Source organism: Streptococcus parasanguinis (assembly GCF_023109675.1).
Lineage (GTDB): Bacteria > Bacillota > Bacilli > Lactobacillales > Streptococcaceae > Streptococcus > Streptococcus parasanguinis_I.
This window is the reverse complement of sequence record NZ_JALDUR010000012.1, coordinates 1-57,671: the sequence shown is the minus strand read 5'-3', so window position 1 is coordinate 57,671 and position 57,671 is coordinate 1. Positions and strand designations below refer to the sequence as shown.

The 57,671-nt window shown below is 37.4% G+C and carries 54 protein-coding genes and 4 tRNA genes (1 of these 58 running past the window's edge); 27 read left to right on the top strand and 31 right to left on the bottom strand.

Features of this window, described 5'->3' with window-relative positions; genetic code table 11:
• Both M1G14_RS08635 and M1G14_RS08630 read left to right on the top strand, forming a co-directional pair.
• A protein-coding gene (locus tag M1G14_RS08635; protein ID WP_049522628.1) for a carbohydrate-binding domain-containing protein crosses the window boundary here: on the top strand, positions 1-1,055 show its 3' portion. 193 nt of this gene lie to the left of the window's left edge; only the last 1,055 of its 1,248 coding nucleotides appear in the window; its start codon lies beyond the left edge, outside the window; its stop codon occupies positions 1,053-1,055.
• A gap of 89 nt (positions 1,056-1,144) precedes the next feature.
• Complete coding sequence (locus M1G14_RS08630; protein ID WP_083324087.1) at positions 1,145-1,828, top strand: DUF4947 domain-containing protein; 684 nt, start codon at positions 1,145-1,147, stop codon at positions 1,826-1,828.
• 86 nt (positions 1,829-1,914) lie between these two features.
• Here the strand turns inward: M1G14_RS08630 and M1G14_RS08625 are convergent, their stop codons facing one another.
• A complete protein-coding gene (locus M1G14_RS08625; protein WP_024055447.1) occupies positions 1,915-4,710 on the bottom strand; it encodes a YhgE/Pip domain-containing protein in 2,796 nt (931 codons plus the stop codon).
• 134 nt (positions 4,711-4,844) lie between these two features.
• On the opposite strand from M1G14_RS08625, the gene M1G14_RS08620 reads away from it, so the two are divergent.
• Complete coding sequence (locus M1G14_RS08620) at positions 4,845-5,378, top strand: TetR/AcrR family transcriptional regulator (RefSeq protein WP_247926520.1); 534 nt, start codon at positions 4,845-4,847, stop codon at positions 5,376-5,378.
• Between the two features lie 151 nt (positions 5,379-5,529).
• Here the strand turns inward: M1G14_RS08620 and rpsD are convergent, their stop codons facing one another.
• From rpsD to apf, 13 genes are all read right to left on the bottom strand, one after another.
• Positions 5,530-6,141 (bottom strand): 30S ribosomal protein S4, encoded by a 612-nt coding sequence (rpsD, locus tag M1G14_RS08615; RefSeq protein ID WP_003002210.1) that lies wholly within the window; start codon positions 6,139-6,141, stop codon positions 5,530-5,532.
• 205 nt (positions 6,142-6,346) lie between these two features.
• Positions 6,347-7,078 carry an ABC transporter ATP-binding protein gene (locus tag M1G14_RS08610; RefSeq protein ID WP_024056481.1) on the bottom strand — a complete coding sequence of 244 codons (732 nt, stop codon included), beginning with the start codon at positions 7,076-7,078 and terminating at the stop codon, positions 6,347-6,349.
• Positions 7,071-8,066 carry an ABC transporter substrate-binding protein gene (locus tag M1G14_RS08605; protein WP_049475071.1) on the bottom strand — a complete coding sequence of 332 codons (996 nt, stop codon included), beginning with the start codon at positions 8,064-8,066 and terminating at the stop codon, positions 7,071-7,073. Before M1G14_RS08605 ends, M1G14_RS08610 begins: the two co-directional genes overlap by 8 nt.
• A 57-nt stretch (positions 8,067-8,123) precedes the next feature.
• A complete protein-coding gene (locus M1G14_RS08600) occupies positions 8,124-8,882 on the bottom strand; it encodes an ABC transporter permease (protein WP_021154138.1) in 759 nt (252 codons plus the stop codon).
• Positions 8,883-9,092: 210 nt separating this feature from the next.
• The gene (locus M1G14_RS08595; RefSeq protein ID WP_003009183.1) at positions 9,093-9,365 is read right to left on the bottom strand and encodes a Veg family protein; all 273 of its coding nucleotides are present in this window, start codon (positions 9,363-9,365) and stop codon (positions 9,093-9,095) included.
• A gap of 1 nt (position 9,366) precedes the next feature.
• Entirely contained in the window at positions 9,367-10,725 is a 1,359-nt protein-coding gene (gene dnaB, locus M1G14_RS08590; protein WP_014714093.1) for a replicative DNA helicase, read from the bottom strand.
• A gap of 25 nt (positions 10,726-10,750) precedes the next feature.
• On the bottom strand, positions 10,751-11,203 hold the full coding sequence (gene rplI, locus M1G14_RS08585) for a 50S ribosomal protein L9 (RefSeq protein ID WP_024056479.1): 453 nt from the start codon (positions 11,201-11,203) through the stop codon (positions 10,751-10,753).
• Positions 11,200-13,176 carry a DHH family phosphoesterase gene (locus M1G14_RS08580; RefSeq protein ID WP_024056478.1) on the bottom strand — a complete coding sequence of 659 codons (1,977 nt, stop codon included), beginning with the start codon at positions 13,174-13,176 and terminating at the stop codon, positions 11,200-11,202. The genes rplI and M1G14_RS08580 overlap by 4 nt, the downstream gene beginning before the upstream one ends.
• Positions 13,177-13,373: 197 nt before the next feature.
• A complete protein-coding gene (gene mnmG / locus M1G14_RS08575; protein ID WP_024056477.1) occupies positions 13,374-15,284 on the bottom strand; it encodes a tRNA uridine-5-carboxymethylaminomethyl(34) synthesis enzyme MnmG in 1,911 nt (636 codons plus the stop codon).
• 10 nt (positions 15,285-15,294) lie between these two features.
• The gene (locus M1G14_RS08570; RefSeq protein ID WP_024056476.1) at positions 15,295-15,750 is read right to left on the bottom strand and encodes an NUDIX hydrolase; all 456 of its coding nucleotides are present in this window, start codon (positions 15,748-15,750) and stop codon (positions 15,295-15,297) included.
• A gap of 146 nt (positions 15,751-15,896) precedes the next feature.
• Positions 15,897-16,319: an SseB family protein gene (locus M1G14_RS08565; protein ID WP_024056474.1), complete on the bottom strand. Its 423-nt coding sequence runs from the start codon at positions 16,317-16,319 to the stop codon at positions 15,897-15,899.
• A 21-nt stretch (positions 16,320-16,340) separates the two neighbouring features.
• Positions 16,341-17,462, bottom strand: a complete 1,122-nt coding sequence (gene mnmA, locus M1G14_RS08560) for a tRNA 2-thiouridine(34) synthase MnmA (protein WP_024056473.1) — start codon at positions 17,460-17,462, stop codon at positions 16,341-16,343.
• 204 nt (positions 17,463-17,666) lie between these two features.
• Positions 17,667-18,209 carry an aggregation-promoting factor gene (gene apf / locus M1G14_RS08555; RefSeq protein ID WP_003009194.1) on the bottom strand — a complete coding sequence of 181 codons (543 nt, stop codon included), beginning with the start codon at positions 18,207-18,209 and terminating at the stop codon, positions 17,667-17,669.
• Positions 18,210-18,437: 228 nt separating this feature from the next.
• Between apf and sdaAB the strand changes: the two genes are divergently transcribed.
• From sdaAB to M1G14_RS08540, 3 genes are read left to right on the top strand one after another with little or no spacing between them, the layout of a single operon-like run.
• Positions 18,438-19,109, top strand: a complete 672-nt coding sequence (sdaAB, locus tag M1G14_RS08550; protein WP_003002135.1) for an L-serine ammonia-lyase, iron-sulfur-dependent subunit beta — start codon at positions 18,438-18,440, stop codon at positions 19,107-19,109.
• 9 nt (positions 19,110-19,118) lie between these two features.
• Positions 19,119-19,991 (top strand): L-serine ammonia-lyase, iron-sulfur-dependent, subunit alpha, encoded by an 873-nt coding sequence (gene sdaAA, locus M1G14_RS08545; protein ID WP_003002222.1) that lies wholly within the window; start codon positions 19,119-19,121, stop codon positions 19,989-19,991.
• A 1-nt stretch (position 19,992) separates the two neighbouring features.
• The gene (locus tag M1G14_RS08540; RefSeq protein WP_049522615.1) at positions 19,993-20,622 is read left to right on the top strand and encodes an HAD hydrolase-like protein; all 630 of its coding nucleotides are present in this window, start codon (positions 19,993-19,995) and stop codon (positions 20,620-20,622) included.
• Between the two features lie 25 nt (positions 20,623-20,647).
• Here M1G14_RS08540 and M1G14_RS08535 read toward each other — a convergent pair whose 3' ends face one another.
• The 8 genes from M1G14_RS08535 to yfmF form a co-directional block, all read right to left on the bottom strand.
• Positions 20,648-21,292 carry a LysM peptidoglycan-binding domain-containing protein gene (locus M1G14_RS08535; RefSeq protein ID WP_021154150.1) on the bottom strand — a complete coding sequence of 215 codons (645 nt, stop codon included), beginning with the start codon at positions 21,290-21,292 and terminating at the stop codon, positions 20,648-20,650.
• Between the two features lie 157 nt (positions 21,293-21,449).
• A complete protein-coding gene (locus tag M1G14_RS08530; protein WP_024054768.1) occupies positions 21,450-22,247 on the bottom strand; it encodes an energy-coupling factor transporter transmembrane component T family protein in 798 nt (265 codons plus the stop codon).
• Entirely contained in the window at positions 22,240-23,082 is an 843-nt protein-coding gene (locus M1G14_RS08525) for an energy-coupling factor transporter ATPase (protein ID WP_021154152.1), read from the bottom strand. Before M1G14_RS08525 ends, M1G14_RS08530 begins: the two co-directional genes overlap by 8 nt.
• Positions 23,067-23,891 (bottom strand): energy-coupling factor ABC transporter ATP-binding protein, encoded by an 825-nt coding sequence (locus tag M1G14_RS08520; protein WP_021154153.1) that lies wholly within the window; start codon positions 23,889-23,891, stop codon positions 23,067-23,069. Before M1G14_RS08520 ends, M1G14_RS08525 begins: the two co-directional genes overlap by 16 nt.
• The gene (gene pgsA / locus M1G14_RS08515) at positions 23,892-24,431 is read right to left on the bottom strand and encodes a CDP-diacylglycerol--glycerol-3-phosphate 3-phosphatidyltransferase (protein WP_003009208.1); all 540 of its coding nucleotides are present in this window, start codon (positions 24,429-24,431) and stop codon (positions 23,892-23,894) included.
• A 31-nt stretch (positions 24,432-24,462) separates the two neighbouring features.
• Complete coding sequence (locus tag M1G14_RS08510) at positions 24,463-24,870, bottom strand: helix-turn-helix domain-containing protein (protein ID WP_023919990.1); 408 nt, start codon at positions 24,868-24,870, stop codon at positions 24,463-24,465.
• A gap of 26 nt (positions 24,871-24,896) precedes the next feature.
• Positions 24,897-26,171 carry an EF-P 5-aminopentanol modification-associated protein YfmH gene (gene yfmH, locus M1G14_RS08505; RefSeq protein WP_024054767.1) on the bottom strand — a complete coding sequence of 425 codons (1,275 nt, stop codon included), beginning with the start codon at positions 26,169-26,171 and terminating at the stop codon, positions 24,897-24,899.
• An 8-nt stretch (positions 26,172-26,179) separates the two neighbouring features.
• On the bottom strand, positions 26,180-27,427 hold the full coding sequence (gene yfmF, locus M1G14_RS08500) for an EF-P 5-aminopentanol modification-associated protein YfmF (protein ID WP_049522633.1): 1,248 nt from the start codon (positions 27,425-27,427) through the stop codon (positions 26,180-26,182).
• A 155-nt stretch (positions 27,428-27,582) separates the two neighbouring features.
• Between yfmF and yaaA the strand changes: the two genes are divergently transcribed.
• Both yaaA and recF read left to right on the top strand, forming a co-directional pair.
• Positions 27,583-27,945 carry a S4 domain-containing protein YaaA gene (gene yaaA / locus M1G14_RS08495; protein ID WP_024054765.1) on the top strand — a complete coding sequence of 121 codons (363 nt, stop codon included), beginning with the start codon at positions 27,583-27,585 and terminating at the stop codon, positions 27,943-27,945.
• Positions 27,945-29,039, top strand: coding sequence for a DNA replication/repair protein RecF (gene recF, locus M1G14_RS08490; protein WP_024054764.1), 1,095 nt, complete (start codon positions 27,945-27,947; stop codon positions 29,037-29,039). The genes yaaA and recF overlap by 1 nt, the downstream gene beginning before the upstream one ends.
• A gap of 45 nt (positions 29,040-29,084) precedes the next feature.
• Here the strand turns inward: recF and guaB are convergent, their stop codons facing one another.
• Both guaB and trpS read right to left on the bottom strand, forming a co-directional pair.
• Entirely contained in the window at positions 29,085-30,566 is a 1,482-nt protein-coding gene (gene guaB, locus M1G14_RS08485) for an IMP dehydrogenase (protein ID WP_003009220.1), read from the bottom strand.
• Between the two features lie 142 nt (positions 30,567-30,708).
• Complete coding sequence (trpS, locus tag M1G14_RS08480; protein ID WP_021154159.1) at positions 30,709-31,737, bottom strand: tryptophan--tRNA ligase; 1,029 nt, start codon at positions 31,735-31,737, stop codon at positions 30,709-30,711.
• Between the two features lie 205 nt (positions 31,738-31,942).
• On the opposite strand from trpS, the gene M1G14_RS08475 reads away from it, so the two are divergent.
• Both M1G14_RS08475 and M1G14_RS08470 read left to right on the top strand, forming a co-directional pair.
• A complete protein-coding gene (locus tag M1G14_RS08475; protein ID WP_021154160.1) occupies positions 31,943-33,568 on the top strand; it encodes an ABC-F family ATP-binding cassette domain-containing protein in 1,626 nt (541 codons plus the stop codon).
• Positions 33,569-33,617: 49 nt separating this feature from the next.
• Positions 33,618-36,185, top strand: coding sequence for a YfhO family protein (locus tag M1G14_RS08470; protein WP_247926519.1), 2,568 nt, complete (start codon positions 33,618-33,620; stop codon positions 36,183-36,185).
• Between the two features lie 99 nt (positions 36,186-36,284).
• On the opposite strand, the gene M1G14_RS08465 is transcribed toward M1G14_RS08470, so the two are convergent.
• From M1G14_RS08465 to rlmH, 6 genes are all read right to left on the bottom strand, one after another.
• Positions 36,285-36,358: transfer RNA gene (locus tag M1G14_RS08465), tRNA-Asn, on the bottom strand.
• Between the two features lie 8 nt (positions 36,359-36,366).
• Positions 36,367-36,438, bottom strand: a tRNA-Glu gene (locus M1G14_RS08460).
• Positions 36,439-36,488: 50 nt separating this feature from the next.
• On the bottom strand, positions 36,489-37,247 hold the full coding sequence (locus tag M1G14_RS08455; RefSeq protein WP_003009229.1) for a response regulator transcription factor: 759 nt from the start codon (positions 37,245-37,247) through the stop codon (positions 36,489-36,491).
• Positions 37,244-38,584, bottom strand: a complete 1,341-nt coding sequence (locus M1G14_RS08450) for a sensor histidine kinase (RefSeq protein ID WP_021154164.1) — start codon at positions 38,582-38,584, stop codon at positions 37,244-37,246. The genes M1G14_RS08455 and M1G14_RS08450 overlap by 4 nt, the downstream gene beginning before the upstream one ends.
• 339 nt (positions 38,585-38,923) lie before the next feature.
• Positions 38,924-38,997 (bottom strand) — tRNA-Arg (locus M1G14_RS08445).
• A gap of 42 nt (positions 38,998-39,039) precedes the next feature.
• The gene (rlmH, locus tag M1G14_RS08440; RefSeq protein ID WP_049523089.1) at positions 39,040-39,519 is read right to left on the bottom strand and encodes a 23S rRNA (pseudouridine(1915)-N(3))-methyltransferase RlmH; all 480 of its coding nucleotides are present in this window, start codon (positions 39,517-39,519) and stop codon (positions 39,040-39,042) included.
• 204 nt (positions 39,520-39,723) lie between these two features.
• On the opposite strand from rlmH, the gene htrA reads away from it, so the two are divergent.
• The 5 genes from htrA to M1G14_RS08415 all read left to right on the top strand — a co-directional run bounded on the left by htrA (position 39,724) and on the right by M1G14_RS08415 (position 44,864).
• Complete coding sequence (htrA, locus tag M1G14_RS08435; protein ID WP_021154166.1) at positions 39,724-40,905, top strand: serine protease HtrA; 1,182 nt, start codon at positions 39,724-39,726, stop codon at positions 40,903-40,905.
• Positions 40,906-40,976: 71 nt separating this feature from the next.
• Complete coding sequence (locus tag M1G14_RS08430) at positions 40,977-41,738, top strand: ParB/RepB/Spo0J family partition protein (RefSeq protein WP_049495811.1); 762 nt, start codon at positions 40,977-40,979, stop codon at positions 41,736-41,738.
• Positions 41,739-42,005: 267 nt separating this feature from the next.
• Positions 42,006-43,364 carry a chromosomal replication initiator protein DnaA gene (gene dnaA / locus M1G14_RS08425; protein ID WP_070449645.1) on the top strand — a complete coding sequence of 453 codons (1,359 nt, stop codon included), beginning with the start codon at positions 42,006-42,008 and terminating at the stop codon, positions 43,362-43,364.
• A 159-nt stretch (positions 43,365-43,523) separates the two neighbouring features.
• The gene (gene dnaN / locus M1G14_RS08420; protein WP_247926518.1) at positions 43,524-44,660 is read left to right on the top strand and encodes a DNA polymerase III subunit beta; all 1,137 of its coding nucleotides are present in this window, start codon (positions 43,524-43,526) and stop codon (positions 44,658-44,660) included.
• A gap of 12 nt (positions 44,661-44,672) precedes the next feature.
• Positions 44,673-44,864, top strand: coding sequence for a DUF951 domain-containing protein (locus tag M1G14_RS08415; RefSeq protein ID WP_003002008.1), 192 nt, complete (start codon positions 44,673-44,675; stop codon positions 44,862-44,864).
• A 35-nt stretch (positions 44,865-44,899) separates the two neighbouring features.
• Here M1G14_RS08415 and M1G14_RS08410 read toward each other — a convergent pair whose 3' ends face one another.
• Positions 44,900-45,397, bottom strand: coding sequence for a DUF1307 domain-containing protein (locus tag M1G14_RS08410; RefSeq protein WP_049507418.1), 498 nt, complete (start codon positions 45,395-45,397; stop codon positions 44,900-44,902).
• A 178-nt stretch (positions 45,398-45,575) separates the two neighbouring features.
• Between M1G14_RS08410 and ychF the strand changes: the two genes are divergently transcribed.
• The 12 genes from ychF to M1G14_RS08355 all read left to right on the top strand — a co-directional run bounded on the left by ychF (position 45,576) and on the right by M1G14_RS08355 (position 57,517).
• Positions 45,576-46,691, top strand: coding sequence for a redox-regulated ATPase YchF (gene ychF, locus M1G14_RS08405; protein WP_049523091.1), 1,116 nt, complete (start codon positions 45,576-45,578; stop codon positions 46,689-46,691).
• 68 nt (positions 46,692-46,759) lie between these two features.
• Positions 46,760-47,329 (top strand): aminoacyl-tRNA hydrolase, encoded by a 570-nt coding sequence (gene pth / locus M1G14_RS08400; protein WP_021154173.1) that lies wholly within the window; start codon positions 46,760-46,762, stop codon positions 47,327-47,329.
• A 4-nt stretch (positions 47,330-47,333) separates the two neighbouring features.
• Positions 47,334-50,828 (top strand): transcription-repair coupling factor, encoded by a 3,495-nt coding sequence (gene mfd, locus M1G14_RS08395; RefSeq protein ID WP_061590651.1) that lies wholly within the window; start codon positions 47,334-47,336, stop codon positions 50,826-50,828.
• A gap of 68 nt (positions 50,829-50,896) precedes the next feature.
• Positions 50,897-51,163: an RNA-binding S4 domain-containing protein gene (locus tag M1G14_RS08390; protein WP_003002258.1), complete on the top strand. Its 267-nt coding sequence runs from the start codon at positions 50,897-50,899 to the stop codon at positions 51,161-51,163.
• On the top strand, positions 51,156-51,524 hold the full coding sequence (locus tag M1G14_RS08385) for an FtsB family cell division protein (protein ID WP_003009251.1): 369 nt from the start codon (positions 51,156-51,158) through the stop codon (positions 51,522-51,524). The genes M1G14_RS08390 and M1G14_RS08385 overlap by 8 nt, the downstream gene beginning before the upstream one ends.
• Positions 51,525-51,527: 3 nt before the next feature.
• Entirely contained in the window at positions 51,528-51,656 is a 129-nt protein-coding gene (locus tag M1G14_RS10935) for an SP_0009 family protein (RefSeq protein ID WP_003009253.1), read from the top strand.
• The gene (locus tag M1G14_RS08380; protein WP_231065220.1) at positions 51,649-52,914 is read left to right on the top strand and encodes a serine hydrolase; all 1,266 of its coding nucleotides are present in this window, start codon (positions 51,649-51,651) and stop codon (positions 52,912-52,914) included. Before M1G14_RS10935 ends, M1G14_RS08380 begins: the two co-directional genes overlap by 8 nt.
• Complete coding sequence (gene tilS, locus M1G14_RS08375; protein ID WP_023920007.1) at positions 52,914-54,188, top strand: tRNA lysidine(34) synthetase TilS; 1,275 nt, start codon at positions 52,914-52,916, stop codon at positions 54,186-54,188. The genes M1G14_RS08380 and tilS overlap by 1 nt, the downstream gene beginning before the upstream one ends.
• Positions 54,189-54,192: 4 nt before the next feature.
• Positions 54,193-54,735, top strand: a complete 543-nt coding sequence (hpt, locus tag M1G14_RS08370; RefSeq protein ID WP_021154179.1) for a hypoxanthine phosphoribosyltransferase — start codon at positions 54,193-54,195, stop codon at positions 54,733-54,735.
• 10 nt (positions 54,736-54,745) lie between these two features.
• Entirely contained in the window at positions 54,746-56,719 is a 1,974-nt protein-coding gene (gene ftsH / locus M1G14_RS08365; protein WP_049485696.1) for an ATP-dependent zinc metalloprotease FtsH, read from the top strand.
• A 92-nt stretch (positions 56,720-56,811) separates the two neighbouring features.
• Positions 56,812-56,883: transfer RNA gene (locus tag M1G14_RS08360), tRNA-Glu, on the top strand.
• A gap of 154 nt (positions 56,884-57,037) precedes the next feature.
• Positions 57,038-57,517, top strand: coding sequence for a sigma-70 family RNA polymerase sigma factor (locus tag M1G14_RS08355; RefSeq protein ID WP_003009261.1), 480 nt, complete (start codon positions 57,038-57,040; stop codon positions 57,515-57,517).
• Positions 57,518-57,671 lie beyond the last annotated feature (154 nt).

The following is a 57,671-nucleotide window of genomic DNA, read 5'->3' as shown; positions in this document are numbered from 1 at the left end:
AAAGCAAAGCCTCTACTGTAAAACTGTCTGGTTCGTCTGCAACTGTATCAGGTGACGGCGTAGCCGTTTCTGGATCAACTGTGACCATCTCAAAGGCCGGAACCTATGTCATCTCTGGTGAATCCGACGGGGTTCAAATCAAGGTCGAAGCAGGTGACTCAGATGATGTTCACATCGTCCTGAAAGGCGTTACCATGACCAACACCAACGCGCCAATTTCTGCTACGAAAGCAGGACATGTCTACCTCACTTTAGCAGATGGCACGACCAATACCTTGTCTGATTCAAGTTCAAACAATGATGAAGATGCCGACGCAGTGATCTTCTCTAAAGGCGACCTCACCATTAATGGTTCAGGTACGCTCAACATTGACGCCAAGAAGAACAACGGTATCAAGGCCAATGACACTCTCCACATCACAGGTGGAACCTATAAGATCACGGCTGTAGGAGATGCCTTCAACGTCAATGACGAACTCAATATCACTGGTACGACCATGACCATCGATGCAGATGAAGATGCAGTCAAGGTGGATAATGATGAAGATACTTCGGTCGGAACTATGTACCTTTCAGATAACAAAATGACCATCACCGCAGGAGACGACGGAATCCATGCTTCTGGTGATCTGATCATCGATAGCGGAACCTACAAGGTAACAGAGTCTGTCGAAGGTCTCGAAGGAAAATCGATCACCATCAACGGTGGAGATATCACCATCTATGCAACCGATGACGGTGTCAATGCTGCCAATGCCAATGCTAACCAAGATGAAATTTTCTTCACTATGAATGGTGGAACCCTCAACGTTGAAGTTGGTCAAGGCGATACCGATCCAATTGATTCGAATGGAAATATCACTGTTACCGGAGGAACCATTAAATTAACGGGTCAATCTGGATTCGACTTTGATGGTACTGCTACCTACACTGGTGGAGACATCTATATCAACGGTGAAAAACAAACGGAAATTGTCAACTCCATGCCTGGAGGCGGTGGTGCTCCCGGAGGTGGCGGACCTCAAGGCGGTGGACCTGGAGGCGGGCATCAATAATAACAAACAAAGGCAGGATTTCTTCCTGACCTTTTTTTGTTGCCTTTTTTATGATAGAATAGAAATTCAATCAGCTTATCGAAAGGAACATGATGAAAAAACAGACACTCCCTCTTTTCTTCACACTCTTGCTGTCTCTTCTTTTTCTATCAGCCTGTGTGCCGGACCTTAAGATCAACTTTAAAAAAGTACCCACTGCTACCAGCTCAAAAAAGAAAACCTTTAAAAAAAGTAGCTCGAGTCGTTCTAGCCTCCCGAGTCGCTCAACCAGTTCAAATAGCTCAAGCAACTCCTCTAGCTCTCCCTCAACTACTACGGAAACCTCTTCTGACATCGTCACGACCGAAGGACTCCCTAAAAATGCTCAAGAAGCTCCAAAAGATAAGATTTATGCGACAGGAAACCTAAAAGTAGCCTACTCTAGAAATGACGATAAAATTTTTGCACAGACGCCGGATTATGAAGGATATACCACCGCTCTTGTCCAAACAATTCTTGGAAATCCAGAGAAACAAATAACAGACCCTGCTTATATTGCCGAATCTTTTGAAAATACCGAATTAGAAAATATTAAAGGGCTCTACCACGAGGGAAAAATCACAGGGGAACAAGCTCACGCCTTTTTGATGGGAGCTGTTGATCTCAAACAAGCTTCTAAATTCGGAGTAAACTACACCATTTACACCTATAAAAACAACACTATCCAACTGGTCTTTGAAAACGACCAACTTCTCTATATTACTCCAAATCCTGATGTCGTCTTCTTTAAATAATTTACATTCTCGCTTAGACAAGCGAGAATTTTTGTTTCACATGAAACAAAAAACTCCCAACACATTCTGTTGGGAGTTCCCGAAGATTAGTCCTCTTCATATTGTTTTGGATTATAGAACCACATTCCTAGCCCTGCAAAAAGAGCAATAGTCATCAGAAGGAAGGCCACTTGATTTCCAATTTCTCCTGTCATCGAAATCGTTTGACGAAGACCAGAAACGGTATAGCTCATTGGCAAGAATGGATGAATGGCTTGGAAAAAGCCATTTGTCAAAGCAAGAGGATAGGTTCCTGCACTAGAAGCCAATTGCAAGAGCAAGAGGATCAAGGAAAGGAAAGCACCGATCTTTCTTTGCCATGTTGTCAAAGCAGTCACGATAGACATGAAGGCCACACTACCAATCACACAAAGGAAGAGAGTAGCCATCTCATGATTAGCTGATAAACCAATCAAGTGAACGGCACCATAGACCAAGACTCCTGCAATCACCGCAATCGTTCCGTTGACCTCAAAGCGAGATTTAAACCATGCCCAGCGACTTTCAGGATGACGACCGGATGGCAATTTTGCAAAGATCATATTGGTTGACAAGGCACAAACAAAGAGTGCTACAGAGATCATATAAGGAGCCATTCCGACACCATTCACCGGGACATTGTCACGGTCTGTTTTAGACAAAGTGACAGGATCTGCTAAGGTTTTAGCGTTTTCTTTTTCAGTTGTAGCCACATTCAATTGTCCCTTAGCATCGTTTAATCCTTGACTCAAGGTTTGGCTTCCTGTTGCTAATTCACCTAAACCATTTGTCAATGTTTGGCCACCTGCTGCTAATTTGCTGGACCCATCTGAGATTTGATTTGCACCGTCGGCTAGTTTATCAGCACCAGTCACCAATTGACCTGATTTTTCTGTCAACTGATTGACACCAGTGACAAGTTTGTTGACACCACCTGCCAACTCTGGAGTTTTGCTGTTCAATTGTCCTACACCGTCAGCTAATTTTCCAGCACCGGCAACCAATTCACCCGACTTACCTGTTAATTGAGTCGCTCCTGAAGCCAGTTGATTCATGCCTGATGTCAAGGCAGGCATCTTCCCATTTAACTCACCTAGACCAGAAGCTAATTGATTGCTTCCTGCAAGTAATTCTGATGATTTACTATCTAGTTGGCCAACACCTGCTGCTAACTGACTAGCACCATCCGTTAAAGTGCTACTATTGGTCTGAAGTTGGGTTGCTCCATTAGCGATTTTATCGACACCTGCTGTATAAGCGTCGATCCCCTGACTGATGGTTTGACTAGCTGGTAACAATTGTCCACTAACTGCGGATTGGATCTTAGACAAACCACTTGACAAGTCTGTCAAGGTAGAAGAAGCTGTCGGTAAAACTTGATTGGCTGCCGTTTGCAGTTGTGTCAAGCTATTTCCTGTATTCAAACTACCTTGGATCGTTTGAATCGTAGTCAAGATCCCTTGAGCCGCCGTTTCACTCGAGCTTGGGCTCGATGAGATCGCCGCATTGATTTCCGCTTGTTGGTCAGCTGTCATTGCTTGATAGGCTGCTGTCCCTTGTACACTTGCAAGGGCATTTGCACGATCCGCTTGGGCTGAAGCAAGGATTGATTGAGCTGAATTCGCAATACTCGTCAATCCAGACGAAAGTTGACTGGTATCTACTGAAGCATTTTGAATCGCTGCATTTAATTGGTTCAAACCAGCTGCCAATTGATCAATCTGAGCAGATTGACTTGTAGAAGCTTGTAGCTGGCTTGATAATGTTTGAATACCTGATTCTAATTGTGAAACCCCATTTCGAAGGGTAGCAGATTGACTACTTAATTGACCCGCTCCTTCTGATAAAGTAGCGACTCCATTTGTATAGGTTGCTAAACCATTTGAAAAGTTAGATAGGCCTGAATTCAATTGACGCACGCCATTGGTATAATTCCCAAGACCATCATTGAGGGTCCCCATACCACTGGTTAATTGACCAACTCCTGAAGCTAACTGAGGGGTTTGACTCGCCATTTGATTGAGACCATTTCCTAATCGATCCACTCCGGTAGCGTAAGCCATCAAGCCTGTATTAAAAGTACCAAACCCATTATTTAATTGATTGACGCCAGATACCAAGTTTGGAAGTTGACCAGCCATTTGATTGAGACCATTTCCTAATTGACCAACACCATCTGTATAGGCTGCTAGACCCGTACGAAGAGTAGTCGCACCATCTGAAAATGCTAAGCTTGAACGAGCCAATGTATTCAAATTAGTAGACAGTGTTTGACCACCATCTTCCAATTTACTTGCACCATCTGCTAATTTAGCACTTCCATCTGCCGCTGTCCCCATACCAGATTTAAGCGATCCCATTTTGGAAAATAAAGCTGTTGTATACGTATTGGTCACTTTTTCGGCCACTGACTGCTTCATCTTTGTCATCGCAGTGTCGCTCATTTTTCCTGCGATAAAACTATGACCACTGGACGTTTGGTAATCAATGGTCATCTGTTCTGGATGATTGGTTAAGATAGAGCTAGCTTTCTTTGAAAGATCCTCAGGCAGGGTTACAATCATATAATAATCGCCATTTTTAAGACCATCTTTCGCAGCTTTCTCATCTACAAAATGAAAATCAAGTGAGTCATTGTCCTTCAAATTGGACACCATGTCTTTTCCGATTTCCATCTTTTGTCCATTATATGTAGCAGATTGATCCTTATTGACAACCGCTACAGGAAGATCCGAAACTTGGCCATATGGATCCCACATGGAAGATAGAAAAATAATATTATAAAGAGCTGGAATCAAAGCAACCCCAATCATGACAATGATAAATGTTGGCTTTTTAAGAATAGCCTTCCATTCTTTCATCATATTTTTTGTCTCCTTTTTATACACATTGTCTAAATTTCTGATATAATAGATTATACAGTTTCTAGAAATTTTCACAAGTAGGAAATCTTTATTTTTAGACACTGTGTATAATTTTGTGCAAAAAGGATTAACAGATGACTGAGAGCAATAAACGATTAAAAACAAAACGAAATATCGAGGAGGCGATGGTTCGACTACTAGAAAAGGAATCATTCGACCAAATCACAACGGTTGAGTTAGCACAAGAATCCGGCATTAGTCGCTCTAGCTTTTATACCCACTATCGAGACAAGTACGATATGATCGAGCGCTACCAACAAGCACTCTTTCACAAGCTTGAATATATCTTTGACAAACACCAAGACGACAAGCGCCAAGCGATTACAGAAGTGTTCGAATTCCTAACCAAGGAGCCAATCTTTGCAGTTCTTCTGACAGAGAATGGAACCAAAGAGATCCAAACCTTCTTACGACATAAATTACAGATTCTTCTGGTTGATAGTTTGCAAGAGCGCTATAGTCATAAATCATTAACAGATATTGAAAGAGTCTACAGTTCTGTCTATCTGACCAATGCCTTCTTCGGAGTCTGTCAGATGTGGGTTTCGCGCGGAAAAAAAGAAAGTCCTCAACAAATGGCTGAATTTTTAATGAAAATGTTACGGTAACAGTCTCTCCTGATCGATCTAGATCAGGAGTTTTTTTATTAGCAGGTTTAGGTTTTAAGAAAACAAAAAGGGGAGCAAAGCCAGAAATCAACCCTTTAAGACAAAACAAAAAGCCCACTGTAGTAGGCTTTCTGCAAAGTATATCTTAAAATTAAAGCATTTTGTTGTAGAATTCAACGACAAGTGCTTCGTTGATTTCTGGGTTGATTTCATCGCGTTCTGGAAGGCGAGTCAATGAACCTTCAAGTTTGTCAGCATCGAATGATACGAATGCTGGACGTCCAACTGTAGCTTCAACAGCTTCAAGGATAGCTGGAACCTTAGCTGATTTTTCGCGAACTGAGATCACTTGACCTGGAGTTACGCGGTATGAAGGGATATCAACGCGTTTTCCGTCAACAAGGATGTGACCGTGGTTAACGAATTGACGAGCTTGACGACGAGTAGTCGCAAGTCCAAGACGGTAAACAACGTTATCCAAACGACGTTCCAAAAGAAGCATGAAGTTGAAACCGACAGTTCCTTCTTTAACTTTAGTAGCTTGTACGAACAAGTTACGGAATTGTTTTTCACCAAGTCCGTAAGAGAAACGAAGTTTTTGTTTTTCAGCTAATTGCAAACCGTATTCTGACAATTTTGAACGGTTGTTTGGTCCGTGTTGACCTGGTACGTAGTTACGACGTGCCAATTCTTTACCTGTACCTGTAAGTGACAAGCCAAGACGGCGAGATTGTTTCCAAGATGGTCCTGTATAACGTGACATTTGAAATGTCCTCCTATAAAAATAATTTTTGTAGGAAATAACGTTTTAGACAAACCTGATTCGTTCAGAAAGCCTTCGCCCAAACAGCAAAGGTTACTTTTCTAGCTGACTTCCTGTTGACGAGCTTCATTTTGTCCTGCTGTCATTTCGCACAAACTCTATTCTATCACGGAATAGAAACTTTGTAAAGTCCTTCAAAACAATTTCAATGAAATTCAGACAATAATTCTATGATTCGTTTTTTATATTGCAATTGTTGCCAGTCTCTATCCGTTGCTGGATCCCATTTTAAAGGAAGATCTGCAATAATTTCACCGGGATTATGATTCAAGATATAGATCCGGTCACTCAATGTCAAAGCTTCTTCGATACTATGAGTGATCACTAGAGTGGTGAGACCAAGACGTTCCTTGCTTTCTAGATACCAGTGATAAAGATCCTGCCTTGTCAATTCATCTAAGGCACTAAAAGCTTCATCTAATAGGAAGACAGAATGACCCAATAGATAAGTCCTTAATAGCGCCACCCGTTGCCGCATCCCCCCACTCAGCGCATTAGGATAAAGGTTGGCGATACTTCCCAATTTAAATTCATCTAACAATTTTAGAGCTGTAGATGTTGCCTCTTCCTTAGGAATCTTTTTTAATTGAAGGGGAAGAATAATATTTCCCAATACTGTCTTATGTTCTAACAAAAGATCCTTTTGTAGCATATAGCTGACTTTTCCAAAGGAGATCGGGGCATCATCTACTTCTATAGCGCCCTTTTGTAAGGGAAGGATCCCAGCAATTAAATTAAACAAGGTTGATTTCCCTACCCCACTTGGACCTAGAATAGAGACGATTTCTCCTTTTTGCACTTCTAGTGATACATTGTTTAAAACTGCTTTATCTCCAAAAGAGAAACTTACATCTTTTACGGTTAAAATATCAGTCACCTACCAATTCATTTGTGAAACCTTTGTCTTCTAAGTCATTTGAAACCAATCCTTGCTCTTTTGCCCAAGCATAAAAAGCATTCCAACGTTTGGAGTCAAACTGTCCCCATTTATCCTTGTCTGAAGCATATTGACTGGAAAGATATTTTTGAGAAGCTAGTACAAAATCACGCTGGTTAGCCAAAGCAGGGGCCTGTTTAATCAAGATATCTGCTGCTTCTTCTGGATGCTCTATAGCATATTGGTAGCCTTTTTTCACCGCTTGAATGAATTTTTTTGCTTCCTCTTTATGAGATTTCAAATAGTCATTGTTAGCAATAATAACAGGCGAATAGTAGTCAAATGCAGGAACAAAATCTTTCATATAGAAGAAATTGGTTTTCATTCCCTTTTGCTCAGCCAAAATTCCATCCCAACCGTGATAAATCCAAGCAGCATCAAAGACCTTATTTTCAATCGGAGTAATGGAATTTGAATCACTATTTGGAACCAATTTTACTTGATTAAAATCAGCCCCTTCTTTTTTCATCATCGATTTGATCATTTCCAACTCAATCGGATCATTCCAGGTACCATACTTCTTACCAACCAAATCTTTTGGACTTGTGATCGCTGCATCTTTTCTTGAAATAATCCCTGACGTATTGTGTTCGACAATAGCTGCAATAGCGGTAATACCCGCACCTTTATCCAATTTCTTGGCCATAGAATCTTGGAAATAAATACCAAATGGAGCTTTCCCATTGATAATCAAATCAGAACTACTGTCTTCCGGAGGAAGTTTTATATCTACATCCAGTCCTGCATCTTTAAAGTACCCTTTTTCCTTTGCTACATAGAGACCCGTGTGATTGGTATTCGGGGTCCAATCTAGAATAAAATCAATCTTTTTCAAACCACTTGACGATTGCTTGACAGAATTTTGACAAGCACTCAAGAAAACAAATCCCAATATTATTGAGAAAAATAAACCTATTGACTTTTTCATTAGCTATACCTCTTTTACATTTTTGTCAATTTAATTTTTACACCATTTACAAGTTTGTCAATCCTTTTTCCATTTTAGAATGGTTCGTTCTAATTGATCAACGAGAAACATACCGAGTAAACTAATAGCAGAAATCAATACAATGATCGCAAACATCGTATCATACTGAAATAACTTCTTCGATTGGATCATATAGACCCCCAATCCATCAAAACCTCCTAACCATTCTGAAACTACCGTACTGATAAAAGCATAGGAAACGCTCACACGTAAACCTGCAAAAAAATAAGGAAGCGCTGCAGGAATTTTATAATGAGCTAAGGTCTGAAAGCGATTGGCTTGCATAATCTGAAACAATCTCAGAATATCTTGATCGCAATGCCGAAAACCATCTAACAGACTGACTACGATGGGAAATACCACCGTAATAATGATCAAAACCAGTTTTGGAAGCATACCATAACCAAACCAAAGAACCAGGATAGGGGCCAAGGCAATCGTCGGAATGGTTTGAATAACAACCATAAAAGGATAGACCAGATCATTCACCCATTGAAAACTATCCATGAGAATCGCAAAGCCGGCAGCAAGAAGAACCCCTATAACAAGTCCGATCAAGGCCACTTGAAGGGTAGACAAACTGTGATGAATCAGGAGAGCTCGATCTCGTACAAAGGCATTTCCAATTTCAAGTGGCGTTGGTAATACAAATTTGGGGAGAATATTTAAAAAACCTGCTAACTGCCATAAGACAAGAAGGCTGCTAAAACCTGCAAATCCTATCAACTGTTTTGAATATCTTTTTACAAGAGACATCGTAACCCCCTTTCTCACAAATAAAAAACGCCTCCAAAATAGGAGACGGATTGCACAAGGTCACTCATAACGAAAAATACATTTCATTTGTTTCCTACGCTGGCATTACCCAGATCAGGTGCGGTCGAAGCTTACACTTCCTCTCAGACTGTACACAGACTCCCATATGTATTTATTATAATAACTGATTTAGACGATAAAAGCAAGAAATTAATCCAAATAACGAATTAAATTCTTCTCTGTTAAAATATCTGAATAGGTGTAAGACTCCACGTATGTATTAGCTGGTTCACCTGGTAAGCTATTGTCGTTCGTATACTCGATAATAAATAAAGAAGGATAGACCTCAATCAAGCGTCCAAATTTATTTTTTTGACGTTTCCGTCCATTTTCAAGCGTCATTTCAACCACTTGTCCTTCATGGGCCTTGATCTCTTCTTTAATTTTTTTCATTTTTGCAACATCTGTAAATGCATCACTCATCTTATTGATCCTCTCTCTTTGAAATACTTGAGAATTTATTGTATTCCTTTTGGAATATTAATTCGACTGTCCCACGCGCACCTGAACGGTTTTTCTCGATAATCACTTCAACCGTATTATTGGGCATTCCATCTTCTTCCTCTTCACCAGCTCGATCATAATAATCATCACGGTACAAGAAAGCAACAATATCCGCATCCTGCTCAATCGATCCAGATTCACGAATATCAGAAAGAACAGGACGTTTGTCTTGGCGCTGTTCCACACCACGTGATAGCTGACTCAAAGCAATGACGGGAACTTTTAGTTCCTTCGCCAAAATTTTTAACTGACGAGAAATTTCTGAAACTTCCTGTTGACGGTTTTCTCTTCCAGTCCCTGTAATCAGTTGCAGATAGTCAATCAGGATAAGACCGAGATTCCCTGTTTCCTGCGCCAATTTTCTTGCTCTCGAACGAATCTCAGTGATCCGAATTCCTGGGGTATCATCGATGTAAATACTCGCATTGGCCAAATTTCCTTGAGCAATGGCATATTTCCGCCACTCTTCATCCGTCAATTGACCTGTACGAATCGAATGGGATTCAATCAAGCCTTCAGCAGCTAGCATCCGGTCTACCAAACTTTCAGCACCCATTTCTAATGAGAAAATAGCCACTGTCTTATCCAACTTTGTCCCGATATTTTGAGCAATATTTAGAGCAAAGGCTGTTTTCCCTACCGCAGGACGAGCCGCTAAAATAATCAATTCTTCCTCATGTAGCCCCGTCGTCATATGGTCCAAATCGCGATAGCCTGTCGCAATACCCGTGATATCAGAGGTTTGAAGCGAACGGGCTTCTAAGCTACCAAAATTTATATTCAAGATGTCTCGAATATTTTTAAATCCACTACGATTTGCGTTTTCACTAACATCAATCAGAGCTTTTTCAGCACCCGCAATGATTTCATCTGAAGGACTTGCACCATCATAAGCTTGATTAATACTTTCCGTTAATCGAGAGATCAATCGACGTAAGACAGCTTTTTCGGCAACAATCTTCGCGTAATACTCCGCGTTAGCTGAAGTTGGTACCGAATTAATGACTTCTACCAAATAGGAGAGACCGCCAATATTTTGGAGATCCCCCTGACTATCTAAAATATTTCGAACAGTCGTCGCATCAATCGCATCCCCGCGGTCAGCTAGATCGATCATGGCTTTAAAAATCAAACGGTGCGAGTACTTAAAGAAATCGCCAGGCTCGATATATTCACGAACAAAGACCAATTTCCCCTCATCAATAAAGATGGCTCCCAACACTGATTGCTCCGCTTGGATATCCTGAGGTTGTGTTCGTAATTCCTCTATCTCAGCCATAAAAAAACCTTTCTATCGATCGTGTTTACCCTTCATTTACACGAATATTAATCACACCTGTAACATCTTGATAAATTTTTACAGGGATGTCAATCAAACCTGTTGAACGAATTGGAGAGGAAACTTGGATATGACGTTTATCAATTTTAATGCCAAATTGTTTCTCAAGCTCTTCTGCAATCTTTTTATTAGTAATAGAGCCGAAAGTACGGCCATCTGGCCCAATTTTTTCAGTGAATTGAACAACAGTTGCTTCTTCTTCTAATTTTGCTTTAATCTTTTGCGCTTCCGCTAACAATTCAGCATGCGCTTTTTCTTCTGACTTTTGTTTTCCACGAAGCTCACCGATTGCTTGGGCATTGGCTTCTTTCGCAAGATTTTTTTTGATCAAAAAGTTTTGTGCATAACCAGTAGGCACTTCTTTAATTTCGCCCTTTTTACCTTTACCTTTTACATCCGCTAAGAAAATAACTTTCATTCTACATTCTCCTTTTCAATAGTTACTTCGTTTTCAATAGTCTCAATCAGTTGTTGACGAATACTCATTAAATCTTGACCCTCAATTTGAGAAGCCGCCGAGTTGAAATGACCTCCTCCGCCAAGCTGTTCCATGATACGCTGTACATTGACTTTGCTTCGACTTCGTGCAGAAATCGAGACAGTTCCACTTTGATTACAAGCAATGACAAAGGTTGCTTCCACCTCAGACATGGCTAGCATACTATCAGCTGCTTTACTAATAGTTACTGAATCATAGGCTTTAGTCGTATTGGCACAAGCTACGATGATATGCGGCAAAATCTTTTCACCAGTCAAGATCAGTTCGTTCACTTCGCGGTACTCATCAAACTGAATCGCAGAGATCTCCTGGATGGTTACACTATCACTACCTCTTGAACGAAGGTAACTCGCCACATCAAAGGTCCGACTCGTAACACGTGCGGAGAAGTTCTTAGTATCCAGCATAATTCCAGCCATCAAGACACTAGCTTGAATCTTCGTTAACCGATTTTTCTTCGACTTCTGGAACTGAATAAGTTCACTAACCAATTCGCTCGCACTACTTGCTCCACTTTCAATATAGGTGATCAGAACATTTTCAGGGAAATCATCATCCCGACGATGATGGTCAATGACAATAATCTGTTGGAATTCCTGATAAAATTCTTTAGAAAGGGTCAAGGCTGTCTTAGAATGGTCAACCATAATTAACAAAGAGCGATCCGTCACCATTTGCATGGCTTCCTCTAGGGGAAGGATTTTCGTTACCTGCTCTTCTTCTAGTTTCGCAATTGCTCTTGAAATATCACTAGCCATTGCATGCGGGTCATAGACCACATAAGAGGAAGCCAAAATATTGCTAGAGAAAAACTGCATTCCCACAGACGCTCCTAAAGCGTCCATATCCAAGTTTCTATGCCCAACAATGAAAACTTGATCAACGGATTTAATCTTATCCGAAATAGCTGTCATCATAGCGCGTGTGCGAGTCCGCGTCCGCTTCACAGCAGAAGCTGTTCCACCACCAAAGAAAATAGGGTTTTTCTGTTCATCGTTTTCTTTGACTACTGCTTGATCCCCACCACGAACTTCCGCAAGGTTTAGGTTCAAGAGAGCCACTTTACCAATCTCATCATGCTCCCCGTCACCATACGAGAATCCCATACTTAAGGTAATAGGTAGCTCACGATTTTTAGCTTCTTCACGGAATTGATCGATGACAGAAAATTTTGATTCCATCAACTGTTCTAAGACCGTGTAGTCTGTAAACAAATAGAAACGATCCATCCCCACACGTCTGTAAAACATATGGTAATGAGCTGTAAACTCTTCTACAAAGTTGGCAATAAAACTATTGATATTGCTAATATCAGAGTCTGAAATGACATCTTCTAGATCATCATAGTTATCAACAGAAATAATACCGATAACGGGACGAGTTGTCACCAATCCCACAGTTGCTTCATACTCACTTGAAACATCAAAAAAGTAAACAACACTAGACGTCTGATCAAAGTAAACAGAATATTTCTTATCGGCTACAGTGACATAATGACCTTTATCCTCAAACAGAGTATTGAGTAACTTTTTCAAGGATTCAACATCAAAGTCTCCATCATCTGTTGAAAAAATCAATTCAGCATAAGGGTTGAACCACTCTACTTCATTTGATTCTTCATTAATCTTGATAACTCCAACAGGCATTTTATCAAGGAGGGATGCTAATCCGCTTTCTGCCTGATGGTTAACATATTGTATTTGTTCTAATTCATCTAACTCTGAAATTTGTAACTGGTATTCAAATAAAGCAATCAATCCAGCTAAGACTAAAAAAATTGCAATGAGAGTTACATAGCCTTTGCCAAAGATTCTTAAAAAAATTGCTAAAATTGCAAATGAAATAAAACCAATTAACACATAATGGATGAACGATAAACGAAATTTTTTCATCATAAACCTCTTCTCGGAATTATACCATAAATAGAGGTAAAAAGCGAGGTTTCTCTCTATATTACAGAGAAGATCGACCTGTAAAAGCTCTTCCTCGGCTTCACTACTTTGTAAACAAGGTTTACAACTGTGTAAATAGTAACAACAGATTTCAATCCATAAAATTGAGGCTGAAACATCATCTCAGCCCCATTTGATTAGTGGTTTGCTTTGTTTTTGGAGATACTCCGAGATTTACCTTCCAAGTAAACCATTAAAATAGAGATATCCGCTGGATTGACACCTGAGATACGACTTGCTTGACCAATCGTTTCTGGATTAATTAATTTAAATTTTTGACGCGCTTCGGTTGCAATAGAGTCAATATCATCCCAGTCAATATTCGCAGGAATTCGTTTTTCTTCCATACGCTTCATTTTTTCGACTTGGTCCATTGCTTTTGAGATATAGCCTTCGTATTTAATTTCAGTTTCAATCAATTCAATGATTTTATCATCCAGTTCTTCAGCTGCAGGACCGATAAATTCTACCACATCTTGGTAAGAGACTTCTGGTCGTCGCAAGAATTCTTTAGCAGTGACAGCATCTGTCAATGGTTTAAAGCCCATTGCAGCAATCTTTTCATTGGTTTCCTTTACAGGCTTTAACTTAATACTATCTAAACGCTTCATCTCGTTTTCAAACTGATACTTCTTGGTTTCGAAACGTTGCCAACGTTCATCATCTACCAATCCAATTGCTCGTCCCATTTCTGTCAAGCGCATATCGGCATTATCATGACGCAAAATCAGACGGTATTCTGCACGGCTTGTTAACAAACGATACGGTTCGATCGTTCCCTTTGTTACCAAATCATCGATCATGACCCCAATATAACCATCACTGCGTTTCAAAATGAGTTCTGGTTTTCCTTGGATTTTTAGAGCCGCATTGATCCCTGCAATAATTCCTTGACCAGCAGCTTCCTCATAGCCAGACGTTCCATTGGTTTGGCCAGCTGTAAAGAGACCTGAAATTTTCTTGGTTTCTAAAGTTGCGCGCAATTGATGAGGCAAAACCATATCATACTCAATCGCATAACCCGTTCGCATCATTTCTGCCTTCTCAAGCCCCTTAATAGAATGGACGAGATCCCGTTGAACATCCTCTGGTAAACTCGTTGACAGCCCTTGAACATAGACTTCTTCTGTATTTCGTCCCTCAGGTTCTAAGAATAGTTGATGACGCTCTTTGTCAGCAAAACGGACAATTTTATCCTCAATGGATGGACAATAGCGAGGACCTACTCCCTTTACAACCCCTGTAAACATAGGTGCCCGGTGTAAATTATTCTGGATAATTTCATGGCTATGCCCATTCGTATAAGTCAACCAACAAGGAACCTGATCCTTTACATAATCTTCATCACGCGATGTATAAGAAAAATGATTTGGAGCTTCATCTCCAGGTTGAATTTCCGTTTCGTCATAATTAATTGACGATGCCTTTACACGAGGTGGTGTCCCTGTTTTGAAACGTCCAATTTCTAATCCTAGTTGTTTGAGATTATCGGCCAAATTGATAGAAGCTAGACTATGATTAGGTCCTGACGAATACTTGAGATCTCCAATGATAATTTCTCCGCGCAAAGCTGTCCCAGTAGTGACAATAACAGCCTTTGCCCCATACTCTTGGTGAGTGGCAGTCCTTACACCAACAACCTTACCATTCTCCACCAAAATCTCATCAATCATAGTTTGGCGAAGAGTTAAATTTTCTTGGTTTTCAACCGTTTTCCGCATTTCTTTTGAGTAAAGTTCTTTATCTGCTTGAGCCCGAAGTGCACGAACCGCAGGACCTTTACCAGTATTGAGCATTTTCATTTGGATGTAGGTCTTGTCGATATTCTTCGCCATTTCTCCACCGAGGGCATCGACTTCACGCACGACAATCCCCTTAGCAGAACCACCAATAGAGGGATTACAAGGCATAAAAGCCAGCATTTCAATGTTAATAGTCGCAAGTAAGACCTTACAACCCATACGACTAGCAGCTAGAGAGGCTTCTACTCCCGCATGCCCCGCACCGATTACAATGATATCGTATTCTTCTATAAAGTTATTATTCATTCTATTTCTCCTATTTCTCAAGATGGATGTGTCGTAATTTTCCGTCCCAGTCTGGTAGGGCTGATTTTAAAAAAGCCGGTTTCAGGTCAACAGTATGTAATTCATCTAAAGCAATCCAACGGCAAGGTAATTGCTTTGTATCTTCCTGCATGACCAAAGGTGCATCTTCCAGCAAGTCCACAAAATAATGAAATTCAATGTTATGGTAGTGGATTCCAGCTTGTTCAAAGTGATTTTCAACCACGAAAGCTAGTGGACCTGCTTTAGATGTAACACCAAGTTCCTCTTTTACTTCCCGAACTACAGCATCTTCTGTAGTTTCATTGACTTGAATAGCACCTCCGATTGTATAACAGCCGTCCTCATCTTCTATGACGAACAAGCGATTATCTTTTACAATCAAAGCAGTCGCTCTCACACCAAAAACAGTAGAACCTATTTTCGTCCGAAAATCCTGTTGCCTCATTTTACTTCCTTTCGAAATCACACAAAAATAGTCAAAACTCTGAGAAGTGCAGGACAAAAAAGCCTACAACATCCATGAGCTTTGACCATCATTTCTATTGCTTTTATCATTGTAGCAAATTGAGAAAATTTGTCAATTTAAATATACTAAGACTGACGGATTGCTTCAAAAACTCCTTTGTCAATCTCAACTGGATCAGAGAATGCATCTAGAACAATCCCTCTCACTGGAAACTTTCCTATCCTTTCTGCAGTAAATAAACAGTCCGTAAAAGGTAATTGCAGCCAAGAAAAACGATCGTAATAATCTTTAGGAATATCCTGTTCCGTCAAGAAACAAGGATAAAAGTAGTCGTCTCCCTTTCGTAGAATATCCGGTTTTAGACGAATACCTTCTTGTTCGTCACTCCCATCCATTAAAGAAGCATTAAAGGGAACCCAAACTTTAGATTTCTTCAATTCCTTGAACAAAGCTTCAATTGACTCCGTCGTTTTTTCCCTCAAATATTGTTTCTTATAATCAGAGATAGTCTTTGTGTTCTCTATTTTTTTCTTAAAGAACTGAAACACTTTCGTTCCTCCTAGAAAATTCTAAATATACTGACAAACTTTTCCATCCCGATAAGCATTGTCAATCAAGCCACCGCCTAGACACTCTTCACCGTCGTAAAAAACAACAGCTTGTCCTGGTGTAATGGCTCGTTGAGGTTCTGCAAAAACCACTTCTGCCTTGTCACCTTTAACGTGTACAGTTACCTTAGAATCTGGTTGACGATAGCGGAACTTAGCTGTACACTCTAATGTAAACTCTTCTGGCATATCTCGTGTAAAGTGAACTTGACTAGCCTGTAAACTTGTTGACATCAATGCTTCATGGTAGAAGCCTTGACCGACATAAAGAATATTTTGACTGAGGTCTTTCCCAACTACAAACCATGGAGCATTGTCTCCACCTTGTTGGCCACCAATTCCAAGTCCACCCCGTTGACCGATTGTGTAATACATCAAACCAGCATGTTCACCCATATCTCGTCCATCGATGGTCATCATTCGACCTGGTTGGGCAGGAAGGTAGTTCCCTAGAAATTCTTTGAAATTCTTTTCTCCGATAAAGCAAATTCCAGTTGAGTCTTTCTTTTTAGCTGTTGCCAATCCAGCTTCTTCAGCTAGACGGCGAACCTCAGGCTTTTCCAAATGTCCCAATGGGAACATGGTTTTTTGAAGTTGTTCTTGTGACAGTTGGCTTAAGAAATAAGTTTGATCCTTCCCGTTGTCAACGCCACGTAACATATGGACAATGCCATCCTCATCACGCGCCACACGCGCATAGTGCCCTGTCGCTACATAATCTGCACCGAGTGTCATAGCATAATCTAAAAAGGCCTTAAATTTGATTTCCTTATTACACATGACATCCGGATTTGGTGTTCGACCAGCTCGGTATTCGGCAAGGAAATATTCAAAGACACGATCCCAGTATTCTTTCTCAAAGTTGACAGAATAGTAAGGAATGCCAATTTGGTCTGCAACCGCTGCTACATCTTTGTAATCTTCTGTAGCTGTACAGATGCCATTTTCGTCTGTGTCGTCCCAGTTTTTCATGAAGATACCGATGACATCGTAACCCTGTTGCTTTAATAATAAAGCTGTTACAGATGAATCCACACCACCACTCATACCAACAACAACACGTGTTTTCGAGTTATCACTCATAGATTTCTCCCATCTTTTCGTTTCTCACGATTGAAGGTCGTGGTTTGCTTCAACGATTGAAGGTCGTTTTGAGCAGTTACCATTTTAACACGCTTTATATTAGAAAACAAGCATCTTACTATTCTTTTTGTTGATCAGGATCGATGGGTTTACAAGTCTGTAAATTTAAAAAGAGTCCTATTCAAGAACTCTTTTTAAACGAATTTAATACCAGCCATTTGCCAACCAGAAATTTTTAGCTGCTGACCATGATCCATAACGGTTGACAACATATTGATTGGCTACTTTTTCTTGGTTTGCAGGTGATAAATCACCATTCAAATAAGTGATAGTCAATTGGTAACGGCCATAATATTGGCCATTTTGTGCTGTATAGCTACCACTTGACTCTTTTTGGGCAATCCATTCCTTAGCAGCTGCATCTTCCGCACTCAAGCCATCTGAAGCAGAGACAGTAGTTGTTGCTTGTGTAGTATCAGTTTTACTAGCAGGAGCTTGCTCCGTGGTTTTCTGCGTTGTATTTGCATCTTCAATCTCAAGAACTTGACCAACTGAGATGAGATTCACGTTACTAATCTTATTTTTCTTAGCAATCGCATCAACCGTTGTGTTCTTCTCTTTAGCAATAGCTGATAAAGTATCACCTGATTTTACAGTATAAGAATCTGCATTCGCTACAATTGGAAGGAAAAGTCCTGCAAGTAAACTAAGTCCAATAATTCGTTTCATCATTTGTTTTTTATTCATTATTATGTACTCCTTTATTGGTATACCTCTATACTACACAAGAAATATTTCATATTTATTGAAATAATGTGTCAAATATTTCAGTCAGATGTTAGAAATACTAAAAATCCAGGATAATATAAATGCTTTAAGCCCCCTTTAAGATTTCTCAGATATTTCGGGAAAAATAGAAGAAATCATCAGCCATATCTGATATAATGAAGTAAAGTGATCACAAAGGAGCAGAGCATGAACTCTTTAAAATTCCAATCAGTTTTTGATATTATTGGACCTGTGATGATCGGCCCATCCAGTAGTCACACTGCAGGTGCTGTTCGAATTGGTAAAATTGTTTCTTCTATCTTTGGAGAGGAACCAAAAGAAGTTGAGTTCCAATTATTTAATTCCTTCGCCAAAACCTATCGTGGTCATGGAACAGATTTAGCCTTAGTAGCGGGCATCTTAGGAATGGACACAGATGATCCTAGAATCCCAGATAGTCTAAAAATTGCACATGAACGAGGCATTCGGATTGTTTGGTCTATTCAAAAAGAAAGCAATGCTCCTCACCCAAATACAACGACTATTACTGTTAAAAATGATCATAAAACGATTTCTGTCACTGGAATCTCAATTGGTGGTGGGAACATACAGGTTACTGAGTTAAATGGCTTTGCCATCTCGCTAAATATGAATACTCCAACCATTATCATTGTTCACCAGGACGTCCCTGGAATGATCGCTCATGTGACAGAAGCTCTTTCTCGCTATGATATTAACATTGCACAAATGAATGTAACACGGGAAAAAGCTGGAGAAAAAGCGATTATGATTATAGAAGTTGACTCAAGAAGTTGTGAAGCAGCGATCGAAGATATCCGTAAAATTCCTCATCTTCATAATGTCAACTTTTTCAAATAAGGAGTTCATATGTTTTATTCAATTGTAGACCTCGTAGAACAAGCAAGCACACAATACGAAGGAAACGTCGCAGAGTTAATGATTGCAACTGAATTTGAACTAACCGGTCGTGAACGAGAAGAAGTCCTACGATTAATGACCCGTAATTTAGAAGTGATGATTGATTCTGTAAAGTTAGGGTTAAATGAAAACCACTCTCGTAGTGGGTTAACCGGTGGGGATGCCGCAAAATTAGATCGCTATATCAAATCAGGAAAAACGTTATCTGACTTGACCGTCCTAACCGCAGCGAAGAATGCTATTGCTGTCAACGAACACAATGCTAAGATGGGACTGGTCTGCGCAACACCCACTGCAGGATCTGCTGGCTGCCTCCCCGCAGTTCTCACTGCAGCAACTCAAAAATTAGGGTTAAACCGTCAGCAACAATTAGATTTTCTACTGACAGCTGGAGCTTTTGGTTTAGTGATCGCAAATAATGCTTCTATTTCAGGTGCAGAAGGTGGTTGTCAAGCAGAAGTTGGTTCTGCTTCAGCTATGAGTGCAGCAGCATTGACACTAGCTGCTGGGGGAACTCCTTATCAAGCGAGTCAAGCAGTCTGTTTTGTCATCAAAAACATGCTTGGGCTCATTTGTGATCCAGTAGCAGGACTCGTGGAAGTTCCATGTGTTAAACGGAACGCAATGGGAGCTAGCTATGCCTTCATTGCTGCTGATATGGCCTTAGCAGGTATTGAATCAAAAATACCTGTTGATGAAGTGATTGACGCCATGTACCAAGTTGGATCTAGTCTTCCGACTGCCTTTAGAGAAACAGCTGAAGGAGGATTGGCAGCAACACCAACCGGACGTAGATTACAAAAAGAGATATTTGGAGAATAACATGCAAGCCTTATTTTTTGATTTAGATGGAACATTAGTTGACAGTTCCAAGGGAATTACAGAGAGCTTTCAACATACATTCGATACTTTGAAGGTTCCTCAACCCGATCTCAAAACTATCCGTAGTTTTATGGGACCACCTTTGATTTCTAGTTTTGAAGCTACCCTTCCTGAAACTTTGGTAGATCAAGCAGTGATGATCTATCGCCAGTATTATCATGAAAAAGGTCAATACAAATCAACTCTGTTTCCTCAGATAGTAGAAGCTTTGAAAGCATTACAAGACGAAAACATTCCTCTTTATGTAACTACTTCAAAACATGAACCAGTTGCTTTACAGATGTGTCAAGATTTAGGTATCGATAAATACTTTAAAGGAATTTATGGATCAAATTCAGATCGTATCCACAAAGCCGATGTCATTCGATACGCCTTGTCAAGCAATGACCTTCCAAAAGAGGAGACAGTGATTATTGGAGACACAAAATTTGACCTCATTGGAGGTCAAACAGTTGGCATAAAAACCATGGCCGTCACTTGGGGATTTGGAGATCTTGAAGAGCTACTTCTTTACTCACCAGATTTTATTTGTCACTCTCCACTTGACATTCTTGAGACATTAAAAAAATAGGTTTACAAGTTGTAAACCTATTTTTTTAATAACCCCAAGCTGATAAACCTTGTGAGCTATATGCATTGTATGCAGCCTGGATTTGATCATCAACTGTTGCAGTTGAACCCCAACCTGGCATTGTTTGGAACAAACCACTGGCACCAGAAGCATTTGCTGCATTTACTTGACCATTTGATTCACGGGCAATAATTGCTTCCCAAGTAGAAGCAGGTACACCAGTCATTTCAGCCATACGAGCAGCTGCATAAGATCCTTGTTCTCCAGCAGTATTCCCATTTGATAGAACAATTCCACCATTTGTTGATTGTGCAGAAGTCACTGCAGCATTTGCTGCATAAGTTGTTTGTTTTTGAGCAGTTTGTGCAGTTGCTGTAGTTGCACTTTCAGCAGGTTTTGCTTGCTCTTGTGGAGCAACTTTATCAATCATAGATTTTGAACGCTCACCTAACTCAATAATTTGTCCTGCATAGATCAAATCTTCATTGGTCAGATTGTTAGATGCAATAATATTTTCTACTGAAGTGTTATTTTCTAGTGCAATTTTTGATAGAGTATCTCCAGACTTCACTTCGTAAGTTTCAGCATTCACTGTAGCAATACCAGAAATGAAAAGTGATGCTGCTGAAAGTAGGGAAGTGACTGTCCATTGGAACTTTTTACTGTTCATGAATTCTATTCTCCTTTCGAACATAATTCTATCATACACACAAAATGTTACAGTTTATTGTAGAATATATTACAAATGTTACAAGAATATGTGAATTTAATGTAAAAAGCGCTTTGTATAGCGCTTTTTCCTTATTTTTGAACCAATACAACTAGCTCTATCCATTTTTTAGATAAAAAACTATCAACATGAGGCACAGAATAACGAGCAATGCCAGGGTATCTTTTACTCCCCACTGCAGAGTCCGATAGCGTGTTCGTCCTTCACCGCCTTTGTACCCTCTCGCTTCCATCGCAATTGCTAATGCATCTGCGCGTTTAAAACTTGAGGCAAACAAAGGAATGAGAATCGGAATGAAGGAACGGATCCTTTTTAATAGATTTCCTTCACCAAAATCAACACCACGCGCCCTTTGCGCATTCATGATTCGATTCGTATCATCCACTAAAGTTGGAACAAAGCGCAAACTCATAGATAGCATTAACCCAATCTCATGTGCTGGAACTTTAATAATTTTTAGTGGTGTGAGGATCTTTTCAACAGCATCTGCTAAACTCAATGGTGTCGTCGTCACGGTTAAAATCGTCGAATAAAAAATGATTAAAATAAATCTACAAAATATGATGGCGGCTTGCATCAATCCTTGGTCGGTTAATTTAAAAAACCACCATTGATACAAAATAGTTCCTTGAGAGGTCGCAAATAATTGAAAAATGGTTGTAAAAGCAATGATAAAAATCATTGATTTTAAACCTTTAATATAAAAACTAACCGAAATCCTCGTTAGATACATTAAAACAAAAATAAAACCAAAGAGAAGAACATTTGTCTGGATATTATTTGCCCAAAACAGAAGAAATATGAATAAAAACATTGACAGCAACTTCCCACGAGGATCTAGTTGGTGGATAATGGAGTTTCCAGGAATATACCTTCCCAAAATCATATTATTCATGAAGTAACAGCTCCTTTAGTTCCTCAATTTTGATTGGTAGTCTGTCCAGAGGAAGTCCTCTTCGTTTCAATTGAAGAGCAAAATTCGTAATTTGTGGGACTCCTAATTGAAGTTTTTGTAAATACTCAACCTGTTGAAACACTTCCCTTGGGGATCCGTTTAGGACAAGTTTTCCCGCTTCTAAAGCAAATACAGTATCAGCAAAATTTGCTACATCATCCATCGTATGAGTTACCAGAACTAGGGTCATCCCATTTTTATGTAATGTCTCAAACAGCGCCATCAATTCCTTTCTTCCAGCAGGATCTAGACCTGCTGTTGGCTCGTCCAATACTAAAATCTCTGGTTCGATAGCTAAAATACCTGCGATCGCAACCCGTCTCATCTGTCCACCAGATAGTTCAAATGGACTTTTATCATAGATAGACTCTTCTAAACCAACGATCGCTAATTTTTCTTTGGCTATTTCCTCCGCTTTGTCCTTAGGTACCCCAAAATTCTGTGGTCCAAAGGCTACATCAGCTAGAACGGTTTCTGCAAACAGCTGACTTTCTGGAAATTGAAAAACCAAACCAACCTTTTTTCTCAGGTACTTCATTTCTTTTGGCTCAGAATGATTATCTAAAACAAAATCTTCAAATTGAATCGTTCCTTTAGTCGGACGCAGTAAACCATTTAGTAATTGCAACAAAGTAGACTTGCCACTACCAGTATGTCCGATAATGGCTGTATAAGATCCATCTTTTATTTCCAAACTAATATCAGAAAGCGCCTGCCCTTCAAAAGGACTTCCCTCTTGATAAGTATAATAGACATTCTTTAAAGAGATTCCCATAATTGGTCTAATAACTCACTTTCTGTTAGATAATCCTGTTTTAGCGGAAAATGCGAGCTGAGAGATTCTTGAACCTGCTTACTAAAAGGCTTATCTAGTCCAATCTCATTGAGGTCATTTCTTGAAAACAATTCCCGCGGCGTCATAGAAGACTCTAGTTTTCCTTTTTGAAACACGAGTGTTCGATCACTTAAGGCAATTTCGGTTAAATCATGGGTAATGGAGATAATTGTTAATTGAAATTTTTTCTGAAGTTCTCTCATTACCGCCATTAGATCCTCTCTACCTTCTGGATCTAACATACTAGTTGCTTCATCAAGGATAATAATAGTTGGTCTCAAGGCGATAATACCTGCTATAGCCACCCGTTGCTTTTGACCACCTGACAAACGAGATGGTTCGCGATCTTTAAACTCCAGCATACCAACTTGCTCAATAGCCTTCTCCACACGTTGAAACATTTCTTCCCGTGGAATTCCTTGATTTTCTAAACCAAAGGCAACATCATCTTCTACTGTCGCACCAACAAATTGGTTATCAGGATTCTGAAATACAATCCCAATTTTACTACGGATTTCCCATATGGTTTCACGAGTCAGTTGTTTTCCATCAATGTAAATCTCACCAGACTCAGCTTCCAAAAGACCATCAATCAGGCGTACAACTGTAGATTTCCCACTACCATTGTGTCCAACAATCGAAAGCCACTCTCCTTGTTTCACGTGAAACGAAACCGTGTCAATTTGATACTCTTCTACTGTTTTATCGTATCGAAAGGATACATTTTTTAGCTCAATCATCTGTTTCATTTATTTAAATGTGTCTTTAAAGAGATAGCTACTTCCCTTAAAGTAGTCGTAACCAGAATAAATTGTGAAAATCAATGCAATATAAAGCAACACTTGCCCTGGAAGAGTCCAATGGCAAAGCAAAAAGATAATGGCAAACATTTGGCTAAAGGTTTTAATTTTTCCAGGCATGGCTGCAGCAAGAACTGTACCACCTGTCTCAACAAGTAGAAGACGCAAACCAGTAACAGCTAACTCACGACAAATGATAACGGCTGCAATCCAAGCAGGAACCATTTTTAATTCAATCATCATGATAAAGGCTGACATGACCAATAATTTATCTGCCATTGGATCGGCAAATTTACCAAAATTACTCACTACATTCCATTTTCGTGCAAGAAAGCCATCTAAATAATCTGTAATACTAGCAATTGCAAAAATAACTGCCGCTACAATATGTCCTAAGTAAGAGTGACTTAAACTTAAAATGGCAATAAAAATAGGAATCATCACAACCCGAATTAATGTCAATGCATTAGGAATATTTTCTTTTTTCATACTTCCTCCAAAAAATAAACTATCTTTACATCTATTTTACAGATGCTGTAAACTCATAAAAATATACGATATAAATCACAAAACCAAGAATGACAAAACTAACTAGTAGATAATACAGGATTGGTAACCAGCTCGCTTTCTGTCTTAATTTTCTTGAATGAAGCTCTTCGTCATCTACAAGTATCTCTTCATCAAATAACAATTCTTTTCCTTCACGAAAAGCTGTCAATAGGATGGACTCATCTAATCCCAAAGCCCATGCTAATTTTTTAAGATAGATCTGAGCGTAAAAGGGACTCGGTAATAGATCAAACTCATCGTTTTCCAACGCTTCTATATAAGGAATTTCAATAGCTGTCTTATTTGACACATCCTGTAAACTTAAGTGTAAATTTACTCTTGACAGTCTTAACACTTGACCAATCGTTCTCTTCTTCATGTTTCCCCTTCTTGATACATTGTTTACTACTTTTGAAAAATCATATAGTCAACCATCTCAGCCCGTTCGATGAACTGACGCCCTAATTTGATGATATCTTGTAAACTAATACCTTGTAAAATCTTTGGAAGATCATAAGAAGTGCTACCGTCTGAAAAATATTCAAACTGAGTGGCACTATACTCAAGCGAATTTAAACCTTGTAAGAAATCACCAAACATTTCGCTTTTAATCGTATCCAAATGTTCCTGATTGACATCTGGATCCTTCTCAAATTGTTTGATTGCTGACCTAAATTGATGAGATAAGGACACCGGTTCTTGAGTATCCATTGTCAAAATAACGAAATGAAATAATTCCTCAACCTCGACTTCAAGTGTCAATGAGTTGTCAATCTTCCCAGCTTCATATAAACTTTGAAACCGTTGCGAAGTCCAACCAAACATCATCGAAAATAGTAATTTCAACATCAATTTATAACGAAATTTTTCCTCTTTCTTAATGATATCATTTCCTCGAATTCCAATTGCCAACTTCGGAGTAGCAACTTCCATTCTACAAGATTGATTCAATCTTACTTCATTTTTTTCTACAGGAAAACGTTCTAACTCCACAGATGGATGAGGAGGAACTAGATCATATTTCTTTACTACTTGCAATACTTCATCAACATCAAAGTTTCCGATCACTAATAAGTGCATTTGAGAGGGATGATAGAATAGATCAAAGTTTTCACGGAGATTATCTATTGTAATGTTGGAAATAGACTCCCTAGTCCCAGCAATATCATCTGCTAACGGTGTTCCAGGATATAAATTTTCTAAAGCACCAAAAAATAATCGATAGTCTGGACTATCTTGATACATTCCAATTTCTTGTTGAATGATTTCTCTTTCCTTAGATACAGATTTTTCTGTAAAGGAAGCCTTTGAAACCATCTCCAATAACAATTGAATATTCTCAGGGACTTTTGAAGTTGTTGAGAAAAGATAACTTGTCTTTGTAAAGCTTGTAAAGGCATTACTTTCCGATCCTAAATGAACGAATTTTTTTAAATAATCTTGACCATTTTCATCTTCAAATACTTTGTGTTCTAGGAAATGAGCAATTCCTGCAGGATATTGCCTTTCATCACCATTCACTAGAATTCGTGTATCCACTGAGCCAAACTTAGTTGTGATTATTCCATAGGTTTCATAATAATCTTCTTTGGGAATTAAATGAATAGTCAACCCATTTGACAAGCGTGTAAAGTAAACTTGCTCACCAACTGATTCATAATATTTTTCTTTAATTTTCAATCTTTACACTACTTTCCTTCCATAAAATAAACAGACTGTAAATTAATTGTTTTTGCCACTTCAATAATTTCTTCTCTACTAACCTTATCGATGGACTCTAACCACTCTTCTAAAGAAAGGACTTTCTTTCCTAGGATCGTTTTCAGATATTCCCTTTCAATCAAGGTATTTTGCCGATCCTGTGCTAATAAGGTCGTATTCACCAACATTTCTTTTGTCAATTGAAGCTCTGACTCTGTAAACTTGCCTCGTTTTAAATCATTCAACTGTCGCATAATCAAGGTCATTACTTTCGTACGAGATTCCTTATCAATACCTGCAAAAACTCTCATGAAGCCTGTAAAAATATCAAAATGGCTTGAGATAGTATAAGCAAGGCCTTCTTTCTCACGTATTATTTGAAAAAGTCTCGAATGCGAGAAAGCTCCCAGCATCCCATTTAATACAACTAGAGGGATATGGAGAGATTCTCCATACTGGGTAGAAAAATGATAACCTAATTCTAAAATAGATTGTTGGTTTTGTTTTTGCTCTAACTTTTCTCTTACAACATTTGTAAAAGGTTGTTGATAGGTGACAGACAAATTGTTATCACGTGGCTTGAATTCAAACTGGTTCACTCGATCCACAATAGCGACCTCATTAAAGTCACCTATGAAAAAGAAGTCAATGTTATCTAATTGGAGCATCTGATGAAACTGTTCAAGAGAACTTTGAGCTGTTTCTTGTCTCACTAAATCAACTTTCCCCAATCTTGACATCCCGATTGTTTCGTCTTCAAAAAATAGTTGATTCAATTGCCCATGTGCATAATAATAAGGCTCTTCAATTTCTGACTCCAAATCGGAAATCGTATTTTTCTTTTCAACGTCAAATGTATCACTGTCAAAGTGATCTTCTACTACCAAAGGTGAAAAGAAGATAGTTTCTATAATGTCCAAAACCTCATCCGTAAGAACATTTTTCTTGCTCAAAAAGTCATCGCGCACAAAGGAAATATTCAAATCAACATAATGAACACGCCCCCTCTTAGAGACTGAGGTTGACAATTCTACCCCATATAGACTCGCTAATTTTTCACGGAATAATTGTGAAGTTGGATATTTTTGATTTGCAGTTTCCATCATACAGGCTACTAAAACACGCGCAGCCACGGTATTTTCATCTAATGGTGATGAAAAACGGACCTTAATTTTATTGGTTTTAAATTTTTTTGATTGAAGAAAGTGAAGATTCACGCCCTTTACTAATTCCATTTTCATCCTCGTTCTACTCAATAGTAACTTTCATTATAACACGAAATCACACTAAAATCCTAATTCAAACTGTGAAAAAGCTCCTCAAATCACTCAACATTCTCTACCCTAGAAAAACTAAAAATATGGTATAATAACACGCAAAGAGGTGAACTATGAATTACAAATTATTTGATGACTTTATTACATTACAAGCAATCTTAAAAGAACTCGGCATTATACAGAGTGGTGGTGCAATCAAAGCCTTTCTTCAAGAAAAAGAAGTCTTTGTGAATGGTGAATTAGAACAACGGAGAGGCCGTAAACTTCGTGTCAATGATCAGATTGACATTCCTGAACTGAGCATGACTATCACCATTCTTGAACCTTCTCAAGAAGAAATAGAAGAACATCTTAAAGAGAAGGAAGAAAAGGAACGTGTTGCTAAACTTGTCAAGCAACTCAATCAACAACAAAAGAAACAACCGACAAAGACTAACAAAAAAGAAAAAGCAATTCGCTTTCCTGGTATCTCCTAATGTGGTTAAAACACTTATCCATTCAACATTTTCGTAATTATCAAGAACTAGAAGTCGAGTTTCATCCTGGATTAAATATTTTCCTAGGTCAAAATGCTCAAGGAAAGACCAATATTCTCGAATCAATTTATTTTCTAGCTTTAACCAGAAGTCATCGAACACGAAATGATAGAGATCTCATCTATTTTGAATCCACCGATTTTAAAGTTTCTGGTCAATTGCAAAGAGAAACTGGTCCCCTTCCATTAGAAATTTCCTTGACACCAAAAGGTCGGATAACTAAGGTAAATCATTTGAAACAAGCCAAATTATCAAACTATATTGGCCATATGAATGTTGTCCTTTTCGCACCCGAAGATTTGCAACTGATCAAAGGATCACCTGCAGGGCGTCGAAAGTTTATTGACATTGAATTAGGTCAGATGAAACCTCTCTATTTATCCGACTTATCTCAATACAACCATGTACTGAAACAAAGAAACAGTTATCTAAAAAATTCGGAAAAAATTGATGCTACATTTTTGGAGGTCTTAGATTCACAACTAGCTAATTTTGGAAGTCGCGTCATCCATCATCGGCTTGAGTTTATTAAAAAATTAGAAGCTAAAGCAGAAGAAAAACACACTCGACTTTCTGACAACAAAGAAGACCTATCGATTCAATATCAGTCAACTGTTTTTTCTGAAGAAGGAAATGATATAGAAGAGCAGTTTCTCTCTATGTTGGAAAAAAACCGTCAGAAGGATATTTTTAGGAAAACAACAAGTATTGGGCCTCACAGGGATGATTTGGCATTTTTTATCAATAATATGAATGCTACCTTTGGTAGTCAGGGCCAGCATCGAAGTGTTGTTCTCTCTCTAAAATTAGCAGAAATTGAATTGATGGAAGAAATCACAAGAGAAAAGCCTATTTTATTACTTGACGATGTCATGAGCGAACTTGACAATTATCGTCAACTTCAACTACTTGAAACCATCTCTAATAATATTCAAACATTTATTACAACGACCACTCTCGATCATTTAAAAGACCTGCCTGAAGAGTTGAAAATTTTCACTGTTCAAGCCGGTCATATCAAAACAGCATCTTGACAGAATTGTCAAGATGCTGTTATTTTTGTTTACAAATGTGTAAATTTATTGTGCTGAGTAGTTAGGAGCCTCGTTTGTGATTTGCACATCATGAGGATGGCTTTCTTTCAATCCTGCACCACTCATTTCAACAAATTGTGCATGATCATGTAAATCTTGAATGGTTGCTGCACCAACATAACCCATACCTGAACGAATACCACCGATCATTTGGAATACCATATCTGCTACAGAACCTTTATAAGCAACACGTCCCTCAATTCCTTCAGGAACCAATTTATTGGCTTCATTGACAGATCCTTGGAAGTAACGGTCGCTAGAACCTTTCTTCATTGCTGCAATAGATCCCATACCACGGTATGTTTTAAATTTACGACCTTGGAAGATTTCTGTTTCACCTGGTGCTTCATCTGTACCTGCAAGCATTGAGCCAAGCATAACCGCGTTTCCACCAGCTGCTAGTGCTTTGACAATATCTCCTGAATACTTGATACCACCATCAGCAATGATCGTTTTTCCATATTCACGAGCTACAGCGGCTGCATCATAAATGGCAGTCACTTGAGGAACACCAACCCCTGCAACAACACGAGTTGTACATATTGATCCTGGACCAATTCCGACCTTAACTACGTCTACCCCTGCATCAAATAATGCACGAGCACCTTCAGCGGTTGCAATATTTCCTGCAATCAAGGTACGATCTGGGAAGTGAGCACGAATTTCTGCAATCTTACGAAGAACACCCGCAGAATGTCCATGAGCAGTATCGATGACAATAGCATCTGCACCAGCTTCAAAAAGAGCTTCTGCACGTTCAAAAGTATCTGAAGTAACCCCTACGGCACCAGCCACAAGCAAACGACCAAATTCATCCTTAGCCGCATTTGGAAACTCAATAACTTTTTCAATATCTTTGATTGTAATCAAGCCAGAAAGACGACCATTTTCATCTACCAATGGTAATTTTTCAATACGGTGCTCTTGTAGAATGCGTTCAGCTGTTTCCAAATCGGTTCCAACCGGTGCAGTTACCAAGTTTTCACTTGTCATATGATTTGAAATGGGTTGATTGTAATCAGAAATAAAACGCAAATCCCGGTTTGTAAGGATACCAACTAATTTACGATTTTCAAGTGTTTCAACAACAGGAACACCACTGATTCGGTATCGTCCCATCAACTCATCTGCTTCTGCAATTGTATGAGACGGAGTCAAATAGAACGGATCAATAATAACCCCATTTTCAGAACGTTTTACTTTGCGTACTTCATCTGCCTGTTGCTCAATTGACATGTTTTTATGGATAACACCAAGTCCACCAGCACGTGCCATAGCAATTGCCATTTGACTTTCAGTCACTGTGTCCATGGCAGCAGTAATGATTGGGATATTCAAGCGTAAATTACTTGCTAATTGTGTACTTAAATCTGCATCATTAGGCAATACGTGACTTTCTGCTGGAATCAAAAGCACGTCATCGAATGTAAACCCTTTTTTTAAAAACTTTGTGTCCCAATTAGACATTAGCTGGATCCTCTTTTCTTTTTATTTGAGCAAGGCTCGAATTTTTATTGTTAATATCATACCATTCTATGGCAATTTGTCAATCATTTATTGGTAAATTATCAATGAACAGTAAGAAATGTTCGCTTTTAATGAAGTCGTTTTATTTTTTAAAATAGGTAATTCCCATCGCAGATTTTACTTCATCCAGTGTTTGAGCTGCTACATTTCGAGCGCGCTCACTTCCTTTTTCAAGAATAGAGTAGACCTCACCCATATCCTTTGCAAACTCAAGTCGTCTTTCACGAATTGGTCTTAATTCACGATCTAAAATTTCTAAAAGATATCGTTTGGTCTTTACATCACCAAGTCCACCACGTTGATAATGTTCTTTCATTTCTGCAATTTCAGCTGAATCTTCTGGACGGCCAAATACATCCAGGTAATGAAACACCATATTGCCTTCGATTTTTCCTGGATCCTCTACTTTAATATGATCCGGATCGGTATACATACTCATCACTTTTTTCTTTAAAGTATCCGCATCATCAGCTAAGTAAATTCCATTATTCAATGATTTAGACATTTTAGCATTTCCATCTAAACCAGGTAAGCGCCCCGCTGCTTCATTTTCAGGATAAATTCCTTCCGGTTCCACCAAAGTATCTGTGTTGTATGCATGATTAAAGGAACGAACAATCTCACGAGTTTGCTCAATCATAGGCTTTTGATCATTTCCTACTGGAACAAAATTCGCTTTAAATGCTGTGATATCGGCTGCTTGTGAAATAGGGTATACCAAAAATCCTGTTGGAATACTCTCACCAAAACCTTTTTGAGAAATCTCGGTTTTTACAGTTGGATTCCTTTCAAGTCGCGCCAAAGATACTAGATTCATGTAATACATGGTCAATTCCGCTAATTCAGGAATCTGACTTTGAATGAAAATCGTAACTTTTTCAGGATCTAGTCCAGCTGCCAGATAATCCAAAGCAACATTACCAATAGATTCTACAATCGTTTTTGGATCTTTTGCATGGTCTGTCAAAGCTTGCTGGTCTGCTAGGAAAACAAACATATTATACTCATCTTTATTTTGCAACAAGACGCGATTTTTTAAAGAACCAACATAGTGGCCAATATGGAGTTTTCCTGTCGGTCTATCTCCTGTCAGAATGATGGGTTTTGTCATACTCTTCTCCTTAATCGTTATCCCTATCATTATAGCACTTTCTAGTTGAAAATGTTAGTCTATCCTCTATGTTTGTAAGGAATTAACACTTTACTAAACTGTCAATTTCGTTTACATCATTGTAAAAACAAATTGACAGTAAAAAAGTTGAATTTTCCCCTATTTTCTAGTAAAATGAAGACATTATAGAAAGAGGAGAAAATCATTGCTTACAGTATCAGACGTCTCACTACGTTTTAGTGATCGAAAATTGTTTGACGATGTCAATATCAACTTTACAGAAGGAAATACATACGGTCTCATCGGTGCCAACGGTGCTGGAAAGTCAACCTTTTTAAAAATTTTAGCTGGAGATATTGAACCAACAACTGGTCATATTTCTCTTGGCCCTGATGAACGTTTGTCTGTTTTGCGTCAAAATCACTTTGACTACGAAGACGAGCGGGTCATCGATGTTGTCATTATGGGAAATGAAAAGCTCTACAACATTATGAAAGAAAAAAATGCTATCTACATGAAAGAAGATTTCTCTGATGAAGATGGTGTCCGTGCAGCTGAACTTGAAGGTGAATTTGCCGAACTTGGTGGATGGGAAGCAGAAAGTGAAGCATCTCAATTGCTTCAAAATCTAAATATTTCAGAAGACCTTCATTATCAAACTATGAGCGAGTTAGCCAATGGGGATAAAGTGAAAGTTCTCTTAGCTAAAGCCCTTTTTGGTAAACCAGATGTCCTTCTTTTGGACGAGCCGACCAATGGATTGGATATTCAATCCATTACCTGGTTAGAAGATTTTCTGATTGATTTTGAAAATACGGTTATCGTTGTATCCCATGACCGCCACTTTTTGAATAAAGTCTGCACCCATATGGCGGATCTCGACTTTGGAAAAATCAAACTTTACGTCGGGAACTATGATTTCTGGAAAGAATCTTCTGAACTTGCAGCAAAATTACAAGCAGATAGAAATGCAAAAGCTGAAGAAAAAATTAAACAATTACAAGAGTTTGTCGCACGTTTCTCAGCCAACGCTTCAAAATCAAAACAAGCAACTTCGCGTAAAAAAATGCTTGACAAGATTGAACTTGAAGAAATTGTTCCATCTAGTCGGAAGTACCCATTCATCAACTTTAAGGCAGAACGAGAAATTGGTAACGATCTCTTGACAGTTGAAAATCTTTCTGTCAAGATTGATGGAGAAACCATCCTTGACAATATCAGCTTTATCTTACGTCCTGGTGACAAAACCGCCCTTATCGGACAGAACGATATTCAAACAACCGCTTTGATCCGTGCATTGATGGATGATATTGAATATGAAGGAACTGTCAAGTGGGGAGTTACAACTAGTCGATCATATCTACCAAAAGACAACAGTCGTGATTTTGCAGGTGGTGAAAGTATTCTCGATTGGCTTCGTCAATTTGCAAGTAAAGAAGAAGATGACAATACTTTCCTTCGTGGTTTCTTAGGACGTATGCTCTTTTCGGGTGACGAAGTTAACAAGTCTGTCAACGTCTTGTCAGGGGGAGAAAAAGTTCGTGTCATGTTGTCTAAATTGATGCTCCTCAAGTCAAATGTTCTTGTACTGGATGATCCAACCAATCACTTGGATTTGGAGTCTATCTCAAGTTTGAATGATGGATTGAAGAATTTTAAAGAATCGATTATCTTTGCCAGCCATGACCACGAATTCATTCAAACACTCGCCAACCATATTATCGTTCTTTCAAAAAACGGCGTAATCGATCGTATTGATGAAACCTATGATGAGTTTCTTGAAAATGAAGAAGTTCAAGCAAAAGTGAAAGAACTTTGGAGCCAATCATAAAAATAAAGAGCCCTGAAATCATTATTTCAGGCTCTTTCAGTAGAAATATATGAATAAAACAAAGCTAAAAACATCCCTTTTTATAGTATCTTCCTTCCTGATTCCGGCTATCATGATGTTCTTTATTTACCTCTCACAAGGAATCTACTGGAACAGTGATACATCCCCCTTATTAGGAGATGGTTATCATCAGTATGTCATTTTTGATACCACACTTCGAAATATTTTACACGGGACAGATAGCCTATTTTACAGTTTTCAAAGTGGATTAGGCATTAATTTCTATGCACTCAGTAGTTATTATCTAGGAAGTTTCTTTTCTCCTCTTATCTACTTCTTTAATGCACAATCCATGCCAGATGCTGTTTACCTCATCACTCTTCTTAAATTTGGAGCTATTGGCTTAAGCACTTATATTAGTTTACATGGAATGTTTTCTAAAATTCCTAGATCCCTGTTTCTTACCCTTTCAACATCATTTGCTCTTATGAGCTTTGCTATCAGCCAAATTGAAATAAAAACTTGGCTAGATGTTTTTATCCTAGCACCATTAATTCTTTATGGATTTAAAAAACTCATTTACAATGAGGGAGAGATTCTCTACTTTATCAGCTTAACCAGCTTGTTTATCCAAAATTATTATTTTGGGTTTATGATGTCTATTTTTCTTATTTTATGGTACTTGACACAACTGTCATGGGACATCAAAGGAATTGGAAAACGCTTCTTTCATTTTGTGATTGTATCTCTTTTATCAGTTATAACAAGCCTTGTGATGTTATTTCCAACCTTCTTAGATTTACGCACTCATGGAGAAAGTTTTTCAAAAGTTGACAGTATCTTTACAGAAAAAAGTTGGTATCTTGACGTATTTGCAAAAAATTTCATTGGAAGTTTTGACACTACTAAATATGGATCAATTCCAATGATCTACGTGGGATTATTTCCACTTCTTTTAGCGATTACCTTTTTCTTTGTAAAGTCGATCAAGTTTCACGTGAAACTTTCTTACTTTATACTCTTGACCATTCTTATTTTGAGTTTTCGTTTTCAATTATTAGATCTCCTTTGGCAAGGTATGCACGCGCCGAATATGTTTCTTCATCGATACTCTTGGATCTTTTCTTTGACGATTATTCTGATGGCAGGAGAAGTACTAAATCGAATAGAGGAGATCACTTGGATTCGTTTTAGTCTTGCTAATTTCCTCCTTATTCTAGGATTTGGAGCAACTGTCCTTTACAGCAGTCACTATAAATTTTTAGATGCTGTCAATTTTATTGTTACTTTTGAATTTTTAATTGCTTTCTATTTGGTCTGTTTAGGGTTTATCCTAAAAAAGATACCGCCTAGACTTTTCTATCTTTCGATCCTGTTTTTCTCCATCTTTGAATTATCGGTGAATAGTTATTATCAAATGGAAGGAATTGCGAATGAATGGGTATTTGCTTCTCGGTCATCCTACGAACGAGACTTAAAAGCCATCCAATCCTTAGTAAAAGAGAAGACAGACTCTAATTATCGGACTGAGATTTTACAGCCACAAACGGGCAATGATAGCATGAAGTATGGTTATAATGGAATTTCTCAATTTTCATCTGTACGAAATACGGATGCTAGCTCGACATTGGACAAACTAGGATTTAAATCTGAAGGAACCAACCTCAATCTTCGATACCAAAACAATTCTATTTTAATGGATAGTCTATTTGGTGTTCGCTATAATTTAAGCCAACAACCTGTTCAAAAATTTGGATTTAAAGAGATTGCAACCAAAAATGGAGTCTCACTTTCAGAAAACGAATATGCCTTACCAATCGCCTTTCTGTCAGCAAAACCTTATAAAAATACTTCCTTTACGAATTTGACACTGGATAATCAGACACGATTCATCCATCAAATCACAGATGAAAAATATAAATTTTATAAGAAATTAAATATTCTCTCGCCTACTTCACAAAATACTACATCTTCGTTGCAAACTGCAAAAATTGAAGAAGATAGTCATCTTTCCTACGCAAGTATTCAATATGAAGTAACGGTTCCTGCCCATAGCCAACTATATGTCAATGTTCCAAATTTACAATTTTCAAACGATGATCGAAAAGATATTGAAATCAGCTACAATGGACAGACTCAACGCTATACCATTGATAATGCCTTTCCATTCTTTTCGATTGGCCATTTTGACACAGAGGAAACAGTTACTATTCGTATGAGTTTTCCAGAAAATTCGACAGTCTCTTTTGATACACCAGAATTTTTTGCTCTGGATCTTGACCAATACACACAAGCTATCGCTAGCATTCGTCAGCAAGAAGTTGCTATTCACAAAAAGAAAAACAAATTGGTAGCAGCCTATAACGCAAATAGAGACACTACCCTTATTTTTACACTCCCTTATGATAAAGGCTGGTCAGCTAAACAAAATGGAAAACCTATCAAAATTCATCGCATCCAGAAAGGATTAATGGGAGTTCGTGTTTCAAAAGGATCCGGAACAGTCACCTTAACATTTGTTCCCCAAGGCTTCATTGAAGGACTCATTGCCTTTTTCGTTGGAATCATTCTCTTTTTCCTCTACGAATGGAGAAAAATAAAAAGACGAAAAAGTTAAGGAATCTAACCATCGGTTCACTTATAAATAAAAGGCTAGGATAGTCATTATCCTAGCCTTTTTCAAAACAAAAAAACACCCAAATGGGTGCTATACTAGCTCCGCCAGTAGGACTCGAACCTACGACATCATGATTAACAGTCATGCGCTACTACCAACTGAGCTATGGCGGAATGAGATATAGTCCGTACGGGATTCGAACCCGTGTTACCGCCGTGAAAAGGCGGTGTCTTAACCCCTTGACCAACGGACCATATATTCATTAACAGAACATATCCCATTATATCAAAATTTAACTAATTGTCAAGCACTAAATTCTAAATTTTGTTCTTCAATTAATTTTTTGGCACGTTTGATATTGCTTCTTGAGATTGGACAAGAATAGCCTTCTTTCAACAGTAGCTGTTTCTTTTTCTTATCCATTCCAATGATCATACTTCTATTCACGATAAAAGATTGATGGGGACTGAAATATCTCTCCTCCACATCTTTCTCCAAGACATCTGATAAACTTCCCGCAATTTCTTTTTGAAAATTTTTCCCAACTAAGTTTAATTTATAAGCCGAACCAACAGTTTCAATATAAAGAATATCCTTAAATGGAATTTTTATCTTTTTATCCTTAAAGTCATACTCAAAATAATCTGTCAAATCATCATTTCCAATTTGAATAGTCGTTAGGTACTCAATACACTCCTTAATTTTTAATCTAAATAAATCTTCATTCAAATTTTTATCAATAAAATCTAAGGCAGATACTTTATAACGATAGGTAATCGAAGCGAATTCTGATTTTGTAGTAATAAAAACAATAATGGCATAAGGATTTGCTTCTCGTATTTTTTGAGCAATTTCCAGACCACAATACTCATTGTCTTGGATATGAATATCTAGAAAATATAATTGGTGGATATCCGAATGCTGGATATAATTTTCAAATTCCGAAATTTTACCGGTAGAAATCACTTCAAGTTTAATTTCTAATTCCTTAGCAATTTCTGCAATATGTTTTTCTACCCGTATCTGTTGAGAGAGCTCATCTTCTAATAAAAAAATCTTCATTCTTGTTCGTATCCTCCAATCTTCAAAACTTGTAAAAAACGATTTCCTTGCAATTCCGTTTCTAAAAACATCGTTCCATAATTTGCTAAGATTTTTCTCACATTATTTAATCCTAGTCCTCTATTTTCTCCTTTTGTTGAATAACCTTCTTCATATATTTTTCTAATATCAAAAGTGATTTCATTTGTTGTATTATGAATCACTAAGTAAACAATTTTTGAAATAGAGAAAATAGCAATATGAACTTTCTTTTCTTCTGCTTCTTTTGAAGCTTCCAAAGCGTTTGTCACTAGAATCCCAACGATTCTCACGATATCTAATAAATCAACTGGTAGTTGCTCGATTGGTTCACTCGTTTCAAAGGTCATTTCTACCCCAGCATCTCTTGCATCCAACCAGCCTCGAATCAAAATACTTCGTAAAGCAGAATCTTTGATATTGACCAAGTTGAATCCTGATAATGCTTCTGTATTGATCTCTTTATAACCTTTTTCCAATACTTCTCTATGGATTCTCTGTATTTCTGGAATATTTTCTTCCTCAATGGCTAACGACATAGAAATAACTAAATTTCCCAAATCATGACGAAATCCCCTGACAATAGAATAGAGACTTTGAATTTCAGCCATATACCGACTCATTTGTTGCTCAGAAAATTCTTTATACTCCAGTTCTAAATTTTTACGATACTGATCTCGCTCGATTTTCATATGGAATAAGCTGACTACAAAAGAGAAAAAACAAATCGTTGCCAACATACTCCCAAAATTTTTATATTGCGCTTGTTCACTAATCCATAAAGCAAAATTAATCACTACAAATATAGCAAAATAGACACAGATGAGTCTCTTTAAATATTTTTCAAATTCTTTCTCATAAAAAGGAGTGAAGTCAAATTCAAATAGGTCAATTAACTTCAAAATGATTCCTAAAGAAATCAAACGAATGCACATATTGTAGACAATCGAGTAAGCTGCTACAACAGCATCCCCCAATACTGAAGAGACAATTATCGTCAGAAAAGTTGCTGTTCCTTCAACCGCTAAATAAGTAAAAAAAGAATAAAAAATGGCGCACAAGCGATTCGTCCGATTGGCATAATGATAATAAGGATATAAATAAACCGGCCATAAGAGCATATTTAAATCAGAGAGTCGAATATTTGAAAATAAAGTCACATCTAAAAATACTAAGAGACTTTCAAAAAGAAGAACAAAGGTGCTCAGCAGAAAGATAAATGCAAATTGATGTTCCTGATAGATTTTTTCGTCCACTAATGCAAACGTCAGAACAATGATCCCTCCCAAGAGAAAAGACAAGATTAATGACTGAATCACACAAACTCTCCCACTTTGTTTTTTCTATTTTATTATACTCTAGTATTATTATAAAAAATAAAATTTTATATACAAAAAATTATAATATAAAATAGCCTAAAATTAAAGGGAATAGGTAAAATTGTAATGTTTTTGTTACATGAATGAAAACTATTTTACACAATTTATATAATCTACACTTTGCACTATATAGGGATTATTGGTTCTTTTTTTAAATATTCCTAATAAATCATTCCATTACTATTTGTCTATAGTGAAGTATACAAAAATTAATAGATAATGAAAATTTATACATTTTTACATAATAGAAAAGATGCAGCAAAAGCTGCATCTCTCATTTGATCCCAGCAGGATTCGAACCTGCGACCGTTCGCTTAGAAGGCGAATGCTCTATCCAGCTGAGCTATGAGACCGAACTTACTTCATTTTAGCAGAAAAAGGAAGGAGCGTCAAGGTTATTTATGGTAAGGACTCCCCTGTTGAATCATGAAAGCACGATAGATTTGTTCCACCAACACTAATTTCATCAACTGATGAGGAAGAGTTAATTGACCAAAGCTCATTAATAGATTTCCTCTTTTTTTCACTTCAGGAGACAGACCAAGACTGCCTCCAATAACAAAAGTAAGGTTTGAATAACCAGATATCATAATCTGGTCAATCGTTTGACTAAATTTCTCTGAAGGAAATTGTTTTCCTTCGATGGCCAATACAATCACATATTCCTTATCTGAAATCTTAGAGAGAATTCGTTGTCCCTCTTTTTCAAGGATTTGTTGATTTTCGAGTTGACTGGCACGATCTGGAGTTTTTTCATCAACTAACTCAACCTGTTCTACTTTTGCAAATCGACCAAGCCTTTTAATATACTCCTCGATCCCATCTTTTAAGTATTTTTCTTTTAATTTTCCAACGGTTATCAATTTAATTTTCATTCCCCTATTGTAGCATAATTCTTCAATTCCACAAATAATCCACAGCTATAGAAAGGAAATCTATTCTATAAAGTCCTTTTTAAAGCCATTTCTCAACTAAATTCTACAAGTTATCCACAATTTGTGGATAACTTTAGTTATTTAAGATATAATTAAGAAAGTTTTTCTATACTCTAGACAATTTGATATCCTTAGGAGGAAAATATGAAATCTTCATCTAATTTACTGAAAAAAGTTGGAAACATAGCCCTCATTTTTGTTGTAGGTTTTCTAGGTGGTATTCTTGGAACCTTTTTAACCTTACAAACATCTCATTCTTCTACTTCAAATACTGAAAGTAAGCAAGTCCACTCAACCACTGTTAAAACAGCTTATAAAAATACAACCTCAACTAGTGAGGCCGTAGACAAGGTGAAAAATGCTGTAGTTTCTGTGATTACTTATTCTGATTCTTCGAATCAAGGGTTATTTGAAAAAGAAGAAAACTCTGACTCACAAATTTCTAGTGAAGGTTCTGGGGTCATTTATAAAAAAGAAGGAAAATATGCCTACCTTGTTACCAACACCCATGTGATCAATGGTGCTAAAAAAGTAGATATTCTTTTAGCAGATGGGAATAAAGTCCCCGGAGAAGTAGTTGGGTCAGATGTCTATTCTGATATTGCAGTCGTTCGTATTAGTGCGGATAAAGCAAAGGCAGTAGCTGAATTCGGAGATTCAAACCAATTAACAGTCGGTGAGACTGCAATTGCAATTGGTAGCCCTCTTGGAACAGATTATGCGAATTCTGTTACCCAAGGAATTATTTCCAGCCAAGGCCGCAATGTGAAATTGAAAGCCGATAATGGACAAAATATCTCTACACGCGCCCTACAAACAGACGCAGCCATCAACCCAGGAAATTCTGGAGGCCCATTAATCAATATTCAAGGACAAGTCATCGGGATTACCTCAAGTAAAATTTCAAATAACGGACAAACGTCAGTAGAAGGAATGGGATTTGCAATTCCTGCAAATGATGTTGTCAATATTATCAAGCAACTAGAAGAAAAAGGAAAAGTAGTTCGACCAGCTCTTGGAATCCAAATGATGGATTTATCCAACCTTTCAACTTCTGATTTAAGCCAATTAAAACTTCCTGAAAAAATCTCTGGAGGAGTACTAGTTCGTTCAACACTTGAAAATATGCCTGCTTCAGATAAATTGCAACGTTATGATGTCATCACAAAGATCGATGATACAGATATCGAGTCAACGGCAGATTTACAATCCGCCCTCTATTCTCACCAAATCAATGATACGATCAAGGTCACATTCTATCGTGATGGAAAACAACAAACAACTTCTATCAAGTTGACAAAATCAACTGAGGATCTGAGCGATTAACTTTCACTTTCTTGACATACTTGTAAACACACCTTTACGAATTTGTAAAGGTGTGTTATTCTATTCATAAGATGGAAAAATTAGAAAAAATAGCGGTAAAGGACATTCGAACCAATCCTTTCCAACCAAGAAAAGTATTTGATCAAGAAAAATTAGAAGAACTGGCTCAGTCAATCAAAGAAAATGGCTTAATTCAACCCATTATTGTCAGAAAATCTCCAATAATTGGTTTTGAATTGCTTGCAGGTGAAAGACGTTTTAGAGCTTCAAAAATTGCTGGATTAGAGCTTGTTCCTGCGATTATTAAAGAGTTAACGGATCAAGAAATGATGCGACAAGCCATTATTGAAAATCTTCAACGAGAAGATCTCAATCCAATTGAAGAAGCCATCTCCTACCAGAAGCTCGTTGATCATGGCTATAAGCACGACCAAATCGCTCAATTTATGGGGAAATCTAGACCCTATATCAGCAATATGCTTCGCTTGTTACATCTAGCTCCCTCTGTTCAAGAAGCAGTCATTCAAAATGATATTTCTTCGGCTCATGCGCGTGTTCTTGTTCCTCTTGATGAAGAAGAGCAGCGCTTTTGGTTGGAGCGAATCAAACAGGATCATTTAAATGTTCGAACATTAGAAAGCAAGATCAGTTCAAAAAGAAAACAGAAAAATAAAAAAGCAAAAGAGAGCTTCCTACTGGAAGAGGAACAGCGATTGAAAAAAATATTAGGAACAGATGTGACGATACACTCCTCTTCTCAAAATAAAGGAACTATCCAAATTTCTTTTTCCAGTCTTGATGAATACCAACGAATTATCAACAGCCTTAAATAAGGCTGTTATTTTTATTTTTTGTATTGACAAGCTTTTCCACCATAAAAATCTTTTGTAAATAGCAGAAAAATAAGGATATTCTCTAGTTATCCCCACTTTGTGGATAACTTTTAAAAACAATGTGAATTTAAATCCACAACTTGTGGAAAAGTTTAAAACTATAATTTAATTTCATGAAATTTAGCCTGTGGAAAACTATTTTTGTTTGTGGTAGAATAGGAGTACGTATGATTTGATACAATTCAAGAAAAGGAGGGAAGTCTGATAGTGTCACAAGAAGAGCAATTTTGGTCTCGTTTTTTAGAATTAGCCCAATTACAACTAAAAGATAGTGCCTATGATTTTTTTGTCGCCGATTCAAAATTAGTCAAAATCGATGGAGAAACGGCTACCATTTATCTTGATGGAAATTATAAAGAATTATTTTGGGAAACAAATCTAAAAAATGCTTTGATCACAGCCAGCTTTGAAGTCTACAATACAGATTTGAAGTTCCATTTCGTTTTTGAAGATACCGAAGAAATTCCTAGTAGTCATAGCAGTGAGAGTAGGAGATTATCTTCAGCTAGCTTAACAACCGAACCGTTGCCTAAAATTGATACAGGTCTGAAATCAAAGTACACCTTTGATAATTTTGTGCAAGGGGATGGAAATATTTGGGCGAAAGCAGCAGCGCTTGCAGTTTCTGAAAATCTTGCAACAACTTACAACCCTCTCTTTATCTATGGTGGACCAGGGCTTGGAAAGACTCACCTATTGAACGCAATTGGAAATCAAATCCTAGAAAATATTCCAAACGCACGGGTTAAGTATGTCCCAGCAGAAACCTTTATTAATGAATTTTTAGAACACCTTCGATTAGGAGAAATGAAGACGTTCAAGAATACCTATCGAAGTCTTGATCTCTTACTGATCGATGATATCCAGTCACTCGGCGGGAAAAAAGTCACGACTCAAGAGGAATTCTTTAATACCTTTAATGCCCTCCATAGCGACAACAAACAGATTGTTCTAACAAGCGATCGAAGTCCGGATCATTTAGATAGTCTTGAAGAGCGGCTGGTTACTCGTTTCAAATGGGGACTAACGCAAAATATAACACCACCTGATTTTGAAACTCGGATTGCCATCTTACGGAATAAAATTGAAGATCTAGACTATATTTTTCCTAATGACACACTGGAATATCTAGCAGGTCAGTTTGATTCAAATGTCCGAGACTTAGAAGGTGCCTTAAATGATATTTCTTTAATGGCGAAGGTGAAAAAACTAAAAGAAATTACGATCGATGTTGCAGCTGAAGCTATTCGAGCTCGTAAAAACGATAATAGCAAGACGCTTGTCATCCCCATTGAAAAAATTCAGGAAGCAGTTGGAGCCTTTTATGGAGTCAGTGTAAAAGAAATCAAAGGTTCTCGAAGAGTTCAGAATATTGTCCTAGCACGACAAGTGGCCATGTATCTTTCAAGAGAGATGACGGACAACTCACTTCCTCGAATCGGAAAAGAATTCGGTGGAAAAGACCACACGACTGTCATTCATGCTTATGAAAAAATTAAAAGTATGGTCGACACAGATGATAATCTACGACTCGAAATTCAAAGTATCAAGAAAAAGTTAAATTAATCTGTGGATAACTTCCTCTAAACTTCTAAGGGTTATGCACAATTTTTAAACAAGTAACTTTTTAAGTCATAGATAGGATTCTGAGACTTTTCCACAACTTCCACACAACCTACTATTACTATTAACTTACTAATCATAAAATAAATAAAAGGAATGACCATGATAAATTTTTCTATTAACAAAACTTTATTTTTACAAGCACTAAATACTACCAAAAGAGCGATCAGTTCAAAAAATGCTATTCCAATCCTTTCCACGATTAAAATTGATGTCACTCCAGAAGGAGTTGCCTTATCAGGATCGAATGGCCAAATTTCAATCGAAAACTTTATTTCTATCAAAGACGAAAATGCTGGTTTACTAGTGACCTCCCCAGGTTCTATTTTATTGGAAGCAACTTTCTTTATTAATGTGGTTTCAAGTTTACCAGATGTTACTTTAGATTTTAAAGAGATTGAACAAAAACAGGTTCTTTTAACAAGTGGAAAATCAGAAATTACACTTAAAGGAAAAGATGCAGATCAATATCCACGTATTCAAGAAATTGCTGCAAGTAATCCATTAGTTTTGGAAACAAAATTATTAAAACAATTAATTAATGAAACAGAATTTGCAGCAAGTGTACAAGAAAGTCGGCCAATTTTGACAGGTGTTCACTTTGTTCTATCGGATAATAAAGAGCTAAAAACAGTAGCAACAGACTCTCACCGTATGAGTCAAAAAGTGATTACACTGGAGAAAAATGGAGACAACTTTGATGTTGTCATCCCAAGTCGCTCTCTTCGTGAATTCACCTCTGTCTTTTCTGATGATATTGAAACAGTTGAAGTTTTCTTTGCTAACAATCAAATCCTATTTAGAAGTGAACACATTAGTTTTTATACCCGTTTGCTAGAAGGAAATTATCCTGATACAGACCGTCTCATTCCAACAGAATTCAATACAGAGGCAACCTTCAATGTGGCCAACCTTCGATTTGCAATGGAGCGTGCTCGTCTTCTTTCAAATGCGACTCAAAACGGAACGGTTAAATTAGAGTTCAAAAATGGAGTGGTTTCTTCTCACGTTCATTCACCAGAAGTTGGGCGAGTAAATGAAGAGATCGATACGAGCGCCGTTTCAGGAGAGGATTTGTCTATTAGCTTTAATCCAACTTATTTGATTGAAGCGCTCAAAGCTATTGACAGTGAACAAGTTGTTATTCGTTTTATTTCTTCTGTTAGACCGTTTACATTGGTTCCAGAAGGAAATGAACAAGGGTTCATTCAATTGATTACGCCAGTTCGCACAAATTAACAAAGGTGAATCATGTATACGTTAGGTGATTTTGTAGAAATGAAAAAGCCTCACGCTTGTGTGATTAAAGAAACAGGCAAGAAGGCAAATCGTTGGGAAATTACGCGACTTGGTGCAGACATAAAAATCAAGTGTAGCAATTGTGATCATGTGGTCATGATGAGTCGCCATGATTTTGAACAGAAAATGAAGAAAGTACTATAAAAGGTTCAGTCACTTATGTGACCGAACCTTTTCGATTATTTTAATTCTTCAAATTTTCCATTTTTAACTTCTTTGAAACCACCCTGTTTCATCATATCAAAAGTTGATTTGAAGCTGATATAGTCGACTTTTTTATCTTTTTGTGTCGTTACTAATTTCTTTTCAATTAGCTGATCTAAGTCTGCCTTTTCATAATTTAGTGTTGTTTTTTCAACCAAATAATCATCTTTATATTCAGCAGAATGTGTGAATCCTTTGACATCTTTGTATTCTTCATCATATTTATCGATCATTTCCTTTAATTGATCTTTCGTAACTCCCGCCTCTTTGTAATAAATAGTAGTGGTGGTTTGGTTACTGATCGCTTTATCACCTTTATGTTCTAGTGTAATACGAACATCTGTTTTCTTTTCTTGGTTGATTGCCTGAAGATAGGATTTTTGAACAGATTGTTGTCCACAAGCTCCAAGAAGAAAGAGCGTAAAGATAGCGATTAAAGAAAGAAAAATAGATTTCCATATTTGTTTTTTCATCTGAAAAACTCCTTTGTTCATTGTTAAATATAGTATATCATTTTTATCTTTTTAGAACGTTACAGTTTGATGAAAAAATCTAGTTTCAAAGGTCATGAAATATTTTATTTTTCATTACTTATCTTTTGAATTATGTTATAATAAAAGAGATTGAAATTTGAACGGAGAAAAAAGAAAAATGGTATTAACAGCAGGTATCGTTGGCTTACCAAATGTTGGTAAATCAACCCTATTTAACGCAATTACAAAAGCAGGAGCAGAGGCCGCAAACTATCCCTTTGCAACCATTGATCCAAACGTCGGGATGGTAGAAGTTCCAGATGAACGCCTCCAAAAATTGACGGAAATGATTACTCCTAAGAAGACAGTTCCGACTACTTTTGAATTTACAGATATTGCTGGGATTGTGAAAGGGGCTTCTAAGGGAGAAGGACTTGGTAATAAATTCTTGGCCAATATCCGTGAAGTAGATGCCATTGTCCATGTAGTGCGTGCTTTTGATGATGAAAATGTCATGCGGGAGCAAGGTCGTGAAGATGCCTTTGTTGATCCACTGGCAGATATTGATACCATCAATTTAGAATTAATTTTAGCCGACTTAGAGTCTGTCAATAAACGCTATGCGCGTGTAGAAAAAATCGCTCGTACACAAAAAGATAAGGATTCTGTTGCGGAATTTAATGTTCTACAAAAAATCAAACCAGTTCTTGAAGATGGTAAATCAGCTCGGACCATTGAATTCACGGAGGAAGAACAAAAAGTGGTGAAAGGACTTTTCCTTTTGACTACCAAACCAGTTCTTTATGTAGCCAATGTGGATGAAGATGTTGTTGCAGATCCAGATTCTATCGAGTATGTGAAGCAAATTCGTGACTTTGCGGCAACAGAGAATGCGGAAGTCGTGGTGATTTCTGCGCGTGCTGAGGAAGAAATTTCTGAGCTAGATGATGCAGATAAACAAGAATTTTTAGAGGCAATTGGCCTAACAGAGTCTGGAGTTGATAAACTCACGCGTGCAGCTTACCACTTGTTGGGACTTGGCACTTATTTCACAGCTGGTGAAAAAGAAGTGCGTGCTTGGACCTTCAAACGTGGTATGAAAGCTCCTCAAGCTGCTGGAATCATCCACTCTGATTTTGAAAAAGGATTTATTCGTGCCGTGACCATGTCCTATGATGATTTAGTTAAATACGGTTCTGAAAAGGCTGTAAAAGAAGCAGGACGCTTGCGCGAAGAAGGAAAAGAATATGTTGTCCAAGACGGGGACATCATGGAATTCCGTTTTAATGTATAAGATAGTTAAAAAAATGTAAAGGTTGGAAAAAATATTTCCAACCCTTTTAGTGTTTTGAAAGGAAAGAGATGACGAAATTAATTGTTGGATTGGGAAATCCAGGTGATAAGTATTTTGAAACGAAACACAATGTAGGCTTTATGTTAGTTGATCAAATGGCAAAGTCTTTAAATCTTACTTTCTCCCATGATAAGATTTTTCAAGCTGATATCGCCTCAACATTTTTGAATGGAGAAAAGGTCTATTTTGTAAAGCCGACCACTTTCATGAATGAGAGTGGAAAAGCAGTCCATGCCCTTCTGACTTATTATGGTCTGGATATTGAAGATCTTTTGGTTATTTACGATGATTTAGATATGGAAGTTGGTAAGATTCGTCTTCGAGCTAAAGGATCAGCTGGAGGTCATAACGGAATCAAATCGATTATCAATCATATTGGAACTCAGACTTTTTATCGAATTAAGATTGGAATTGGAAGACCTAAGCAGGGCATGTCAGTTGTTCATCATGTATTAGGAAAATTTGATAAAGGCGATTACATCACTATTCTACAAACAATCGATCGAGTAGAAGAAGCGGTTAACGATTACTTGGTAGAAGAAAATTTTGAAAGAAGCATGCAGAAATACAACGGGTAAGTAGATGAATGTAATTGATTTAGTGAGTCAAAACTCCAACCTTCTATCCTGGCAACAAGGTTTGCAAAAAAATAATAGGGAATTGATCTTAGGATTATCTGCGACCACAAAGGCTATTGTAATGGCTTCAGCCTTTGATTCTATTGAAAAAGCAGTCCTCATCACTTCCAGTTATAACGAAGCAGAACGATTGGCCAGTGATTTTATTGCCTTACTTGGAGAAGAGAAAGTCCATACATTTTTGGGAGATGATAACCCTTTAGCAGAATTTGTTTTTGCTTCACAAGAAAGGCAATTTGCACGATTAGAGGCTTTGAACTTTTTATGCCAAGAAGATCGTCAAGGCATCCTTGTGACCAATGTGAGTGGTATAAAACTACTATTACCTTCTCCTAAAGTTTTTGCATCTAGCATTTTTCAATTGAAGGTTGGTCAAGAAATAGACTTAACTACTCTGAGTGAAACATTACAGAAAATTGGCTACCAAAAGGTGAGCCAAGTTTTGCAACAGGGAGAGTTTAGTCTACGAGGAGATATTTTAGATATCTTTGAGATCGACCAACTCCAACCCTATCGGATTGAATTTTTCGGAGATGAGATTGATGGAATCCGAATCTTTGACCCAGAAAGTCAGCGTTCTGTTGAAAATGTTGAAGAAGTTCAACTGAAGGCAGTGAGTGATCTATTGTTGCAAGAGGAAGATTTTATCCGTGGTCAGCAGCAAATAGAACAATTGCAAGAACAGAGTGCAAATGAAGAATTTAAATCTTATCTAGCAGAAATTCTGGGAGATATTTCTCAAAGGAAACTCCATCCGGATCTTAGGAAATTTATTAGTTTCTTTTACAAAAAGCAATATACCCTATTCGATTATCTCCCTAAACATACTCCAGTCTTTCTGGATGATTATCAAAAAATAGCAGACCAAATAGCGAGATTTGAACTAGATACAGCTAATCTCTTGACGGAAGATTTACATAAAAATAGAGCTTCTTCTCGCCAAGTGTATTTTGCAGACACCAGTACAACATTACGAAAATATACGCCTGCAACTTATTTTTCAAACTTTCAAAAAGGATTAGGAAATCTGAAGTTTGATCATTTGTATCAATTCAATCAATATCCCATGCAGGAGTTTTTTGGACAATTTGATTTACTAAAAGAGGAAATTGAACGGTATCGAAAATCAAACTATACTGTTATTGTCCAAGCAACTTCTCATCACAATCTTCAACAGCTCCATAAAAATTTAGAAGAGTATGGGATTCGATTAGATTATATTGATGGGGATACGATCATTCCTCAAGCTAGTCAATTAGTCGTTGGAGGATTAGCTCACGGTTTTCAATTTGTTGATGAAAAAATTGTCTACATTACAGAATCAGAGATTTATCAGAAAAAGATCAAACGAAAGATTCGCAGGCAAAATATTTCCAATGCAGAACGCCTAAAAAATTATAATGAATTGGAAAAAGGGGACTATGTTGTTCACCAAGTTCATGGTATTGGTCAATATTTGGGAATTGAAACGATTGAAATTTCGGGTGTCCATCGTGATTATGTTTCAATTCAATATCAAAATGGAGATCGCATCTCGATTCCTGTCGATCAGATTCAGATGTTGTCCAAATACGTTGCAAGTGATGGAAAAACGCCAAAAATTAACAAGTTAAACGATGGGCGTTTCCAAAAAACGAAGCAAAAGGTTCAGACCCAGGTAGAGGACATTGCGGATGATTTGATAAAACTTTATGCGGAGCGTAGTCAATTAGAAGGCTTTGCCTATTCCCAAGATGATGAAAATCAAGAGGCTTTTGAACAAGATTTTCCATATATTGAAACAGATGACCAATTACGTTCCATTGAAGAAATTAAAAAAGATATGGAATCGAATCGTCCGATGGACCGATTGCTGGTTGGAGACGTCGGTTTTGGAAAAACAGAGGTCGCTATGCGAGCAGCCTTTAAGGCAGTAAATGATCATAAACAAGTAGCAGTGCTGGTTCCTACCACTGTTCTTGCCCAACAACATTATGCCAATTTTAAGGAGCGTTTTGAATCTTTTGCAGTAGAGGTTGCTGTTTTAAGTCGTTTCCAGAGTAAGGCAGAGCAGAAAGAAACGCTTGAAAAGTTGAAAAAAGGACGAGTGGATATTATTATTGGAACTCACCGTCTCTTGTCCAAAGATGTTGTTTTTTCAGACTTAGGTTTAATCGTGATCGATGAAGAACAACGTTTTGGAGTGAAGCACAAAGAAACCTTGAAAGAATTGAAAAAAAAGGTGGATGTGCTTACCTTGACAGCTACCCCTATACCTCGAACTCTTCACATGTCTATGCTAGGAATTCGAGATTTGTCTGTCATCGAAACACCTCCGACCAATCGGTATCCTGTGCAAACTTTTGTATTAGAGACCAATCCAACCATTATTCGAGACGCTGTGTTGCGGGAGATGGATCGTGGAGGACAAGCCTATTATCTTTACAACAAGGTAGATACAATTGAACAAAAGGTGTCTGAATTAAAAGAGTTGATTCCAGAGGCTTCGATTGGCTTTGTTCATGGTCAGATGAGTGAGGTTCGCTTAGAAAATACCCTGTTGGATTTCATTAATGGCGAATACGATGTCTTAGTGACGACAACCATTATTGAGACAGGTGTGGATATTCCAAATGCCAATACGCTCTTTATTGAAAATGCGGATCATATGGGACTTTCAACGCTTTATCAACTAAGAGGTCGTGTGGGACGAAGCAATCGAATTGCTTATGCCTATTTGATGTATCGTCCAGACAAATCTCTTACAGAAGTGTCTGAAAAACGTTTAGAAGCGATTAAAGGTTTTACTGAGTTGGGGTCTGGATTTAAAATTGCTATGCGAGATTTATCGATCCGTGGAGCAGGGAATATCCTTGGAGCTTCTCAATCTGGTTTCATCGATTCAGTTGGTTTTGAAATGTATTCTCAATTGTTAGAAGAAGCTATTGCTAAGAAACAAGGCCAAGAGCATCGTCGGCAAAAGAGCAATGCAGAGTTGAACCTTCAAATAGATGCGTATTTACCTAATGAATATATTTCAGATCAACGTCAAAAAATTGAAATTTACAAACAAATTCGTGAAATGAATTCTACAACGGACTATGAATACTTGCAAGATGAATTGATTGATCGTTTTGGAGAATACCCAGATGTTGTGGCCTATCTACTTGAAATTGGTTTAGTGAAAGCTTACTTAGATCAAGTCTTTGTCCGTCTTGTTGAGAGAAAACAACAAAAAGTGACAGTGAAATTTGAACCTATTGCCAAACAACTGTTTTTAACACAGGATTATTTCAAAGCTCTGTCAATGACACAGTTGAAGGCACAGATTGCAGAAGAAAAGGGATTGATTGAAGTGATCTTTGATATTCGAAACAAGAAAGATTTTGAAATTTTAGAAGCTCTGAAGCAATTTGGTCAAACCTTATTGGAAATTAAACAGGAAAAAGAAGAGAACTAGCAGTTCTCAGCTCATTTTTCGCATTTTATGTATAAAAAATGATACAATACTATGTTAGAGGTGACAGTATGAGATTAGATAAATATTTAAAAGTTTCTCGCATTATTAAGCGTCGCCCTGTTGCAAAGGAAGTTGCAGATAAAGGGCGGATCAAAGTTAATGGAGTATTAGCCAAAAGTTCAACGGATTTGAAAGTGAATGATCAAATTGAAGTTCGTTTTGGAAATAAAGTATTGACGGTTAAAGTCTTGGAAATGTTGGATAGTACAAAAAAAGAAGATGCATCCAAAATGTACGAAATAATTAGTGAAACAAGGATAGAAGAAGATGCCTAAAAATATCGTTCAAATGAACAATAAATATATCAAAGACGAAAGTCAGCGAAAACGTTTTTTAGAAGAAGAAAGAAAAAAACGCAATCGTTTTCTGGGGCTCGTTTTGATATTGGTCATGTTATTGTTTATTCTTCCAACTTATAATTTAGCCCAGAGCTATCAATCGCTACAAGATAAAAAAGAACAATACAAACAGTTGGAAAAAGAGTATAAAGAAACAAGTGAACAAAAAGAATACCAACAAGACATCGCTAAAAAATTAAAAGACGATGATTATGCAACAAAATATGCACGCGCTAAGTATTCTTTTTCAAAAGATGGTGAATATGTTTATACCATCCCAGATTTACTCCCCCAATAACCGATGGAAAATATCTTACAAACAGTTAAACAATTCCTTGAATTTTCGGATGAAAAATTAGAGGAATTAAAAAAGAAAAACCAAATGATTAAACTTCAAAAGGATGAAAAGGAAAGGAATACAGGTGTCTAAACGATTTCTGCTCCTATTGTTAGTTCCAATTTTATTTATTGGGTCTCAAGCAGCGAGTATCGAGCAGTCTGAGTCTTCTCAGACAATGGCTCATCCATCAGAACTTTATTTTTCTTCAATTCCAGCGAACCCGAATGTCTATCGCAAAATTTCTGTTTTTTCTGATCCTCAGTTGAAAAAAGCAAAAGGAGAAATTCTTCCCAACACACCGTTTACAATCGAACAACTCTTTGTAAATGATGAAGGGAAAGCTGTATTTAAAATAGTAGATAAAGGATATGTATTAGCAGATTCTTCTGTCATTTTTTCTGATGTTGTACAAGAAACACAAGAAAAAAAACAAGACATGTGGCTAAAACCTGGTTTTAAAGTGTATGACCGACCCTTAATAAATGGTGCAAAAGAAAAAAATACACCTCTTTCTCCTTATACAAAAGTGACAGTCTTACGTACAGCTAAGACTTTACGAGATGAATTTGTGGAGATTGAAGGTCAGGGCTGGGTGAACAAACCATTCGTTACTGAAAAAGATAATCGAATGGAAAAAGTCCAGGACTTGTTAAATAGTAAATACAATTCTCCTTCGTATGGAATCTATGTAAAACAATTAGAGACTGGAAATACTGCTGGAATCAATCCGCAAAAAGAAATGTATTCTGCCAGTGTAACGAAATTACCATACTTGTACTACGTCCAAGAACAGCTCAATAAAAAAGCCATTTCTCCAACTACAACCTACAAATATATTCCAGAAGTCAATGATTTCAAAGGTGGCTATGAACCAGAAGGAAGTGGTAGCCTTTCAAAAACACCAGATGGAAAAGAATATAGTGTTCAAGAGTTGGTAGATAAAATTGCAAAAGAATCAGATAATGTTGGACATAATATCTTGAATTATTATGTCACTCATCAATCAGATCAAGACTTCCAAAAAACTTTGGATAAAATTGCAAAGAAACATTGGGATGTTGAAAAAAGAGAAGCATCCGCTGAAATGGCTGGCAATGTCATGGAGGCTGTCTATCAACAAAATGGCTCTATTATTGATGCACTCTCCTCTACAAAATATGATGATCAACGGATTGCGCGTGACCTTCCAGTAAAAGTTGCTCATAAAATTGGAGATGCCTATGATTTTAGACATGATGTTGCGATTGTATACACAAATTCACCCTATGTACTAGTCGTTTTTACAGATCATTCGAATTATGATACGATTTCCAACATTTCAAAGGATATCTATGAGGTATTGAAATAATGGAAAAGCGATTTTTAGAGTTTTGTGAAAAACAAGATCTATTTACTCCCCATCGCCGTGTTTTAGTTGCCTTATCTGGTGGATTGGATTCAATGAATCTGTATGAACTTTTATATAAGAATAAAGAACGATTGAAAATCCATCTGGTACTCGCTCATATCAATCATGGACAAAGACCAGAATCAGATTTAGAAGAAAGTGAACTTCGAACGCTAGCTGATAGGCGAGAGACACGTATTCATGTGGCTCACTATTCGGGTGATTTTACGGAAGCAAAAGCTCGTACCTTTCGTTATGATTTTTTTAAACAGATTATGGAGAAAGAAGATTGCACTGCTTTAGTAACAGGTCATCATGCAAATGATCAAGCTGAAACAACTTTCATGCGCTTGATACGAGGAACAAAATTACGCCATTTAAGTGGCATTCCTGTACGCCAACCATTTGGCAAGGGTGAGCTAATCCGTCCTTTGTTAATTTTTACCAAAGATGAGTTGATGGAAATCCCTCACTTTGAAGATAGTAGCAATGACTCACAGGACTATTTCCGAAATCGTGTACGCCATCAATACCTTCCTGAATTTGAAAAAGAAAATCCTCAAATGCAAGCAAGTCTTCGTTATTTAGCAGAGGAAGTGACTCATTGGCACCAAGCCCTGAAAGAATTGACTAGCGAGTTAAGTATTCAAGATTTAGCTTCTTTTAGAACGTATTCTGATTCTGTACAATCATTCTTATTAGAAGAGTATTTGGCACAATTTCCAGATTTGCAACTTGGTAGGGTACAGTTTCAAGAATTATTAGATTTACTGCGAAAAAAAAGAAATTGCGTTCATTATTTAAAGTCGAATTATGAACTACATCAAGAATATGATTTCTTTGAAATACAAAAAATCAGTCAAAAGTCGGATGACCAACCCCTCCCATTTTTGTTAGAATTTGGGAATATTTTTGAAATTGCAAATTATAAACTATCTTTTGGACAACCATTAGTAGGGGAAAATGTAGAAATTCTTTCTGTTTCACGCGAAACTCCCATCTTAATTAGAAGGAGAAAGGAAGGAGATCAGCTGCTTGTTAATGGCCACCATCAAAAATTAAGGCGGTGGTTTATCAACCATAAAATTCCAATTTCTCTTCGGCAAAAGGCTCTCATTATAGAACAGAATCATAATATTCTTTCTGTAGTGGGATTGGTAACGAGTGATTTGAGTAAGCCCTCAAAAAGTGGTATAATGAAAGATGATCTTTATATTCAAAAAATAGATAGGTAAAAACATGTTAGAAAAAGATATAAAAAAAGTATTGGTTTCACATGATGAAATTGTAGAAGCAGCAAAGAAATTGGGGGAAACCCTAACAAAAGAGTACCAAGGAAAAAATCCAATTTTTGTTGGAATTTTGAAAGGCTCTGTTCCATTTATGGCAGAGTTGATCAACCACGTGGATACACATATTGAATTGGATTTTATGCTGGTTTCAAGTTATCATGGTGGTACAGCAAGCTCAGGTATTATTAATATTATCAAGGATATCGACCAAGATATTACTGGTAGAGATATTTTATTTGTAGAAGATATTATCGATACAGGTAAAACCCTCAAGAGTCTAAAAGAACTCTTTGAAGAACGAAATGCAGGATCTGTGAAGATTGCTACCTTACTGGATAAACCTGAAGGACGTTTGGTTGAGATTGAAGCAGATTATACCTGCTTTACGATTCCAAATGAGTTTGTTGTAGGATATGGTTTAGACTATGATGAAAATTATCGTAACCTACCCTATGTTGGTGTATTAAAAGAGGAAGTGTACTCAAAATAGAGGAGACTAGATGAATAACAGAAAAAATAACGGTTTTGTTCGAAATCCATTTCTGTATTTGTTGATTATTGTAGCGGCTGTGACAGGGTTCCAGTACTTTTTTGCGGGTAATGGAGTTGGTCAAAGTCAGCAAATCAACTACACAGAATTGGTCAAAGAAATTAAAAATGATAATGTAAAAACGATCAGTTACCAACCAAATGGTAGTGTGATTGAAATTGCAGGGACCTATAATAAAGCTAAAGAATCAAAAGATGATACAGGAATTCAATTTTTTACCCCAAGTGTTCAAAAAGTATCTCGCTTTACTAGTGTCATCCTTCCATCTGACATCACTGTCAATGAATTACAAAAATTAGCAGCTGACCACAAAGCGGAAATCACTATCAAACGTGAAAGCTCAAGTGGCATGTGGATAACCATTCTGACTTCAATTGTTCCATTTGTTATCGTCATGTTCTTCTTCTTCTCAATGATGAACCAAGGCGGTGGCGGAGGTGCCCGCGGTGCCATGAACTTTGGTCGTAATAAAGCCCGCGCTGCTAATAAAGAAGATATTAAAGTTCGTTTTTCAGATGTAGCAGGAGCTGAAGAAGAAAAACAAGAACTTGTTGAAGTTGTTGAATTTTTAAAAGATCCAAAACGCTTTACTAAATTGGGTGCAAGAATCCCAGCAGGTGTGCTTCTTGAAGGCCCTCCCGGAACTGGTAAAACCCTTTTAGCAAAAGCAGTAGCTGGTGAAGCTGGAGTGCCATTCTTCAGTATTTCTGGTTCTGACTTCGTTGAAATGTTTGTCGGAGTCGGCGCTAGCCGGGTTCGTTCACTTTTTGAAGATGCTAAAAAAGCAGCACCAGCCATTATCTTTATCGATGAAATTGATGCTGTTGGGCGCCAACGTGGTGTAGGTCTTGGTGGCGGAAATGATGAACGTGAACAAACCCTTAACCAGCTCTTGATTGAGATGGATGGTTTTGAAGGCAACGAAGGAATCATTGTTATCGCAGCAACTAACCGTTCTGATGTCCTTGACCCTGCCCTTCTTCGTCCTGGCCGTTTTGACCGTAAAGTATTGGTTGGACGTCCAGATGTGAAAGGTCGTGAGGCAATTCTTCGTGTTCATGCTAAGAATAAGCCACTTGCTCAAGATGTGGACTTGAAATTGGTTGCTCAACAAACACCAGGATTTGTCGGTGCTGATCTCGAAAATGTTTTGAACGAAGCAGCCTTGGTTGCAGCTCGTCGAAATAAAAAAGTAATTGATGCTGCTGATATCGATGAAGCAGAAGATCGTGTTATTGCAGGTCCATCTAAGAAAGATCGGACGATTTCACAAAAAGAACGTGAAATGGTTGCTTATCACGAAGCTGGTCATACAATTGTTGGTCTGGTCTTATCAAATGCTCGTGTAGTTCATAAAGTTACGATTGTTCCACGTGGTCGTGCAGGCGGTTACATGATTGCCCTTCCTAAAGAAGATCAAATGTTACTTTCTAAAGAAGATATGAAAGAACAATTAGCTGGGCTCATGGGAGGACGTGTTGCCGAAGAAATTATTTTCAATTCGCAAACAACGGGTGCTTCAAATGACTTTGAACAAGCTACCCAAATGGCGCGTGCAATGGTGACAGAATATGGTATGAGTGAAAAACTTGGACCGGTCCAATATGAAGGAAATCATGCAATGTTTGGTGCTCAAAGTCCACAAAAAATGATTTCAGAACGAACAGCTTACGAAATTGATGAAGAAGTTCGTAGTCTGTTGAATGAAGCCCGTAATAAAGCGGCAGAAATTATTCAAGGAAATAGAGAAACGCATAAATTAATTGCGGAAGCTCTATTAAAATATGAAACCTTGGATAGTGTTCAAATTAAATCATTATATGAAACAGGAAAAATGCCTGAAAATTCAGAGCATGAATTAGAAGAAGAAGCAAAACCTCTATCATATGATGAGATTAAGTCAAAATTAGAAGAAAATAACTAATTCAAAAGAAGGAAAATATTTCCTTCTTTTTTTATTAAAAAAAGTGTTGACAGAGTAAAAATATTCTGTATAATAGAATATGTTGTAAAAATGGTCCGTTGGTCAAGGGGTTAAGACACCGCCTTTTCACGGCGGTAACACGGGTTCGAATCCCGTACGGACTATCGATAAACTGTCACCAAGTGGCAGTTTTTTTGTGTATTTGGACAAAATAGCTAAAAATAATAACCAAATAGTTAAAAAAACGTGCAGAATAGAAAAAAAGTCCAATGGGCTTCTTTATTTTTATAAAATACAGATAAAAGTAAAGGAGAGCTTATGGAATTTAATAAAATGTATCAAAAAGTAAAATATATCGTAAGAAAATGTGAAAAAGAATATTATATTCAATTATGGGAAAAGGATGATTGGGAACAAGAAGGACAGCTAACACTCTTTGAACTTTATCAAAAAAATCCTGAAATTGAAACAAATGAAGAATTACTTTATACATATTTCAAAACAAAATTTAGAAATCATATTAAAGATAAAATAAGACAACAGGAAAGTGATAAAAGAAAAATTAATAGACTTCCATATATTGAAATTGGAGAAATTAGTCACAGAATTTCATCAAGAAAAATATATTTAGATGAGCTGGTTGTTCTGAGAGATGCATTAAAACGTTTTAAAGAAAAATTAACCGTAAAAGAAAAAGAACAATATGAAGCATTACTAGCAAACAGAAGATGTCTAGGAAAAACAAAAATGAAAAAGAAATTGGAGAACTATCTAAAGGACTTTAAAAATTCAATTTAAAAGCTGAAAGTTGACAGTTTATAAATGAACTTTCAAAAAAATAAATTTTTTTGGAAAAAAGTGTTGACAGTAAGGGTAGGTCATGATATACTAATATAGTTGTCGCGCGAGAGCGACAAAGACCTTTGAAAACTGAACAAGACGAACCAATGTG

Excerpts from the sequence above, each read along its gene's own strand:
- M1G14_RS08535 (WP_021154150.1), bottom strand. The coding sequence starts at position 21,292 with ATGAACAGTAAAAAGTTCCAATGGACAGTCACTTCCCTACTTTCAGCA.
- M1G14_RS08630 (WP_083324087.1), top strand. The coding sequence starts at position 1,145 with ATGATGAAAAAACAGACACTCCCTCTTTTCTTCACACTCTTGCTGTCT.
- tilS (WP_023920007.1), top strand. The coding sequence starts at position 52,914 with ATGGAAAAGCGATTTTTAGAGTTTTGTGAAAAACAAGATCTATTTACT.
- M1G14_RS08600 (WP_021154138.1), bottom strand. The coding sequence starts at position 8,882 with ATGTCTCTTGTAAAAAGATATTCAAAACAGTTGATAGGATTTGCAGGT.
- recF (WP_024054764.1), top strand. The coding sequence starts at position 27,945 with ATGTGGTTAAAACACTTATCCATTCAACATTTTCGTAATTATCAAGAA.
- M1G14_RS08415 (WP_003002008.1), top strand. The coding sequence starts at position 44,673 with ATGTATACGTTAGGTGATTTTGTAGAAATGAAAAAGCCTCACGCTTGT.
- ftsH (WP_049485696.1), top strand. The coding sequence starts at position 54,746 with ATGAATAACAGAAAAAATAACGGTTTTGTTCGAAATCCATTTCTGTAT.
- M1G14_RS08570 (WP_024056476.1), bottom strand. The coding sequence starts at position 15,750 with ATGAGGCAACAGGATTTTCGGACGAAAATAGGTTCTACTGTTTTTGGT.
- yfmF (WP_049522633.1), bottom strand. The coding sequence starts at position 27,427 with ATGGAATTAGTAAAGGGCGTGAATCTTCACTTTCTTCAATCAAAAAAA.
- dnaN (WP_247926518.1), top strand. The coding sequence starts at position 43,524 with ATGATAAATTTTTCTATTAACAAAACTTTATTTTTACAAGCACTAAAT.
- M1G14_RS08455 (WP_003009229.1), bottom strand. The coding sequence starts at position 37,247 with ATGAAGATTTTTTTATTAGAAGATGAGCTCTCTCAACAGATACGGGTA.
- M1G14_RS08580 (WP_024056478.1), bottom strand. The coding sequence starts at position 13,176 with ATGAAAAAATTTCGTTTATCGTTCATCCATTATGTGTTAATTGGTTTT.
- hpt (WP_021154179.1), top strand. The coding sequence starts at position 54,193 with ATGTTAGAAAAAGATATAAAAAAAGTATTGGTTTCACATGATGAAATT.
- ychF (WP_049523091.1), top strand. The coding sequence starts at position 45,576 with ATGGTATTAACAGCAGGTATCGTTGGCTTACCAAATGTTGGTAAATCA.
- mfd (WP_061590651.1), top strand. The coding sequence starts at position 47,334 with ATGAATGTAATTGATTTAGTGAGTCAAAACTCCAACCTTCTATCCTGG.
- M1G14_RS08410 (WP_049507418.1), bottom strand. The coding sequence starts at position 45,397 with ATGAAAAAACAAATATGGAAATCTATTTTTCTTTCTTTAATCGCTATC.
- M1G14_RS08520 (WP_021154153.1), bottom strand. The coding sequence starts at position 23,891 with ATGAAACAGATGATTGAGCTAAAAAATGTATCCTTTCGATACGATAAA.
- apf (WP_003009194.1), bottom strand. The coding sequence starts at position 18,209 with ATGAATAAAAAACAAATGATGAAACGAATTATTGGACTTAGTTTACTT.
- rplI (WP_024056479.1), bottom strand. The coding sequence starts at position 11,203 with ATGAAAGTTATTTTCTTAGCGGATGTAAAAGGTAAAGGTAAAAAGGGC.
- M1G14_RS08470 (WP_247926519.1), top strand. The coding sequence starts at position 33,618 with ATGAATAAAACAAAGCTAAAAACATCCCTTTTTATAGTATCTTCCTTC.
- trpS (WP_021154159.1), bottom strand. The coding sequence starts at position 31,737 with ATGACAAAACCCATCATTCTGACAGGAGATAGACCGACAGGAAAACTC.
- M1G14_RS08540 (WP_049522615.1), top strand. The coding sequence starts at position 19,993 with ATGCAAGCCTTATTTTTTGATTTAGATGGAACATTAGTTGACAGTTCC.
- M1G14_RS08625 (WP_024055447.1), bottom strand. The coding sequence starts at position 4,710 with ATGATGAAAGAATGGAAGGCTATTCTTAAAAAGCCAACATTTATCATT.
- M1G14_RS08355 (WP_003009261.1), top strand. The coding sequence starts at position 57,038 with ATGGAATTTAATAAAATGTATCAAAAAGTAAAATATATCGTAAGAAAA.
- M1G14_RS08605 (WP_049475071.1), bottom strand. The coding sequence starts at position 8,066 with ATGAAAAAGTCAATAGGTTTATTTTTCTCAATAATATTGGGATTTGTT.
- M1G14_RS08390 (WP_003002258.1), top strand. The coding sequence starts at position 50,897 with ATGAGATTAGATAAATATTTAAAAGTTTCTCGCATTATTAAGCGTCGC.
- pgsA (WP_003009208.1), bottom strand. The coding sequence starts at position 24,431 with ATGAAAAAAGAAAATATTCCTAATGCATTGACATTAATTCGGGTTGTG.
- sdaAB (WP_003002135.1), top strand. The coding sequence starts at position 18,438 with ATGAACTCTTTAAAATTCCAATCAGTTTTTGATATTATTGGACCTGTG.
- dnaB (WP_014714093.1), bottom strand. The coding sequence starts at position 10,725 with ATGGCTGAGATAGAGGAATTACGAACACAACCTCAGGATATCCAAGCG.
- pth (WP_021154173.1), top strand. The coding sequence starts at position 46,760 with ATGACGAAATTAATTGTTGGATTGGGAAATCCAGGTGATAAGTATTTT.
- mnmG (WP_024056477.1), bottom strand. The coding sequence starts at position 15,284 with ATGAATAATAACTTTATAGAAGAATACGATATCATTGTAATCGGTGCG.
- M1G14_RS08530 (WP_024054768.1), bottom strand. The coding sequence starts at position 22,247 with ATGAATAATATGATTTTGGGAAGGTATATTCCTGGAAACTCCATTATC.
- rlmH (WP_049523089.1), bottom strand. The coding sequence starts at position 39,519 with ATGAAAATTAAATTGATAACCGTTGGAAAATTAAAAGAAAAATACTTA.
- M1G14_RS10935 (WP_003009253.1), top strand. The coding sequence starts at position 51,528 with ATGGAAAATATCTTACAAACAGTTAAACAATTCCTTGAATTTTCGGAT.
- mnmA (WP_024056473.1), bottom strand. The coding sequence starts at position 17,462 with ATGAGTGATAACTCGAAAACACGTGTTGTTGTTGGTATGAGTGGTGGT.
- M1G14_RS08385 (WP_003009251.1), top strand. The coding sequence starts at position 51,156 with ATGCCTAAAAATATCGTTCAAATGAACAATAAATATATCAAAGACGAA.
- M1G14_RS08430 (WP_049495811.1), top strand. The coding sequence starts at position 40,977 with ATGGAAAAATTAGAAAAAATAGCGGTAAAGGACATTCGAACCAATCCT.
- M1G14_RS08620 (WP_247926520.1), top strand. The coding sequence starts at position 4,845 with ATGACTGAGAGCAATAAACGATTAAAAACAAAACGAAATATCGAGGAG.
- htrA (WP_021154166.1), top strand. The coding sequence starts at position 39,724 with ATGAAATCTTCATCTAATTTACTGAAAAAAGTTGGAAACATAGCCCTC.
- guaB (WP_003009220.1), bottom strand. The coding sequence starts at position 30,566 with ATGTCTAATTGGGACACAAAGTTTTTAAAAAAAGGGTTTACATTCGAT.
- M1G14_RS08525 (WP_021154152.1), bottom strand. The coding sequence starts at position 23,082 with ATGGGAATCTCTTTAAAGAATGTCTATTATACTTATCAAGAGGGAAGT.
- yaaA (WP_024054765.1), top strand. The coding sequence starts at position 27,583 with ATGAATTACAAATTATTTGATGACTTTATTACATTACAAGCAATCTTA.
- M1G14_RS08510 (WP_023919990.1), bottom strand. The coding sequence starts at position 24,870 with ATGAAGAAGAGAACGATTGGTCAAGTGTTAAGACTGTCAAGAGTAAAT.
- sdaAA (WP_003002222.1), top strand. The coding sequence starts at position 19,119 with ATGTTTTATTCAATTGTAGACCTCGTAGAACAAGCAAGCACACAATAC.
- M1G14_RS08595 (WP_003009183.1), bottom strand. The coding sequence starts at position 9,365 with ATGAGTGATGCATTTACAGATGTTGCAAAAATGAAAAAAATTAAAGAA.
- rpsD (WP_003002210.1), bottom strand. The coding sequence starts at position 6,141 with ATGTCACGTTATACAGGACCATCTTGGAAACAATCTCGCCGTCTTGGC.